Here is a 44,404-nt window from a genome sequence, read left to right on the forward strand (position 1 = left end):
GTTTTTCGCTTTCGCTCAAAACGGACGGCCATTTTAGCGAGATAACTTTAGGTGTCAAACACTTTTTTCGTTATTTCTTCGAAAGTTAATCACTTAACTTTCAGACCGATTTGCTGCCTGCTGATTCAGCCGGTTTCCCGTGGCAACGGAGGCGCATTATAGGTACTTTAGAAATGAACACAATAGAGAAAATAAAAAAAACACGACTTTTCTGTTCGTTCGTTTACGAAATAGCCACAACGAAGAAAAATCCGACAAAAAAGGGGCTTGGCAGCCCCTTTTATTTTCCAAGTTGTCGTATTTAGTCCTGATGCGCGATGATCTGGTCGTTACTGACAATCAGTTTAACTTTCTTATCCGGTACCACTTCTCCGGCAAGAATCGCTTTGGCCAACGGGTTTTCAACACTTTGTTGAATCGCACGTTTCAAAGGACGAGCACCGAATACCGGATCAAAACCGACTTGCGCTATCAGCTCAAGCGCTTTCTCAGAGATCTCCAGCTCAAAACCGCGCTCTTCCATACGTTTTGCTAGACGCTGCAACTGAATCTTAGCAATCGACTTAATATGTTCTTGGCCAAGAGGATGGAACACGACCGTTTCATCAACCCGGTTCAAGAACTCAGGACGGAAGTGTTTACTGACTACTTCCATCACCTGCTCTTTGATACCTTGATAATCAAGTGTGGCAAAGTTTTCCTGAATACGTGACGACCCCAAGTTAGAGGTCATGATCACTACCGTATTACGAAAGTCCACCGTACGACCCTGCCCATCCGTTAGACGGCCATCATCCAGTACCTGCAACAAAATATTGAAGACATCCGGATGGGCTTTTTCAACTTCGTCCAGCAGAATCACCGAATAGGGTTTGCGGCGCACCGCTTCAGTCAGGTATCCCCCTTCTTCATATCCAACGTAGCCTGGAGGCGCACCGACCAAACGCGCCACCGAGTGTTTCTCCATGAACTCAGACATGTCGATACGAACCATGGCGTCTTCGCTGTCAAACATAAAGGAAGCCAGCGTTTTACATAACTCGGTTTTCCCTACGCCTGTTGGCCCCAAGAACAAGAACGAACCGATCGGACGATTAGGATCCGACAATCCTGCACGGCTTCTGCGAATCGCATTCGACACCACTTCGACCGCTTCTTTCTGGCCAATGACACGCTTATGCAGTACCTCCTCCATGCGCAGCAGTTTTTCTTTTTCTGCTTCGAGCATTTTTGAGACCGGAATACCGGTTTGTTTAGAGAGGACTTCAGCGATTTCATTGTCCGTGACTTTATTACGTAATAAGGTCATTTCCTGCATTTCGGCCTGGGTAGCCAAATCCAGCTGTTTTTCCAATTCAGGAATTCGGCCATACTGCAACTCGGACATACGAGTCAGATCCCCCGCCCGGCGAGCAAACTCCATGTCCATACGCGCTTGTTCCAACTCAGATTTAATGTGCTGCGTCCCAGACAGTGAAGCCTTTTCAGCATTCCAGACTTCTTCAAGCTCGGCGTATTCACGCTCTTTTTCTTCCAACTCCTGATTGAGGATCTGCAACCGCTTTTCACTCGCTTCATCATGCTCATTACTCAGAGCCTGCTGCTCAATCTTAAGCTGGATCATCTTGCGTTCAAGTTTGTCCAGAGACTCAGGTTTGGAATCCATTTGCATTCGGATGCTGGAAGCCGCCTCATCGATCAAGTCAATCGCTTTATCCGGTAATTGGCGATCCGAAATATAACGGTGCGACAGTGCCGCCGCCGCGACGATCGCCGGGTCGGTAATTTCAACATGATGATGCAGCTCATAACGCTCTTTCAAACCCCGCAAAATGGCCACGGTATCTTCAACGCTCGGCTCATCCACCAGCACTTTTTGAAAACGTCGCTCCAGTGCCGGATCTTTCTCAATGTACTGACGATATTCATCCAACGTTGTGGCGCCCACGCAATGCAACTCACCTCGGGCCAGCGCCGGCTTTAACATGTTACCGGCATCCATAGAGCCTTCACCTTTACCGGCGCCGACCATGGTATGGATTTCATCGATAAAGAGGATGACGTTCCCCTCTTCTTTCGCCAGCTCATTCAGCACCGATTTAAGCCGCTCTTCAAACTCGCCGCGATATTTGGCCCCAGCGATCAGCGCGCCCATATCCAACGATAAGACCCGTTTATTACGCAGCCCTTCCGGCACTTCATTGTTGATTATCCGTTGTGCCAGCCCCTCGACAATCGCGGTTTTACCGACACCGGGCTCACCGATGATCACCGGATTGTTTTTGGTACGGCGCTGCAGCACCTGAATGGTACGGCGAATTTCATCGTCTCGGCCAATCACGGGATCGAGCTTGCCCTGCTCGGCCCGCTCCGTCAGATCAATGGTGAATTTCTCCAGCGCCTGACGCAATTCCTCAGCATTAGGATCGTTGACGGTCTGGCCACCACGAATGTTATCAATCGCTTCGCTGACTTTTTTCTCGGCCAAACCGAGCTCTTTGAGCAGGCTGCCGAGCGGTCCGCGGTCTTCCAGTGCTGCGAGGAGGAAAATTTCGGATGAGATGTAGGCATCCTTACGCTTTTGAGCCACTTTGTCACACAAGTTAAACAAAGTGCCCATCGCACTCGACAACTGAACATCTCCGCCAATGCCACTGACTTTGGGCAGACGATCTAAAATTTCGCTCAGCTTTGAGCGTAAGTGCGTGACATCAACATTCAGTATGGTGAGCAGCGGTCGAATTGGGCTACCATTTTGATCCAGTAACGCCACCATCAGGTGCACCGGCTCAATGTATTGATGATCGCGCCCCAACGCTAACGACTGAGCATCGGAAATAGCAATTTGAAACTTACTTGTGAATCTATCTAGACGCATATCAACCTTCTTAATCTCAACTGAGATATGTTTCTCTAACAGTTGCAAAGATGGTTGCGCATCGAGCGAAATTCAAGGGGAAGCGACACTAAGATTGATTTATCTCAGCTTTGCTTGTGATGAAGATTCGAAAGAGGGATGGCTACTCTTCAATCCAGATAAACGTCGCCTGGCGTCCGGTGATCCCATCGCGGCGGTAGGAATAAAAACGCTGCGGATCCTCAACTGTACACAGCCCGGATTGATAAACCTGACTGACGCCGGCTTTATTGAGACGCTGAGTGGCCAGCATGGCCATGTCCGCCAGCCATTTTTCGGCCTGCTCACGTGGCGTGAAAGCTTCTGCCGCCTGCGGGTCAAACGCCGTGAATGCCTCCAGAACATCCTGACCGACTTCAAACTCGCGAGGACCAATCGCCGGCCCAAGCCACGCCATGACTTCGCTATCAAACTCTGCCAATGCATTTTCAACGATACCACCAGCCAGGCCACGCCACCCCGCATGCACCGCAGCTACCTGAGTGCCTTCTCTATTGGTAAATAAAATTGGCAGGCAGTCGGCGGTCATCGCAGAACAGACAACATTCCGCTGGCGGGTAAATGCGCCATCGGCATCCTGAGTTTTACTGGTCGGAGCCAACAGTTCAATCACCCGGGTAGAATGAGTCTGATTGAGCCACACAGGCAACGAGGGCATTGCCGCCTGAGCGGCCAGTAATTGACGGTTTTTCTCAACCACAATCCAGTCATCCCCGACATGAACGCCCAGATTCAGGCCTTCATAAGGAGCACGAGAGTAGCCACCCAGACGGGTAGACGCACATGCTTTAACTTTGGCCGGTGCTGGCCAGTCAGGGATGATCAGTTCCATGATTAATACTCGTCTTCCAGACCGTGCAGTTGCGTATCTTCGCGCAGAGCATCAGTAATAGCCACCATATCAGCAGGCACCGGAGCGTGAAACTCCAGCTCTTCTCCTGTGACGGGATGTTCAAACCTTAACATCGCAGCATGCAACGCCTGGCGATCAAAACCGCGAATCATGTCCACTAACGTATCGGACGCCCCTGATGGAATACGTGCACGGCCACCGTATGCGGTATCGCCCAGCAACGGATGTTGCAGGTAAGACATATGCACCCGGATCTGGTGTGTACGACCGGTTTCCAGACGCAGACGAATACGGGTATGTTCACGGAAATGTTCCGCTACCCGGTAATGCGTCACCGCCGGTTTCCCCATCGGGCTGACGGCCATCAAGGTTCGCTTGGTAGAGTGGCGGCCAATCGGTTTGTCCACTTTTCCGCCTGCGGTCATGCGGCCAATCGCAATCGCTTCGTATTCACGAGTGATGTGACGCTTTTGCAGCGCGCGAACCAGACGAGTCTGCGCCGGTACGGTTTTCGCGACCACCATTAAACCTGTGGTGTCTTTATCCAGACGATGGACAATGCCCGCTCGCGGTACTTCGGCGATCTCCGGATAGTGGAACAACAACGCGTTCAGAACCGTGCCGTCAGGCGTGCCCGCTCCCGGGTGCACCACGAAGTCCCGAGGCTTATTGATCACGATGATGTCGTCATCTTCGTACACAATATCCAGCGGGATATCCTGCGCTTCCCAGCGCTCTTCGTCTTCCAGTTCGGCCTGAACAGTAATTACTTCACCGCCCATCACCTTCACGCGAGGTTTCGTCACCACGCTGCCATCGACCATGATTTTGCCGTCCAGTAACCACTCTTTAAGGCGAGAACGCGAAAAATCACTGAATAATTCAGCGACAGCCTGGTCAAGACGCTGACCCAATTGACTGTCTTTTACTGTGTTTGTTAATTCAATCTGCTGAGCCATATCGAACTTTTTTAAAAACTGTGAGACTAATGCTCACTACTATGGAAAAATACACTATTGCGTCATTGTATCTGTTACTGGTAAGAAAGTAACGGAAGCTGAAGAAATATTTAAATTCAAGGAATCGACTCCTGACATGAAACACCACACTTTATCTGGCCTGTTAGCGTTATCACTTTTAGTCGGCTGTTCAAGTAGCGAGCAGGTTGTTCCGGATGTTCCACCTTCTGAACTGTATTCAGACGCACAATCTTCTCTGCAAAGCGGCAACTGGCAGACTGCGATTGAAAAGCTGGAAGCTCTTGATTCGCGTTACCCATTTGGTGCCTATTCAGAGCAGGTTCAGCTCGACCTGATTTACGCTTACTACAAAAATGATGATCTGGCACTGGGTCTGGCAACCATCGAACGTTTCATGCGTCTGAACCCAACACACGCCAAAACCGACTGGGTACTGTACATGCGCGGTCTGACGCACATGGCTCAGGATCGTAACTTTATGCACGATCTGTTTAACATTGATCGCAGTGACCGCGATCCAGAGCCGGTCAAAGCCGCCTTCATTGACTTTAAGAAACTGCTGCAACGTTACCCGAGCAGCCCATACGCCGAAGACGCGCACAAACGCATGATCGCATTGAAAAACCGCCTGGCTGAATATGACTTAGCCACCGCAGACTTCTACCTGCGCCGTGAAGCATGGATCGCCGCGATCAATCGTGCGCAAGAGCTGCAAAAAGCTTATCCAGATACTGAAGCGGCACGTAAATCACTGAAAATTCAGCGCGATGCCTATAAGGAACTGGGATTACAAGACGCCGTCCAGCGGACCGAAGCGTTGATGAAGCTCAACCCAATCTAAGCAGACTCACGCAAGACAAAACCACTTCATCTGAAGTGGTTTTTTTGTTCCTGATGGCACAACGCCCGTGCAGAAACTAAGCTTTAACTCAATAAGCATCAGAAGGAACAGATGTTATGCGAGAGATAATCGCTTTGCTGTTGTGCTGCCTCTCTCTCAACGGATTTTCATTGGAACTGTCACCGCTGCGTCAACTGCCCTATACCGGTGATTTGGATATCATGCGGCAAAAAGGCGTGATCCGGGTACTGGTCTCCGCCGATCTGGGGTTTTATTACGTGGAAGCCGGTCAACCTAAAGGCATCATCGCCGAATTACTTAGCCACTTCGAAACCCAGCTCAAACAACACCATAAAGGCCTGCAAGTACAGGTGATTCCGGTGCCACGCGATGACCTGCTGTCCTCTTTGGAACAAGGTTTGGGGGACATCGCCGCGGCCAACATCACCATCACAAATAGTCGCGCCGACCACCTGGATTTCACCGACCCACTATTGAGTGATGTTCGGGAATTACTGGTCACCAATGCTGCTCAGCCTGACATCACCCACATCAAACAGCTCAGTGGCCTTGAGGTCTGGGTGCGTGCCAGTTCCAGTTATGCGGAAAGCCTGCAACGCGTGAATCATCAACTGACAACGGCCAATCTTGAACCACTTCGCATTCAGTTCGTCGACGAAGTGCTGGAGGATTACGATCTGCTAGAAATGCTTGAACAAGGGCATATTGGGATGACGGTGATGGACGAACATAAGACCCAAATTTGGCTCGATGTGATGCCGCACATCCGGGTACATCGTCAGTTGCCACTGCGCGAAAACGGTCAGATAGCCTGGGCTCTGCGCCAGCACAGCCCCAAACTCAAACAGGAGCTGAACACGTTCATTAACACCGCCCGCTCCGGCACACTGCTGGGCAATGTAATCTTTGGCAAGTATCTCGACAGTTCCTGCTGGCTGGATAAAGCCCTGAACCCGGCAGCGATCCAAAAGTTGGACACCTTAACCACCCTCTTTCAGCGTTACGCCAAGCAATATCAGTTTGATTATTTGATGATGTCGGCTCAGGGCTTTCAGGAATCCGGGCTAGATCAGAGTAAAGTCTCCTCGCAAGGCGCTGTTGGCATTATGCAGGTCCTGCCGACAACCGCCCGGGAGCCGTACGTGAATATTCCTGATATCTATAAAACAGAAAACAATATTCATGCGGGCATCAAGTACATGCGCTTCATTAAAGACCGTTACTTTAACGATGACGCCATCAGCTATGACAACAAAGTCTATTTTGCTTTAGCGGCCTACAACGCCGGTCCGGCCAATATTCGTCGAATGCGCGAGCTGGCGGTAAAACACGGTTACAATCCGAATGTTTGGTTTCGCCACGTAGAACTGATGGCCCGCCGCAACATCGGCAGCCAGCCCGTGGTGTATGTGTCTAACGTCAACCGATACTATGTCGTCTATAAACAGCTGTCGAAAATTCGTCGTGAACGTGAAGCGACAGCAGCCAAAATCGACCAGAAAATGGCTCAGTGAAGATACGTGACGTTGGAGAGAAGAAAAGTGTGATTAGGTTCTCAGTACAGTGATGGTGAGAATTTCATCACCACTTTGTTTCAGGCCGAAAAACATCCCTAAAAACTGAATATTTTTAGCCTGCTACCTCTCCCAATCTAGCGTGTTTTTTCATATGTACAAGCTTTTTATGCGAACAACGCCTGCACTCTTTGCGAAAGATCACATTTGATTCTGATGGCCAAAACCAGCCAACAAAACATGATCTACATCACGTTTCATGCACACCAAACAGGTAATCTGAACTCAACCCATGAGGGATGCAACAGAGGAAAACATCTATGAAAGTAAACATCACTGGCAAAAACATCGAAATCACCTCTGCTATCCGTACTCACATTGAGAGTAAATTTAAAAAACTGGAAAAATGGCAAGTCGACATCATTAGCTGTCAGGCAACGTTCAGCGAGCAGCCGAACAAACAAATGAAGTTTGAAGCGATCATCACCATACCGAAGGGGCAGCTTGTGGCTTCCGCCATTCATGAAGATTTATACGCTGCCGTCAATGAGGCCGAACAGAAACTGGAACGACAGCTCAACAAACTACGTCACAAACCCGAAGCTCGCCGAGCCGAAAAACCTGAGCCGGAAGAAGAGATCGAATAGTTGACAGGAGACAAGAAATAGCGCCGAAAGGCGCTATTTTTTTGCTTGACGCCCTATGTCCGCTTGCTTATTGTGTTTACAGTTCTTTTAACCCCAGACACGAATATGCGCCTGACCTCACTGTTCTTTTTTGACTTCTTTTTTCTCCACTGAAGCTGGAGGCCTGCTCGTTCGCGGAAGATAAGTCAAAAACGAACAGAAAGCCTCCCAAACGGGAGGCTTTTTTATAAGGAAAATTTTATGACTGATAAGCACTACTCACTTGATGAAATCCGACTGCGTCTCAATGAACTTGATGACCAGTTGCTTAACCTGTTGTCTGAACGCCGTCAGATGAGTATTGAAGTAGCGAAAAGCAAAGTGGAGACGTCCAAACCCGTGCGTGATGCGGAGCGTGAGCAGCAGCTATTAGTCAAACTGATCAATAACGGTAAAGACAAGTATCAGCTTGACGCACCGTACATCACTAAAATTTTCCACACCATCATCGAAGACTCCGTTCTGCTGCAACAGGCTTACCTGCAAAATCTGGCCAACCCACAGCAAAGCCGCAAACCTCTCGCCAGAGTGGCCTTTCTGGGCGCCAAAGGTTCTTATTCACATTTGGCCAGTCGTGAGTACTTCAGCCGCAAGAACACAGAGTTAATCGAGCTCAACTGCGATCGCTTTAAGGAAGTGACCACGACTGTTGAATCGGGGCATGCCGACTATGGCGTCCTGCCGATCGAAAACACCAGCTCCGGTTCAATCAATGAAGTATATGATTTGTTGCAGCACACGACACTGTACATCGTCGGCGAACTGACGCTGCCGATTGAGCATTGCCTGCTGGCCACCAAAGACATTCGCCTGGAACACATCAAAACGCTGTATTCACACCCTCAGCCACATCAGCAATGCAGCGAGTTTCTTAGTCGCCTGGACGGTGTCACGCTGGAGTCGTGTGCCAGTACCGCCGACGCAATGCAAAAGGTCAAAGAGCTGAATCGCGATGACATCGCCGCTATCGGTAATGCCTCCAGCGGCAAACTGTATGGGCTGCAGCCCATACAAGGCAACATCGCTAACCAGACCGAAAACCACACCCGCTTCATCGTGGTGGCACGTAAGCCAGTTGAAGTCTCGACGCAGATCCCAGCCAAAACCACATTGATCATGTCTACGTCACAACAGGCGGGTTCTCTGGTTGAAACTCTGTTGGTTCTGCAACGTTACGGCATCAATATGACCAAGCTGGAATCGCGCCCGATCATGGGTAACCCGTGGGAAGAGATGTTTTACGTGGATCTTGAAGCACACCTGGACTCAGACGGTATGCAACAGGCATTGGCGGAACTGACGAAAATAACCAAGCATTTGAAAGTACTAGGATGTTACCCAATCGAAAACGTCAAACCGACTCAGGTTCAGCTTCAATAAGTTTAACTTAGTCATAGAATTCCCCATTCATTGCTGACACTTATCCATATAACTTTTACCATCAGGCCTACTTGGTTGCATATTGGATAAGTGCTCAGCTTTTTGTACAAAAGTACAGCTCTTTCATTCTGATAGGCGGTTTACCTAACACTTAAGATAGGCCCTACCTACCCGTATGAAGTTAAAATACGTCTTGTTATTCCCGGCTCTGCTGAGCCCGTTCGCAGCTGCTCAAACGCAAAACCTCAACATGTACCTGTGGGAAGACACTTTGTCTCAGCGGGTCATCGACCAGTGGCAACAAGAACATAAAGCGACATTAACCACCTCGCACTTTGACAACGACGACGAGCGCAGTCTGTTGATGCTAAAAGGGGTGCAGCTTCCATTCGATATTGTGGTGCTCGATAATGTCTCGGCGCAAATTTATGCCCGTCAGGGTTCGTTTATTGATCTGTCAGACATACCAAACCGTCAGCACAACGCGTCCATCTGGAATCAGGCTTGCGGTACTCACGCGGTGCCTTATTTCTGGGGCACCGTCGGCTACGTATACCGCAAAGATAAAGTCACCAAACCTCCTCAGACCTGGCAAGAGTTCATGCACCCACCGGCCTCGCTCACTCAACATATCGGGATGATCACCGACAGTGTCGAAACCCTGTTACCCAGCCTTTACGCACAGGGGGCATCGCCCTTCACCGGCAGTGAAGACAAACTCAAACAGGCTTACGAGGATTTGAAACCGTTCAATCATAACGTGTTGACTTACGAATACGTGCTCAGTTATGTGCGAAGCCACCAAAGTGCAGAAGAACTACACATGGCACTCGCCTACAGTGGTGACCACTATTCGCTGAATCGTTCTTTCTCGGGTGATAAATGGGCGTTCGCCCGGCCACAAGGTCAGGCATTCATCTGGGTAGACTGCCTGGCCGTCAGCAACCACTCACAAAATAAATCGTTGGCAAAGTCTTTTATAAACTTTTTGCTAGATCCCAACATTGCTGCAAAAAATGCAATTGATATCAGGGCTGCGACGCCAAATTTAAGCGCATTGAAACTACTTCCAGACTATTATGTTAATGATACATCATTGTTTTTGTCGCAAGATCAAATTGACCACGGACTCATCGATGCTGAGCTGTCAAATTCAAACATAGGCCTAAGAGCCAAAATAATAAACAGTATAATTAAACGTCATGAAGCTAAATACTAGGATACTGCTACTGGTTGCTCCGGTTATCCTGCTCAGTGCAGCAGTATCAGGTTACACTATTTACAACGGCCAGAGAGATGCGCTGATCAAGCTGGAAGACAGCTACCTTCAGCTCAACATGGAAAAGCTGGCCGGTCACTTTCGGCAGTCGGTTTCTTTGCTGAACAGTTATTCGTTTACCCTGACCAAGAGTGACATCATTCGCCATTATGTGGCCAACAGCGATAACCCCTATCGCCAGTTTGAACTGATCGAAAATCTGCAAGACACCATCGCCAATCTTCAGGCCTCTCAGCAATCCTTTACCGGCATCGCCATTCTGGATGATAAAAAACATCCCCAGTATTACGCCGACAACAGCAATGAGCCGTTCGCCAAACTCGATCCGTCTATTCTTGAATACGTTGAACAGACATACGACGCCACCAGCCACACTTCTCACATCGGCTACACCCAAAATGGACAGGGTGACGGCGTATTGGTCCGCTATGATGTCCTCGACAAACGCACCTTGTCGTCGCCACTGAGCTACAACAAGAACGAGCTTTTTTTTGTGGTTGTATCGGTGTCACTCGATGCATTCAACCGGCTGCGTAATCAAATTGAGTTCGATAATCAGAGCAGCATTTTCTTCACACCTGAGCCGCTGGCACAAGCCGGCACGCAAACACATACCGTCAAACTGCTGAACGATTTCTACGCCACGCTGGACCCGGCTCATTATCTGATCCGCAACAAACTCAACAAAGTCAGCCAGAACCTGGCAATCGCGTTCGGCCTGTCATCCATTACCACGGTGCTGCTGTTGTTGTTTCTGCTGTATCGTCATGTTATCCGCCCTATCAGCACTCTGGAACGCCAGTTACGGGAAGTGGAAGGTCACAAACGCAAGAACATTGAACGACTGCACAGCAATGACGAAATCGGCCGTCTGTCATCGCGCTTTTATGATATGTATCAGGAGCTGGATTCCACCTATCAGAAGACCAAAGTGCTAGCCGAAAATGATCATCTGACGCAACTGGCCAACCGCCATCAGTTTCAGGCGTACGCAGAACGCGCTCTGGCCAACCAGTTTCAGAACCGTTATGTCTGGGTGTTGTATATTGATCTGGATAACTTCAAGTATGTGAATGACAAATACGGTCATCAGGTCGGCGACTCTCTGCTGGTCAGTTTCGCGAAACACATCACGGCACTGTGTGAGCAATTCCAGAGTAAATACCCGGTCAAGTGTCTGGCATCCCGCCTGTCCGGTGATGAATTTGCTGTGTTCATCTCTACGCCTCGGGCACATCAGGTTGAACATGTTGCCGAAGAGTTTGCCGCCCAGGTGATTGAGCCCATCGCCAGTGGCAAACGGTCACTGCTGAAAAACTTCCCCATTACCGCCAGTATCGGCATTGCCACGTATCCTAAAGACGGCAAAGAAGTCGCTAAGCTGTTATCCAATGCCGATACGGCCATGTACCAGGCTAAGAAAGCCGGTAAAAACCAGATTGCTTACTACTCGGAAGATCTGGCCCGTGCTGGTCAGCGTCGTACTCAGATTGAACGCGCGCTGCGTAGTGGCCGTTTTGATGATGAGTTCTATCTGGTCTACCAACCCTATTTTAAGCATAACGGTGCCCAAATTGCCGGGGTGGAAGCACTGCTGCGCTGGGAGTCCGAGCAGCTTGGCAGCATTCCTCCCAGTGAGTTCATCCCAATTGCCGAGCAGATTGGTCTGTTCGGTGCCATCGACCGCTGGGTGATCAGCGCTGCATTTAAAGACTTCCATGACTTGCAGGCCATGTTTCGTGAAGCCATCAACCTGTCGATCAACCTCTCGTCTGCCGAACTCGATTCACTGCAACTAGCGAACTTTATTCACCACGAAGCTCAGCATTATAACGTGGAACCCAACCTAATTGATTTTGAAATCACCGAAACCTTTGCAGCCGACTCGCAAAGTTTTCCTCTGTTACACGAACTGTCTCTGTTAGGATACAAGCTGGCGATCGATGATTTCGGGTCCGGTTACACGTCCATCAAACAGCTGGTGCAGTACCCGGTACAGAAAATCAAACTGGATCGTTTCTTCCTTGAAACCCTGCTTGCGACCAATAACAAGAAAGTCATCAAACCTCTGGTTGAATTGTGTCAGTCCCAGGCAATGCAAGTCACCGCAGAAGGGATCGAAACGGAAGAGATGCGCCAGTGGCTGTCTGAGTACAACTGCGATTACATGCAAGGTTTCTTGTTTGGTGAACCCATGCCACTCAGCCAGTTGCGCCAGTGGAGTGAACACAACCAAGGAACCTCAGATGTTAATCAAGAAAGTCATCGTAGCTTCGCTTAATCCAGCTAAAATCAATGCGGTAAAAAGTGCCTTTGCCAGCGCCTTCGGCCAACAAGCCTTTGAGTTTGTCGGCGTCAGTGTGCCGAGCGAAGTGGCCGACCAACCGATGACCGATGAAGAAACCCGTGCCGGTGCGCTCAATCGAGTGCGCAACGCCAAACAGATCATTGACGACGGCGATTACTACGTCGGCCTGGAAGCGGGGATTGAAGGTGGTGTAACGTTCGCCTGGATGGTGATTGAATCGCCGACGCAGCGTGGCGAATCTCGCTCAGCCAGCCTGATGTTGCCGCCGAAAGTGCTGGAAAAACTCGCTCAGGCAAATGAACTAGGTGATGTCATGGACGAAGTGTTTGGCACTGACAACATTAAGCAAAAAGGCGGCGCGATCGGTTTGCTGACTCAGCACCAGCTCACCCGAAGCTCGGTCTATCATCAGGCTTTAATCTTGGCTCTGATCCCATTCACAAACCCGGAACACTTTCCCGCCAACTTATAACGCACAAAAAACGCCAGTATTCACTGGCGTTTTTTGTTTCAGTCTTGCTTGAGAATCAGCCGGGCAATTTGCCGTCGCTCAGTGTCCGATTTGGCCTTCAGTTCGTTGGACCCACGGGTAATGGTGGCGATCCCCACTCCCAACATCTGACTGATCTGGCGCTGTGATTTCTCACCTTTGAGTAGCTCAGAGACTATATTCAGCCTCGCCACCAAAGCTTCACGCTCATCCGGTGTCATCATCATGGTCAATAACAGCGTATGTTGGTCGTCGGCGGCCGCGTCTTTGACTAAATCCATCAGCTGTTGCCAGTCAGTGTAATCGGGTTCTAACGACATAGGCTCACTCTACAATAATTCAACGCCACTATTGTAGAGCTTTCGCCGCTCAATGGAATCAATATTTTGTACGCAGCTCGCCCGGTTTGAGGAAATCACCGGCTCCGCCAGTCAAGTCGCGGTAATAGGTTTCAAACATCAAAATGTTCTGCACATAGCCACGGGTTTCACGAAACGGAATGATTTCAATAAACGCGAATGCATCCAGCTCACCGGCACTGCGCTGACGCCATTGCTTGACCCTGCCCGGTCCGGCATTGTAGGCAGCGAACGCAAAAATCCGGTTGTTGTCGTACTGCTCCAACAGCCCATTGAGATAAGTACTGCCGATTTCAATATTTTTGCTGACATTGTACAACTCGTCCGCACCTGCGTAACTGAGCTGGTACTTCTTAGCCGTGTGTTTGGCGGTAGCCGGCATGATTTGCATGATGCCACGCGCTCCAACCGGTGAGCGGGCCTCTGAGTCGAGTGCACTCTCCTGGCGCGCCACCGACATTAAGGTGATCGGATCGATATTGTGCTTCTTGCCATAAAAGTTAAACCACCACTGATGAGCGAGCGGGAAACGCAGCTTCATGTTGTTCCACATTTTGGCAGAGATAGAACCGGTCACGGTCAAGTGGTGCCAGTGCTGACTGGCGGCGTACGCGGTTAACATCTCTTTTTCAGCCTGAGTCGAACGATACAGCAACCAGCGCCATTCGCTTTTGGCGGCGGCAATTTTATCGCGAGCTATCAACTCCTGGATACGTGCCAGAGCCGCTTGATAAGGCGCCACCGCTTGACGCTCAAGTGTCACATTAGTGACTGGATATTCAAACGGCTTGCCAAGTTGTTTGGACGCCGCCGCGCTGTAGAAGTCGCGTTTACCGAGCAGCTTTTCCAAGGTTGCTGTGCCCTGCTCTTTTTTCCCCAGAGCAATGTCTGTACGTCCTTGCCAGTACTGCCAACGCATATCCTGTTTGAGCGATTCTGGTAAAACGGTAATCCAACTTTGCACCGCCTTCCAGTCAGCCTCCTGAATAGAGAGACGAATGCGTCGCTCAATCAAATCCCCATTCTGCGAACTGCGGACCATTTTATCCCGCCACGCCGCTGCGGTTGATGAATCCGTATTCATCAGCCGCAGTGCAATGAAATCCGCCATCTCCTGACGCTGTTCTGCGCTGAATTTCTGCGTGGTCATCACCGACTCATAGGCACGCTGAACCGCTTCCGGGTTGCGGCGGGCCCACTGTTCCAGAGAACGTTTCACTAACCGGCGGTTATGTTCACTGGCGCTGTGTGATGCGGCGTAGCTTTGCACCGACTGTGGTTTCGCCAGCAAATCCTGCATGGCTTTCGCGGTTTGTTTGGCGTCGTTGCTTTTGAGCTGTTTTTGCAGGTAACTCAGTAACGCACTGTTACGATTATCGAATGCCAGCAGCATTCGCTGCATCACTAACTCGTCCGTTTTGTAGCCTGCTTTATCCCAGACACTGAACAGTGGATCACACGCATCAGACACACTGTGTCCATTGAGCCACATCTGTTTAGCGCCATCAAACGCTTCCTGCTTTTTGCCCGTTTTGTATTTGGCGTAATAGTAATAGCACTGATAAGTTTCACCAGACGGAAGCTGTGGCTGGAAAGTTAAGAACGTCTGCCATTGCTGCTGACGGGCAAGTGCCGCCAGGTACGGAGCACTGACTCGTGCCGAGAAAGGAAACTCCTTGTGTTCAGCGATAAAACTTGTCACCTCACTCGGACTCTTGTCACCAAGATCAATCAAAAAGGTCCGGTAATCGACGTACGGGGTCAGTGGATAATCGGCAATTTTGTAACGCATCCGTTGATACGCATCGACCTCTTTAGCGTCCAGAAGCGTCTGCGCCTGATCGTAAAGTTTACGTTGGGTTTCCAGTGCTTTATCAGAGTTTGCCCACGCGGTACCGCTGGCCAGTGATGCGATCACCACCACCGACGAAAGAATGCTTTGCGGTTTTGAAAAACTCGTTCGCGTCATGCGCCTCTCATCCTATAGTTTATTCAGTTTAATAACGCCTCTCATTACCCTAATTCTAGGGAAAAATGTAAAGCATTCGGATGTAAATTAGCTGTAAATAATCATAAATTCATAAAAGTGCGACATATGCACTCAACGACGTATTATTTCACACCATGAAACAGCGAAATTCACTTTCCTTCACATTCAGGAGGTAACAAAACGCAGGGCTTTGGTATAAAATGTTGCCTTTACTTGGTTTTAAACTTAGGAACGATCGGCAATGGCTGAATACGTATATACCATGTCGCGGGTGAGCAAAATCGTGCCACCTAAGCGCCAAATTCTGAAAGACATCTCTCTAAGCTTCTTCCCGGGTGCAAAAATCGGTGTTCTTGGCCTTAATGGTGCAGGTAAATCGACCCTGCTGCGCATCATGGCAGGCATTGATACTGACATTGATGGTGAAGCGCGTCCGCAGCCAGGCCTTAATGTGGGCTACCTGCCTCAGGAACCGGTTCTGGACGAATCCAAAACCGTACGTGAAGTCGTCGAAGAAGCCGTTTCTGATGTGGCAGACGCACTAAAGCGTCTTGATGCGGTATATGCAGCTTACGCAGAAGACGGCGCAGACTTCGATGCACTGGCCAAAGAGCAGGGTGAACTGGAAGCGCTGATCCAGGCCAAAGACGGTCACAACCTCGACAACACACTCGAACGCGCGGCAGACGCCCTGCGTCTCCCGGAGTGGGATCAGAAAATCGCCCATCTTTCTGGTGGTGAACGCCGCCGTGTCGCGATTTGCCGTTTGCTGCTTGAAAAACCAGACATGCTGCTGCTCGACGAACCAACCAACCACCTGGACGCAGAGTCCGTGGCCTGGCTGGAACGTTTCCTGGTCGACTACACCGGAACCGTGGTTGCGATTACCCACGACCGCTACTTCCTCGACAATGCTGCGGGCTGGATTCTGGAACTGGACCGTGGTGAAGGTATCCCATGGGAAGGCAACTACACCTCGTGGTTAGAGCAGAAAGATGCGCGTCTGCAGCAAGAAGCGTCTCAGGAAAAAGCTCGTCAAAAGACCATCGAGAAAGAACTGGAGTGGGTACGTCAGAACCCGAAAGGTCGTCAGGCCAAATCCAAAGCGCGTATGGCCCGCTTTGAGGAACTGCAGAACAATGACCACCAGAAACGGAATGAAACCAACGAACTGTTTATCCCACCAGGTGAACGTCTGGGTGACAAAGTCATTGAAGTGAAAAACCTGACTAAGTCATTCGATGGACGCGTCCTGATTGATGACCTGTCGTTCAATATGCCCAAAGGGGCGATCGTCGGCATTATCGGTGCCAACGGTGCGGGTAAATCGACCCTGTTCAAGATGCTGAGCGGCACCGAGCAACCGGATTCAGGCAGCATCGAAATGGGAGATACGGTGAAGCTGGCGTCTGTTGAGCAGTTCCGCGACTCAATGAACGATAAGAACACCGTATTCCAGGAAATTTCGGAAGGCGCTGACATCATCAAGATCAACAACTTTGAAATTCCGGCGCGCGCATACTGTTCGCGCTTCAACTTCAAAGGCTCAGATCAGCAGAAAGTCATCGGCGAGCTGTCTGGTGGTGAACGTAACCGTGTCCATCTGGCCAAACTGCTGAAAGCGGGCGGCAACGTGTTGCTACTCGATGAACCGACCAACGACCTGGACGTAGAAACCCTGCGTGCACTGGAAGAAGCTCTGCTGGAATTCCCTGGCTGTGCCATGGTGATCTCGCACGACCGTTGGTTCCTCGACCGTATCGCGACGCACATCATCGACTACCGTGATGAAGGTCAGGTGAACTTCTACGAAGGGAACTACACCGAGTACATGGATTGGCTGAAGAAAACCTTGGGCCCTGAAGCAGCAGAACCACACCGCATCAAGTACAAACGTATTGCGAAATAATCCTGCTTGTATTTTGTGCAAAGGCCGCTATCATAGCGGCCTTTATTCTTTGCGGTGACAAAATCCGCGAGACGTCAGACTCCATGCTCCTTTTCGGAGTAACGACACATCGTATAAAGGTGTGGTTTGCTATGCTGTTAGCAATACTCACTCAGTAAGGTGCATTCAGATGGAACGACGTCGTTTTTCACGCGTGATTTATCAGGCGCCTGCACAGCTCCGGCAGGGAGACGTGACCCTGGATGGTAAAATCCACGATCTGTCTCTCCACGGGTTACTCCTGTCTGTCGATGCGGACATAACCCAACTTAACGCAGACGCTACCGTAGATATTCAGTTTTCGCTTCCTGACAGTGATGTCTCTATCGGCTTGGTTGCCAAAGTGGTTAGTATGAATAGCAATATGCTCCGTGCCAGCATTGATCATATTGATATTGAAAGTATCGGACACTTGAAGCGGTTGGTCGAACTCAATGTCGGTGACGACGCTCTGTTACACAGAGAGCTGAAACACCTGACAGATTTAGGCGATAGCGCCGAGTAGCACACCCGAGATGTCACAACGTATTACTATTTCGATTCCCACACCATCAGGGGATCGCAGCTTTTATTTGTCAAAAAAAGGCCTGATAACAAGCGGACTTGTTGCCGCTGGTCTGCTGTCGTTCAGCCTGCTGTCAGGCTCCGCGCTGCTGTACCTCTACACGCAAAAACATCAGCTTGAAAGCGCTTTGATTAAGCAGCAGACCCAGGTCACCTACCTGACCCAACTCAACAGCGAACAACAGGATGAAACGCATGCTCTGAGCCAGGAGCTGGAGACCAAACGTAATCAGCTTCAACTGCTCGGCCGCCGGGTCTATGATGTGGAATCCGTACTTGGCCTTGCCAGCGACAGCCAGCCTGAGGATGAAGACAGTCTCGAGCAGCGTCTTGACGCCGCCGCGATTGACTCAGCAGTGCGCGCCACCTTGTTTCGCATGATCCCAAACGATACCCCGCTTAACTACAACCGGGTGTCATCGGAATTTGGCAGCCGGATCAATCCGATTTCAGGTAAACGCCATACCCACGCGGGGATCGACCTGACCTGTAATATGGGAGAAGCCGTGTACGCCCCCGCCGATGGCGTGGTGGAGTCAGCCCGGCCCAGTGCCCAGGGGTACGGCCACTACCTGACCTTACAACACGCGTTCGGCTTTTCCAGCTCTTACGCTCACCTGAAAGCATTCAAAGTTCGCGCTGGCCAGTTTGTCAGCAAAGGCGATCTGATTGCAGAGTGCGGCAACTCGGGAAACTCCACCGGCCCACACCTGCACTATGAAGTGCGTTTTCTTGGACGCCCCCTTAACCCGCACAACCTGATGTCCTGGACACCTGAAAACTTTGAATCGCTGTTCAAAGCTGAGAAGCACGTTAAATGGGCTTCACTGGTCGCTCAGGTCAATCAGGTCGTCAAGTTGCAGGTCGCACTCACTCAGCACCCTTACCCGAACGAGTCTGTCCGAACCGCCAGCAACGACGAGCGCCGCGATGCAGACTCGCCGAGCCCCCATTAAAAAGAGCAGCCTTCGGGCTGCTCTTTTTGTACCACATCTACGCAATTTTAGCCGCGATGGATGGAATCATTGGCCTGCTTGAGCAAGTTCTGACTCTCTCGCATAAACTGTTGTGAGTACGGGCCAAACCACTCACTGACTTGATTAAAACTGGTCACAAACGCCTGTTTGTCATGCCCTTCCAGGATGTGCAGCGCTTCACCAAAGCAGCGATGGAAGCGTTTGATCATCTCAATATTCTCGTCTGAAGACAGAATAATGTCTCCGTACAGATTGGGATCCTGAGCGAACAGTCGACCGACCATCGCCAGTTCAAGGCGATAAATGGGTGAGCTGAGCTGAACCAGTTTGTCCAGATCGGGATTCTCACGGCTCAGATGCAGACCGTAAGCAAACGACGTAAAGTGACGTAACGCCTGAATCAGGGTCATCCCATGGTCATGTTCACCGGCATCGATCAGGCATAAACTCGCCCCCCAGATAGAGAACTGTTGCAGCAACCATTGATATTGCTCGCTGCCACGCCCGTTGCAGTAGATGATCACCTGTTTTGCCAGACTCGGTACGTCGGGGCCAAACATTGGATGCAACCCGACAACCGGTCCGGAGTGTACGTGAAGCATCGACTGCAATGGCTTGGATTTAATTGACGTCAGGTCACACAGGATGCAGTCGTGTGGCAAATGGCCTAAACGTTCGATCACCCCCTGCGTCAGGTGAATCGGTACCGTCACCACGACCAACCCAGCGTCCGCGAGCAGTTCATCGGCCTGATCCCAATCTTTGCTGCCCAAGATTTTTACCGTATAGCCGGACAGACGGAACATCCGGGCGAACAAGCCCCCCAGTTGACCGTGACCACCGATAATCACCACAGAACGCAACTCTGGATTAAGGCACTTGAAACCCGAATCTTTTTCACTGGCGTAGGATTCGCGCATCGTCCGGCGCAGAATGTCTTCAATTAACTGCGGCGGAACGCCGATTTTTTCAGCCTCTTCACGGCGAGAAGCCAGCATCGCCGCTTCGCGATCCGGGGCATAAATCGGCAGGCCGTGCTGACTTTTCACCTCTCCGACTTTTTCTACCAGTGACAAGCGCTCGGCCAGCAAATTGAGTATCTGTTTATCGACACTGTCAATCTGCTCGCGCAGTTCATTCAGTTCTACAGCCATCCAACTTTCCTTTCACTTAACCTTTGAGACGGTTTTCCAAAAACGGCACCAGCTCTTCATGAGCATGACGCAATAGTGCCTCAGTTGCCCCCCAATTGATACAGGCGTCGGTGATCGACACACCGTACTCCATCTCACTTGGTGCAAGATCAGATGACTGGTTACCTTCGTTGATATGGCTCTCTAACATCAGGCCAATGACCGACGTGTTACCTTCACGAATCTGATGGATCACATCTTCTGCCACCAGCGGCTGACGACGGTAGTCCTTGCGCGAGTTAGCATGGCTGCAGTCCACCATCAGAGACGCTTCCAACCCTAACTTGCTCATTTCCTGCTCACACTCAGCGACGGAGACCGAATCGTAGTTGGTCTGCTTGCCGCCACGCAGAATCACATGACCATTCGGGTTACCTTGTGTGGTCAGCAAAGCCACCTGGCCTTCCCGGCTGATCCCCATAAAACGGTGGCTGGAAGAAGCCGCCTGCATCGCATTGATAGCGGTAGCCAGGCTGCCGTCTGTGCCGTTTTTAAACCCGATGGGCATCGATAAGCCACTGGCCATTTCACGGTGAGTCTGAGACTCCGTTGTGCGGGCACCGATGGCAGCCCAACTGAAGGTGTCGGCCAAGTACTGCGGACTGATAGGATCGAGGGCTTCCGTCGCTAACGGGATTTCCATCTCAGCCAGTTCCACCAACAATTGACGCCCAACATGCAAACCATGTTCAATGTCAAAACTGCCATCCAGGTGTGGATCGTTGATCAACCCTTTCCAGCCGACTGTGGTACGCGGTTTTTCAAAGTACACACGCATCACGATATACAATTGATCATTGAGCTGTTCAGACAGGGCTTTCAGACGTTTGGCGTAATCTTTGGCGGCGTCGATATCGTGAATAGAGCAAGGACCACATACCACGAGCAGGCGGTGATCTTTTTTATGGATAATGTTGGCAATGGTCTGACGGGACTCTTGAATAAAGCGACGAGCCTTATCACTCAAGGGCAGCTTTGCCTTGAGCTCATCCGGTGTGATCAGCACCTGCTCTTCCATAATATTAATGTTGCTCAATTCACTTTTTTGCATCTTAACACCTGTATATTTAAATTTACACCAAACGTAACATTGAGCTCATAAACTCAACAAAACTTACCTTATCAGGCTAAAAATAGAATGCAAGCGTAAAGCAATAAAAACATTTAGTGTAAATTATTATTTACTACGCAATATATTAACTCTTTAATCAAAAAAACACGGACAGAGCGTATTTTCTTGGTATCAACTTACCTAAAATATGCGGAAGACCCCGATGGAACTGACTATGGACCTTATTCTCTCGCTGCTGCAACAGATGTGTGTTTATCTGGTATTGGCGTACATGCTAAGTAAAACCCCCATCTTCCTGCCGCTTTTAAACATCTCCAGCAGATTAAGTCACAAACTCAGTGTTTATGTTCTATTTTCGCTGTTCTGTATTATGGGGACTTACTTCGGTTTGCAGATCAATGATGCGATTGCCAATACCCGAGCCATCGGTGCCGTGATGGGCGGACTGTTTGGCGGGCCGGTGGTCGGGTTTCTGGTTGGCTTTACCGGTGGCATGCACCGCTACTCACTGGGTGGCTTTACTGATCTCGCCTGTGCCATATCCACCACAGCAGAGGGCCTGATTGGTGGCTTGTTGCATACTTATCTGCTGCGCAGAGGCAAAACGGCTTCGCTGTTTAACCCCAGTGTGGTGTTTTCCATCACTCTGGTGGCAGAAATCGTCCAGATGCTGATCATTTTATTGGTTGCTAAACCGTTTGATCAGGCTTATGTGCTGGTGTCGGCGATTGCGGCCCCCATGATCATCGCCAACTCGGTCGGGGCCGCGCTGTTTATGAGCATACTGCAGGATCGCAAAACCATCTTTGAAGAATACTCCGCCACGTTTTCCCGCCGGGCACTCAATATTGCGGATCGATCTGTGGGCATTCTGGCGTCTGGGTTTAACACCCGCAATGCGGAAAAAATCGCCCGGATCGTGTACGAAGAAACCAACGTGGGCGCCGTATCGATCACCGATGAAGAGAAAATTCTGGCCTTTGTCGGGATTGGCGATGATCACCACAAACCGAACACGCCGATCTCATCGCAAAGCACGCTCGACTCGATTGCACAGAACGACATCATTTACCTCGACGGTAAAGACAGCCCCTATCAGTGCTCTTTATCGAAAGACTGCAAGTTGGGCTCTGCGCTGATCATCCCACTGCGCGCCGGGGATCGAGTGATTGGCACGATCAAACTCTATGAACCAAAGCGTAAATTGTTTTCGACCATCAATATGTCGATGGCTGAAGGCATCGCACAAATGCTCTCCAGTCAGATCCTCTATGGTGAATATCAGCAAAAGCAACTGTTGTTGTCTCAGGCGGAAATCAAACTGCTGCATGCCCAGGTCAATCCGCACTTCCTGTTCAATGCCCTCAATACCATCAGTGCCATCACTCGTCGGGATCCTGAGAAAGCGCGCGCTCTGATCCAACATTTATCGCAGTTTTTTCGCAGCAACCTCAAACAGAACATCGAGACCGTGACCCTCAAAGAGGAACTGGCGCACGTCAACGCCTACCTGACGATCGAAACCGCGCGCTTCTCCGACCGCTTAGAGGTCGAGATCAACATCAACGACTCGCTTCTGGAACGAAATCTGCCAAGCTTTACATTGCAGCCATTGGTGGAGAATGCAATCAAACACGGTACGTCGCAATTACTTGAAGACGGGCACATTCGCATATACTCTCAGCCGCTGCCGGACGGAGATCGGATCGTGGTGGAAGACAATGCGGGGCTGTATACACCACCGCAGGAGGCACACACCGGGCTCGGCATGCAAATTGTGGACAAGCGGCTGACCAATAAATTTGGTCGTCTCGCCGCGTTGCAGATCGATGTTGCCGCGAACCAATACACCAGAATGAGTTTTATTATTCCACATCAGGGAACGTACTAAGGTAGTCACATGCTTTCAGCACTTGTCATTGACGACGAACTCTTCGCGCGTGAAGAGCTGAGCGAACTGCTCGAAGAAACCGGCCAGATAGAGGTGATGGATCAGGCCAGTAACGCCATTGAAGGTCTTAAGAAAATCAACCAGCTCAAACCCGATGTGGTCTTTCTGGATATTCAGATGCCCCAGATCACCGGCATCGAACTGTTGGGCATACTCGACCCGGACACCATGCCTAAAGTGGTGTTTGTGACGGCCTACGATCAGTACGCCGTTCAGGCATTTGAAGACAATGCGTTTGATTATCTGCTCAAACCGGTCGATACCGAGCGATTGAAGAAAACCATCAAACGCCTGGTCAAAAGTCAGCGTCCCAACCAGGACATCTCGATTCTGGCGCCCTCTTCGCTCGCTCAGGTGCCGTGCTTCGGCCACAATCGCATTGTGATCATTCCGACTCAGGATGTAGAGTGTGCCTTCAGCGACATCAGCGGTGTGCAAATCCAGACGCATGAACAAACGGCCACCAGCCAGCTGACACTAAAAGTGCTGGAGGAGAAAACGCCACTGGTGCGCTGTCATCGCCAGTATCTGATTAATATCAAGGCGATCAAAGAAATCAAACTGCTGGAGAACGGGCTGGCGGAAATTGTCACGCTGAGCGAACACAAAGTGCCGGTCAGCCGGCGTTATCTGAAAAACCTTAAAGAGATGTTAGGGTTTCACTGAACAGAGCCGCCAAAGCGGCTCAGAGGATCAGGCTTCCAGCATACGCTGCATCGCTTGTGAGGCTTGCTGCCATTGCTGCGAACCACGTAATTCCTGCAGTGAATAGCTGGCTTTTTTAAGCAAAGGTACTGCGGCAGGCACATCCATAATGGGCAGATTGTCGAGCACTTCGACCTGCGCATCACGCTGATTGCACACCAGCACCATGTCACACCCGGCAACCAGTGCCTGATGCGCTCTGGCAGCCGGACCGCCCATGACCGCCGCTCCTTCCATCGTCAGATCGTCGGAAAAAATCAGGCCTTGAAAACCAAGTTGCTGACGCAAAACCTGCTTAAGCCAGTATTCCGAGCCACTGGCGGGCTGCGCATCGTAGTGCGGATAAATCACATGCGCTGGCATCATCGCATCCAATACGCCAGCATCAATCTGCGCTTTAAAAATACGCATGTCATTGGTGAACAAATCGTCGCGTTCATCAAACGGGGTTTCCAAATGCGAATCAGCAATCACGCCGCCATGCCCCGGAAAATGTTTTCCTGTGGTTGCCATGCCCGCCGACTTCATGCCGTGCATAAACGCATGACTGAAACGAACAATGGTATCCACATCGTCGCCAAATGCGCGGTTGCCGATTGCCTTACAATCATGCCCTTTGTCCAGCACAGGCGCAAAGCTCAGGTCAATGTCATGGGCAATCAACTCAGCGGCCATCAGCCAACCCGCCTGACGGGCAAGATTTTCACCTTCATCGTGCAACGCATACTGCTGCGCGGGCGGGATCAGTGAAAAGCCGTCACGAAAGCGCTGCACCCGTCCGCCTTCCTGATCCACGCCAATCAGGATGGACCGGCCAGCCGCCTGCCGCATCGCTTTCGTCAGCGCTTGTAATTGTTGATTGTCGTGATAGTTGCGGGCAAATAGGATGACCCCGCCCACCGTCGGGTGTTGAAGAATTTCACGATCTTCTGCGGTCAGTTCACAACCTTCCACATCGAGCCATAACGGTCCCATACTTGTTCCTTTATTGTTTGAGTGTTGCCACAGCGGACTTACTTTGTTCTATCAACTGATCAGCCTGTTCTTCCTGCTGCGTCAGCGCAATAAACAGCAGATCGGTCACCAGCAACTGACTGTCACGCGCCGTGATGGATGAACTGCGGATCTGCTCCTCATCGGCCGCGCTGACCAGTTTTATGTCACAGAGCTTATCCAGCGGTGTTGGCGCCAGTTGGGTAACACCAATCACTTTCGCTCCGCGGCTGCGTGCCAGCTGAGCAATTTTCAGCACTTCCTGACTGCGGCCAGAGTACGACAAAGCGATCAACACGTCTGCCTCAGTCAGAGCCGCGGCGTTGGCAATTTGAATATGCGCATCCGGCTCTGTATGCACCGCGTGGCCAATTTTCATCAACTTGTAGGCCAGATCTTTGGCCACCAGCGACGAAGCCCCAACCCCGGCGATCTGGATTTTGTTCGCCAGATGCAGATACCCCGCAGCGTGGGTCAGGTGCTGGCCCTCATTGAGCAACACGGTACGCTCAAGAGACAGTTGTTTACTGCTGAGCAGCTTGGCCATCACCTGTTCCGGCGGATCATTACGACTGATACTGCCGTGAATTATTTTGCGGGATACGGGCTGATAGGCAAGCGCATTTTCGTACAACTTGAGTTTCATTTCAGAGAACCCTTGATACCCCAACTTCTGACTGAATTTGACGATGGTCGACTGGCTGACACCAATCTCCCTCGCCAGCTCAGGCGAAGACGACTGTTTCACCTGCTGAGGGTGATCCAACAGATAGTGCGCGATCCGGCTGTCTGATGGCGACAATTTTGGCAGCAGGGCAGTGAGTTTGGCGAGTCCGTTCATCTGCGTGTTCTCCATCGTAGATATCAGCTTAACCTAAGAATAACTATTCCTTGTATTAGCCATGTCAGGAATAGTTTATGCTCAAAACTGAGAGCGTGCTCATACAACCTGCCCGGTAACGATTCCGCCGCGGAATAGCTTTTGCGGATTGGCAGGACCCGCGCCATGCTGAACAGATGCCGGACTTGCCGTCCATTCATCGCTATGGAGCTGCTATGAATTCCTTGTTTACTTCGCTGGACTGGATGGTCTTTGCGATCTACTTTGCCATCATCGCCTACACGGGCTGGTATTTCAGCCGCGTCAAGATAACCTCAACCAAAGACTATTTCTTAGGCGGCAACGCGATGCCAATGTGGGTCGTCGCAGTTTCAGTGCTGGCCACCTCACAATCTGCCGCTACATTTCTCGGCGGCCCGGAATCAAGTTACCGCGGCAATCTGACCTATCTGGCGACCAACATCGGAGCCGTGATTGGTGCCTTGTTTGTCGCCTGGGTTTTGATCCCCCGCTTTTATCAGAGCAAAGTGTCCACAGTGTATGAACTGCTGCAGGTGCGTTTCGGCGAGAAGACCAAACGCCGCGCAGGCAGCATGTATCTGATCGGACGGGTCTTTGCCTCAGGCTCACGACTTTATATGGCAGCCATTGCGGTATCGATGATCCTGTTTACCAATATCGAGCCACAGAGTGTGATCACTTCGGTGATGATTTTGGTGGTAGTCGGATTGGCGTACACCTACATGGGTGGTATTCGCTCGGTGATCTGGAGTGATCTGATCCAGCTGATCGTGTATGTCGGCGCAGCCCTGGCAGTGATCGTCTACCTGCTGAGCCAGATCCCGGCAGACTTGGGCCAAATCATTCAGGCGTTGGAATCGCCGGGAAATGATCAGTTATCCAAACTGACGTTTCTGGATTTTCGTCTTGATTTCAGTCCGGCCGGCACCTTCAGTTTTTGGGCGTGTATCACTGGCTTTGTCCTGCTCAATATCGGCGCATTTGGTCTGGATCAGGACATGACCCAACGCGTCCTGACCTGTAAAGATGCCAAACAAGGCTCTCAGGCGATGATCAACTCCATTTTGTACGCCATTCCTGTGGTACTGTTCTTCATGTCGATCGGCTTGTTATTGTATATCTTCTACCAACGTCCGGATCTGATGGGCATGGCCAGCAAGAACGTGGTACAAAGCTTCAATGGCGAGAAAGTCACTATTTTCATGTACTACGTGTTAAACGAAATGCCTGCTGGACTGCGTGGTCTGGTAACTGTCGGGGTGGTCGCTGCGGCACTGTCGACCCTCAACTCTGGCCTCAACTCAATGTCATCGGTTGCCATTCAGGATCTGTATAGGCCATGGAAAGAAGCTCGTCATGGTCAGCAAAGTGAGATGCACTATGTAAAAGCTGGCCGGGTGGGCATGGCCGTGGCCGCCGCCGCACTCGGAAGCATGGGGATTTTATGCTACTACTGGCAGCAATACACCGACATGCCCCTGCTGTCTTTCGCTTTGAGCGTCATGGTGTTTGCCTACACTGGCCTATTGGGGGTCTATTTTACGGCTCTGTTTACCCAGCGCGGCAATCAGGCGTCGGTTGGCTGGGCATTATTGGCAGGGTTTACCACCACTCTGTTGCTCCAGGCTTACGTCTGGGACAGTGTGATGACTATCGTCTATCCACAGTGGGTGGGCATTCGCCTCGCTTTCCCTTACCAGTTATGTGTCGGAACGCTGGTTTCCCTACTGGTGTGTCTGAGCGGTAAAGCACAGCCCCAAGAGCATAGCCAGATGCAGGCGGCACGCTCATGATCAGCCATCTTCTGGCCGTGGACGGCGGCGGCAGCAAAACCGCTCTGCGTCTGTCTGCATTAATTGAATCCGGCCCCATCCCGATCAGCGAGCATACCCTCGGGCCGTCCTCCCTGACGCAACAGGGCGAACACGCTTACGCGCTGCTGAGTGAGGCGATCACTCAGCAACTGACCAGCCATCAGTTGAACCCCGCGCAGTGCGCTGTCGCCATTGGAGTGGCCGGCAGCGGCAATCCACACCTCAAAGCCGGGCTAGAGCAGGCATTATCGTTCTGCCCGCACCTTCAGATCACCTCCGATGCCCATATTTCGCTGCTGGGTGCCAATCGGGGCGAACCGGTCAACTGCCTGGCCATTGGTACCGGGAGCGTTGCTACCCGGCTGGAAGCCAATGGGGATATCACACTGCTTGGCGGCTGGGGCTTCCCCATTGGTGATCAGGGCGGCGGTGCCTGGTTGGGGATGCAGGCCGTCCGGGCACTGATCCGCAGCTATGAAAACAATGAATCCAATCCGCTGACTCTGACGCTGGCGACCTCACTCGGCAGCCAGCGCGCTGCCATTCTAACCTGGCTCAAACAGGCTGACGCCTGCGCTTATGCGGCTCTGGCACCGTTGGTGCTGAGCCATGCGCAGCAAGGGTGCAGCGTCAGTTGTGATATTCTTCAGCGGGGCGGACAGCATATTGAGCAGCTTGTGAAAGATTGCTGCAAAAATAATGACTTAGCTATCGTTTTTCTCGGTAGTCTGGGACAATACTATCAATCACGCCTTTCACTACCGTGGCAGGCACGCTGCATCATAGCGCAAGGCGATGCACTCGACGGTGCCACACGGTTGGCGCATCAACTGGCAGGAGAACACCATGACTCGTGAACTTTATATCGGCGTAATGTCCGGTACCAGCCTCGACGGTGTCGACACCGCTCTGGTGGCCATCGAAAATCAAGACATTGAACTGCTGGCGTACGACGAATACGCGATGCCGGACGCTCTCAAACAGCGCCTGCTTAACGTGTGTATAGGTCAGTCCACCAATCTGGTGGAAATCGGCGAACTGGATCACCTGCTCGGTCATCTGTTCGCGGATGCCGTCAATGCTTTACTGGACAAATCCGGTTACGAGGCGGCGCAAGTCCGCGCGATCGGTAACCACGGACAGACAGTATTCCATCAACCGTCCGGTACCGCACCATTCACCATGCAGCTCGGTGATGCCAATATTGTCGCCACGCAAACCGCCATTGATACCGTGGCCGATTTTCGCCGCAAAGACATGGCGCTGGGCGGCCAGGGCGCACCTTTAGTACCCGCTTTTCACCAGACAATTTTCCACTCCACCGACTCCAGCGTGGTGGTACTCAATATTGGCGGCGTGGCAAACATCTCTGTTCTTCGTCCAGGCGAACACGTTCTGGGCTACGACACCGGTCCGGGCAACCTGCTGCTGGATGCCTGGTGTCAACAGCACAACGGATTCAAGTATGATCAGGATGCCCGTCTGGCGCGCCAGGGAGACGTAGTGCCAGCGTTGCTGGCGCGACTACTGCAAGAGCCTTATCTGACTCAGCCGTACCCGAAAAGCACCGGACGTGAACTGTTTAATCTGCCGTGGTTAATGCCGCAGTTGCAAGACGTTGAGCTAAGCGCCGCCGATGTGCAGCGCACTCTGTGCGAATACACCGCCCAAACCATCGCCAACGAAGTCGGCGCGTTTCACTCCGGCCCTGCGCCAGAGCTGTTGGTGTGTGGCGGTGGAGCACGCAACCCGCTGCTGATGGAGCGTCTGGCCGCTTTATTGCCAGACTGGGCCGTGGCTCAGACCAGTGAGCGCGGGGTCGACAGCGACTACATGGAGGCCATGGCCTTTGCCTGGCTGGCACAACGCCGTATCCATAACCTGCCAAGCAATTTGCCTGAAGTGACCGGAGCCAGTAAGCTGGCGTCGCTGGGCGTTCTTTATTTTGCTTAGCCGTCAATCATAAGGAATATCATGACTAACGATGCATTACTTGCAGCGCTGTCTCATTTGGTGTCAGAGGGGCGTAACCCGGACACCATGGACATCGATCTGCTGCCTTCACTTGAAATCGTTAAACGCCTTAATCAACAGGACAAACTGGTCCCGCTGGCGGTAGAAAAAGTGCTGCCGGAGATCGCCGACGCGGTGGATTGTATTACCAAAGCTTTTCAACACGGCGGCCGGCTGGTGTACATCGGAGCGGGAACCAGCGGTCGACTTGGCGTGCTGGACGCGTCGGAATGCCCTCCGACCTTTGGCGTGTCGGATCAGATGGTACTGGGCCTGATTGCAGGAGGACCGGAAGCGATCCTGAAAGCCAAAGAGGGGGCTGAAGATTCCCCACAGTTGGGGATGGAAGATTTGCAGCGCATCCGTTTTAGCGAGCAGGATGTGCTGGTGGGTATCGCCGCCAGTGGCCGGACCCCCTACGTAATTGGCGCACTTGAATACGCCAATCAGCTCGGCGCAACCACAGTCGCACTCTCATGTAATCCAGACTCGACGATTGCCCATCTGGCTAACATTGCCATCAGCCCGGTGGTCGGTCCGGAAGCCCTGACCGGCTCTACCCGACTCAAATCCGGGACGGCGCAAAAGCTGGTTCTGAACATGCTGACAACCGCCTCGATGATCCGCTTGGGGAAAAGCTATCAAAACCTGATGGTGGATGTGAAAGCGACCAACAAAAAGCTGGTCGCCCGTGCCGCTCGTATCGTCGTGCAGGCCACCGATTGCGATTATGCTGAAGCACGATCACTGCTGGCGCGCAGCGACAACAACGCCAAAGTGGCCATACTGATGCAACTGACAGGCATGGATTACCAGCAAGCCAAAGCGAAACTCGACAGCAATCAGGGATTTCTGCGCAAAGCGGTTGATCACGACAACGAGAGCCGTTAACGGCTCTCGTTGGATTTAATGATCGACACTACCGTGTGCCCTGACTGCGGCCAGAATTCAGCAGGTTTACTGCATATAGTAATCCGATCTTTTTCGCCCACAGAAAACAGCGGCAGTACAAAGCTTTCTTTGTGATGTGACAGATAGTCCTGATAGCTAAAACTGTCACTCAGTTTGGTGTGCTTGATCTCACCGCCCAGATTAAGCAGACTGGCGAGTTTTTTGTAACTCACCTCTCCGCCCAGAAATGACATACCGCGATACTCTTCGGCAACGTAGTGCTTGTCGTGGTTGCCATTATTGTCCTGCAGACAATAGACTTTCTGATCACCGAATTCACTCACCAACTGCATACACGCCATGGCGTTGAAATGGCGATCCGGGCTCAGCGCCAGCACTTGACCGATGCCGATCAGATCCAAGTATTCCTCAGCATGGCTGGAAATCGGATTGCCGTAATAACATTCCAGTCCCAACATCCGGCTCTGGCGAATATAATCCCAGTTTGAGTCTGTCAGCAGCACACGTCGATCGTATTTGGCCAACGCCAGACCTATTTTACGTGCCACTTCGTTGGCACCAACCAACATAAAGCCTTTCGGAGCAGGCTCCGCCACACCGAGAGCGATCGCCACCGGACGGGCAGTCGCACTTTGCAGTACCACCGTACCGATGATCACCATAAACGTCAGCGGCACCAGCAACGCAGCTTCCGCCATACCATACTCGACCAGCTTGATTGCAAACAGTGATGAAATGGATGCCGCCACTATGCCACGCGGAGCGACCCAGGAGAGAAACAGCTTTTCTCTCACGGCCAGATTACTGCGCAGCGTAGAGAGAAATATCGACGCGGGTCTTGCGACCAATTGCATGAAAGCAAACAATAGCAGAGCACCTGCGCCAAGCGCGGTAAACTCATCAATACTGATACGTGCCGCGAGGAAAATAAACAGACCCGTGATCAGCAAGATAGTCAAATGCTCTTTAAAGTGAAGAATATGCTGAATATTGACGTCTCTGGCATTGGCCAGCCACATGCCCATCACTGTCACCGTCAGTAGTCCGGCTTCAGACTCTATTGCATTCGACAGAGTGAACACCCCCAGCACCACACTCAGTACCGCGAACGGCTGAAGATATTCCGGCAGCATACCGCGACGTAGTATGTGTGCCATCAGTGCCCCGACCCCCGTACCGAGTATCACCCCCACTGCAATGATCGCGGCAAACACTTCCAGGCTGTGCATCTGGCTGTTGGAGACAATGAATTCATACACCATCACCACGAATAACGCCCCTAACGGGTCGATCAAAATGCCTTCCCAACGCAGAATATTGGCCAGCTTGCTGGTCGGGCGCACGGTACGCAATAACGGCACGATCACCGTTGGGCCCGTGACGACCGTTAAGCTGCCAAACAACAACGCCAATGGCCAGTCAAAATCCAGCAGATGGTGAGCGGCCACACTGGTTAGCCCCCAGGAAATCAAGGCTCCCAGGGTAACGATGCTCCAGACCGAACGGCTGACGCCACGGATCTCCTTGAAATTCAGTGTTAAGCTGCCTTCAAACAAAATCACCGCCACCGCGAGAGAAATAAGCGGAAACAGCAGATCACCGAGCAGATGATCCGGGTCCAACACGCCGCTAACCGGACCGACCACAATCCCAGCGAGCAACAAAAACAAAATCGCCGGCAATCTCAACCGCCATGCCAGCCACTGACAACCGAGCCCAACCACACCGACAGCGGCAAACATCAGCGCAGAACTTTCCATTTGCATAGTGAACTTATCCCGTCCGGTTTAGTAGTCGGAATTGTTGGTACTGTAGTCATTCCAGCCACGCTGCCATTCCATTCGGAATTTCTGTGCGCTTTTGGTGCCTTCACAAACGCCGCTGTAATACTGTCCGGACAAGCCTATCTGATAGGCAAAGTTCGGATTGCAGTACTCGTCCAGCCCTTCGCTGTAACCGAGGTTGTAATCCGCCTGATTGGCCGCGCCATACTTGGAGAGCTCTTTGTAATTGCGCTGCTCCGCCCCTTTCACGCCATCCTGATAACCGATTTGATGCCAATTACCCTGCTGCGCCAAGTCTGCGGTACTGCTGGCACAGCCTGCCAGGATTGCCACTGCGCTCAATATTATGATTGTTTTCATTTTTGTTCCTTTATAACAATGCGTGTACTACCCACCAACATGCCACTAACGACATACTTTTGCTACCCAATTGTAGACTATCCGGCTTCGCCGGGAGAGCAGTACTCCTCTTGCACCACAACCGTTCACTCCGCACCAAAACCGCTCAATGTCATTGGCTACCACTCACATCAGGATACGACCACTCAAGGTAAAAGCGGATGTTTCTCGACTCCTTGCGACGTAATATCCAGGCTGAGCTTAATCAATTAATCAAGGGACAATTGCTATGTTGTGGTTCTTAACCTGTGTCGCAGCCCTCATCGGCGGATACTTTATTTACGGCGCTTTCGTCGAGAAAATATTTGGTATTAATGAACAGCGCCAAACACCGGCACACACCAAAACCGACGGGGTCGATTACGTACCGATGTCAACCAAGAAAGTGTACCTGGTGCAGTTGCTGAACATTGCTGGTGTGGGTCCGATTTTTGGCCCAATTATGGGAGCGCTTTACGGCCCTGCCGCTATGCTGTGGATCGTGATCGGCTGTATCTTCGCAGGCGCGGTACACGACTACTTCTCCGGCATGCTGTCCGTGCGCAATGGTGGAGCATCGGTTCCGAGTATTACCGGACGTTATTTGGGCAATGGCGCGAAACATTTTATGAACATTTTTGCCATTGTTCTGCTGCTGCTGGTTGGGGTGGTGTTTGTCTCCGCACCTGCTGGCATGATCACCAACCTGATTAACGATCAGACCAGCCTCAACGTCAGCATGACAACCATGGTGGTGATCATCTTCGCGTACTACATCATTGCAACCATTGTCCCTGTCGATAAAATCATTGGCCGCTTTTATCCACTGTTCGGGGCGCTGCTGATTTTCATGTCTGTCGGCCTGATGACGGCCGTTGCCGTCTCCAGTGAACACACGGTGATGGGCGATTTCCAGGTCAGTGATATGTTCTCTAACCTGAACCCGAACGACATGCCATTGTGGCCTGCCCTGTTCATCACCATCGCCTGTGGTGCGATCTCTGGTTTCCATGCCACACAATCGCCGCTGATGGCACGCTGCATGGAAAACGAAAAGAACGGCCGTTTTGTCTTTTATGGCGCGATGATCGGCGAAGGCGTTATTGCCCTGATTTGGTGTGCAATCGCCCTGTCGTTCTTCGGCTCACTGGATGCGCTGTCGGAAGCGGTGAAAAACGGCGGACCAGGCAATGTCGTGTACAGCTCTTCTTTCGGTCTGTTGGGTGTCTTTGGTGGTGTGATTGCCTTCCTGGGTGTTGTTATCCTGCCCATCACCTCAGGTGACACAGCGTTCCGCTCAAGCCGCCTGATTCTGGCTGAGTACTTCAATATGGAGCAGAAAACACTACGCAATCGTCTGCTGATGGCAGTGCCTCTGTTCGTGATCGGCGGCGTACTGACTCAAGTCGATTTCGGTATCATCTGGCGTTACTTCGGTTTTGCCAACCAAACCACGGCCGTTATGATGTTGTGGACCGCATCCGCTTACCTGCTGCGCCACAATAAGTTGCACTGGATCACCACCGTGCCAGCGGTCTTCATGACCAGCGTCTGTGTGACCTTCATCCTCAACAGCAGCACGCTCGGCTTCGGTCTGCCAATGCAGCTGTCGACCATCGTGGGGGTAGTATTCTCGCTGGCGGCCATGGTCTACGTGATCAAGACGTCAAAAGGCAAAGGTGAAATGGCCCTGAGCGACGAAGAAAAACCTCAGGCAGTGGCGGAGACCGCCTGACCTTGTAACGATTTAGCTTAAACGTCAAAGAGCTCCTTCGGGAGCTCTTTTTGTTTTCACAAGACCACTATGACTCTGCTTGTGCGAGTGACAGCAGCCTCAGTAAGCAAAGTCCACCAGAACAAGATGCTTTGCTGTGGCAGAGCATCCAGCCCCAACCAAACACTCTGCGCGAGATAGAAAAAAGGCGACCATCAGGTCGCCTCATTGTTCCATCACCAGGTTAGTCAACCTGTTTGATTTGCAGCTCTTTCGGCACTTCAAAGAACATGTTTTCTTCGCGCCCCAGCACTTCCTCGACAGACTCAGCGCCAAGTTCGCGGATTCGATTGAGGATCTGGTTAACCAGCTCTTCCGGCGCCGACGCCCCGGCAGTCACACCGATCTTCTGTTTGCCCTCAAACCATTGTGGCTGAATGTCTTCCGGACAGTCAGTCAGATACCCCGGCGTGCCGAGTTTCTCAGCCAGCTCTTTCAATCGGGTGGAGTTGGACGAATTCTTGGAGCCCACCACCACCATCACATCCACCGTTTCCGCCAGCTCACGCACAGCATCCTGACGGTTCTGAGTCGCGTAACAAATATCATCTTTCCGCGGCCCCTGAATGTGTGGAAATACCCGACGTAGCTCTTCAATCACATCGGCGGTTTCATCCACCGACAACGTTGTCTGGCTGACATAGTGAAGATTATCCGGGTGCTTTACTTTGCCCTGCAACGCCGCGACATCAGCCGGCTTTTCCACCAGATACATACCACCGCTATCGCTGGCGTACTGCCCCATGGTCCCTTCCACTTCAGGGTGACCCGCGTGGCCAATCAGCACCACTTCCATATTCTTACGGCTGGCGCGCGCCACCTCCATATGCACTTTCGTGACCAGTGGGCATGTGGCATCAAACACCGTCAAAGCACGGGCTTTCGCTTCCTGACGGACTGCCTGCGAGACTCCATGAGCAGAAAAAATCACGATGTTGTCGTCCGGCACTTCATGCAGCTCTTCGACAAACACCGCACCGCGACGTTTCAGGCCTTCGACCACAAACCGGTTGTGCACCACTTCATGGCGGACATAAATCGGCGGTTGATACATTTCCAGCGCACGTTCAACAATGCTGATGGCGCGATCAACACCGGCACAGAAACCGCGTGGGTTTGCTAACAGTATTTTCATTTCATTGCTCATGGGAGTTCTTCTGTCTGGGGCGTTATTCTACTGACAAAATCTCAACTTCAAAAGTCACATCTTGTCCGGCCAGAGGATGATTGAAGTCCACGGTCACGGAATCCCCTGCGATCTCGGTAATGATCCCCGGAATTTCCATCCCATCCGGACCGCTGAACGCCATGACGGTGCCAACTTCCACTTCAGCGTCACCGACAAAACGGGCGCGATCCATATGATGGATGTTGTCCGGGTTTGGCATACCAAATGCGTCGGCGGCTTTCAGTTCAATAGCTTTCTGCTCATTCGGTGCCATACCCAACAGACATTGTTCAAAATTATCGCTCAGACTGCCGTCACCAATCACCAGCTTGGCTGGCTTGCCCATGTTGTGCGTGCTGTCGGCCACCGAGCCATCGCTGAGTTTAATCGTAAAATGCAGGGTCACTGCTGAATTGTGGATAATCGTAGTCACGTCAGGGCTTCCTTGATAATTGACGGGCATCGCCCGCGAGTTGACTCTGTGTCGAGCCTTTATAGTAAAAAGCGCCTCCCGAATCAACGGATGGCGCTTAGGGTTATTCAGTTGCTGGCGGTTCAGCCTTTGGCCTTGTCTTTACTGCGAAAGCTGTCGACAATGATCATCGCCGCACCAATACAAATGGCCATGTCTGCCAGGTTGAATGCTGGCCAGTGATGATTTCCCCAAAAAAAGTCCAGATAATCCACCACGAAACCATGCACCACTCGGTCAAACACGTTGCCAACCGCGCCACCAATGATCAGCGCATACGCAATGTTGTTCCACTTCTCTTGTGCGGGTAACTTGCTCATCCAGTAAGAGAGCATGGCCGTGACTGCAAAAGCAATCCCCGTAAACAACCAACGTTGCCATCCCGCCTGATCACTCAGGAAACTGAACGCGGCACCGTAGTTGTGGACGTATAACAGGTTGAAGAACGGCAGGATCTCTATGCGGTTTTCCCAACCGTAACCCATGCTGTTCATCACCACCAGCTTGATGCCGATGTCGGCAACAAACACCAGCAAAGCCAGCCACAGCCAGCGAATACCAGATTGTTTTAAAGTTAGCGTCTGTTCACTCATTCATCATTCCTGTTATCACGGCCACCGCAGCGGCCGTGAAATCAAATTAAGCGAATCGACGAACTTCGCCTTCACCGTCGACGTTAGACACACAGCGACCACAAATGGTTTCGTGACCAACAATGGTGCCAACATCCGGAGTGTGATGCCAACAGCGGTCGCACTTCTCAGCGTCAATCGCGGCAACTTCAACGAACAAGCCATCCAGTTCAGTGGCATGCGCCGCTTGACCTTTTTCGCTCACTGGCTTAACCACTGCCTCAGAGGTTAGCAACACAAAACGCAGCTCATCTTGCAGTTTGTTGATTTTCGCCGCCAGCGCGTCGTCAGCGTACAGCGTGACTGACGCCTGCAACGCACCACCAATGATTTTTTCGTTACGTGCGGCTTCCAATTGCTTATTGACGGCATTACGCACCGACTGAATTTCAGCCCAGAATTCGTTGTTCAGCTCTTCGCCTTCAGCCAGACCGAACAGACCATCGAACCATTCCCCCGTGAAGACAAACTTGTCACGTTGACCCGGCATTTCGTTCCAGATCTCGTCCGCTGTGAACGACATGATTGGCGCCATCCAGCGAACCAAAGCTTCAACGATGTAGTACAGTGCGGTCTGACAGCTGCGCTGCGCGTGGCCACCACGTTTCGCGGTGTACTGACGATCTTTGATCACGTCCAGGTAGAACGAGCCCATTTCAATTGAACAGAACTGCATCAAACGCTGCGTGACGGCGTGCGTGTTGTATTCACCGTACGCTTTCACGATCTCTTCTTGCGCGGCGAGTGCACGACCAACCGCCCAGCGATCCAGTGCCACCATTTCGTCAGCCGGAACCAGATCCGTTTCTGGGTTGAAACCGTTGAGGTTTGCCAGGAAGAAACGGGCGGTGTTACGGATGCGACGGTACGCATCGGCGCTGCGTTTCAGAATTTCATCCGATACGGCGACTTCGCCAGTGTAATCGGTTGATGCCACCCACAGGCGCAGAATGTCGGCACCCAGCTTGTTGGTCACATCTTTAGGTGCCACAACGTTACCGATCGACTTCGACATCTTACGGCCTTGACCGTCAACCACGAAACCGTGTGTCAGTACTTGTTTGTATGGCGCTTCGCCTTTCATCGCGATCGATGAGATCAGTGAAGACTGGAACCAACCGCGGTGTTGGTCAGACCCTTCCAGGTACAGATCTGCACTGTGGCCGTGGTATTCTTCACGAGCATCAACCACTGAGAAGTGGGTCACACCCGAGTCAAACCAGACGTCGAGTGTATCCAGTACTTTCTCGTAATTCGCTGCATCTTCTTCGCCCAGCAGTTCCGCCGCATCGACATCCCACCAAGCCTGAATGCCTTTTTGCTCAACCAGTTGAGCCACTTTTTCAATCAGCTCAGAGGTGTTGGGGTGAAGTTCTGCGGTTTCTTTATGCACAAACAGTGCAATCGGCACACCCCAGGTGCGCTGACGAGAGATACACCACTCAGGGCGACCTTCGATCATGCCTTCAATACGGCTTTGACCCCATTCTGGCATCCACTGAACACCTTTGATGGATTCAAGTGCTTTTGCACGCAGGCCAGCCTGGTCCATAGACACGAACCATTGTGGGGTTGCGCGGAAAATGATTGGCGTTTTATGACGCCAGCAGTGCGGGTAGCTGTGCTCGTAAGCGTGGTGATGCAGCAGCGCACCTTTCTCTTTGAGCGTTTCCACAACCGCATCATTGGCTTTAAACACATGTTGACCAGCAAATAGCTCTGTATCTGGCAAGTAAACGCCGTTGGAACCTACCGGGTTCGCGACTTCCAGACCGTATTTTTGACCAACCGCGAAGTCTTCCTGGCCGTGGCCAGGTGCCGTGTGAACCACACCCGTACCAGAATCTGTTGTCACGTGATCGCCAAGAATCGCAGGCACAGTAAAGTCGTAGAACGGATGCTGGTACTGAGTCAACTCCAGATCCGCGCCTTTCGCAAAGCCCAGATTGTGGAAGTGCTCGATGCCGGCACGATCCATCACGTCTTTCGCCAGCTCAGAAGCGACGATAATACGCTCAGGTTGACGTTCAGACGCATCGTCACCCTCAACTTGGATCAACACGTATTCCAGATCGTCACGCAGACACACCGCGCGGTTCGCTGGCAGTGTCCAAGGTGTGGTGGTCCAGATAACGATAGAAATATCGCCGTGACCTTCGTGGCCTTCGCTTAATGCAAATTTAGACAACAACGCCGCTTCGTCTGCCGCTTTAAAGCGCACATCAATCGAAGGAGAGACTTTGTCTTTGTACTCGACTTCTGCTTCTGCCAATGCAGAGCCACAGTCGGTACACCAGTGAACCGGTTTGAAGCCTTTCAACAGGTGACCTTGGTCAGCAATCTTACCCAATGCACGGATGATGTTCGCTTCCGTGTCGAAGTCCATGGTGCGGTAAGGCTTGTCCCACTCACCCATGATACCAAGGCGCTTAAAGCTCTCTTTCTGACCTTCAACCTGACCCGCAGCGTAGTCACGGCATTTTTCGCGAAACTCCGCCGCGGTAACTTTTTGACCTGGCTTACCAACCTTTTTCTCTACCATCAGTTCGATAGGCAGACCGTGGCAGTCCCAGCCAGGAATGTAAGGTGCGTCAAAACCTGAAAGTGTTTTGGATTTAATAATAATGTCTTTAAGAATCTTGTTCAGTGCGTGGCCAATATGAATATCACCGTTGGCGTATGGAGGGCCATCGTGTAATACAAAAGATTTTTTGCCTTTTTTCGCTTTACGGATTTCGCCGTAAAGGTCCTCTTGATACCAACGCTTCAGCATTTCTGGCTCGCGGTTGGCCAGATTGCCGCGCATCGGAAACCCTGTTTCAGGTAAGTTCAGGGTATCTTTATACTCACTCATCGATTCTTAATTCCGTTATGTTGGGCGATAGTTAGACATTATGTTAGACGGTGGACTAAACCGTTTAACGCTTAAGCCGACGCAGCCACACCCTTGCTGCCTCAGCATCCAATTCAATTTGTTGTTTGAGCGCATCAAACGACTCAAATTTATGCTCGTCTCGGAGCTTATGTAACAGTGCGACTTCCAGCTGTTTGCCGTACAAATTGCCGTGAAAGTCAAACAAATGCACTTCAAGTTGTTGGCGAATGCCATTGACCGTCGGGCGCTGGCCGATATTCGCGACGCCGCCAACCGGCGTGTCCTGTAAACCGTATGCTTCAACGACATACACACCGGAAACCGGTGACACGCAACGCTTGAGCGGGATATTGGCGGTTGGGAAACCTATGGTTCTGCCCAATTTTCGGCCGTGTGACACCCGCCCACTGATGCTGTACTGACGCCCCAGCATGCTACTGGCGGCAACCAGATCATCACTAGCCAGCGCTTCACGAATCGCGGTGCTGCTGACACGTTGTTGCTGCAAACAGAAACTCTGGGTACTGACGACTTCAAAGCCGTATTCCCGGCCGGCTTGTTGCAACATGGCAAAGTTGCCCGTGCGCCCTTTGCCGAAGCAAAAATCATCGCCAACCACCAGAAACTTAACACCCAATTTTGCGACCAACAAGTCACGAATGAACTGTTCCGCACTCAGGTTGGCAAAGTGCACATTAAAGTTCACACACAGCAGTCTGTCGATATTGAGTTTCCCGAGCTGCACAAACTTATCGCGCAGGCGAGTCAGACGGGCCGGCGCTTTGTCTTTCGCGAACAGCTCCATCGGTTGAGGTTCAAACGTCATCACCACTGAAGGTAAGTCCAGTGCTTTCGCCTGCTCAGAAACCTGGCTCAACACTTGTTGATGCCCGAGGTGCACACCATCAAAGTTGCCGATGGTCAGAACACAGCCATGATGACTTGCTTTGATGTTATGAATACCGCGGATTAATTCCATGGAGATACGCTGAAACCTTGCAATTCTCAATTATCAATGTGTGAAACTGACGGATTATATACTAATCCATCTTAATCTGTCGCTGCTTTTAAGTCTTTTAGGCGAATCCCCATGATAAACAGACTAATGAGATATACCAAGGCACCAAGGCCAATCAGCATCGCCAACATCAGCGCCCGGTACGACCCACTCCAGCTCAGCCACACCGACATGTCTTTATCTGCCCACAGGATTGCTGCGACCATCAGTGCGCCACCGACAATCAGACGCGCCACGAAAGAGATGGTCTGGCGAGTTACCTGATACACCCCCTGCAAATGCAGACCGCGGTACAACAGCGCCATATTGACAAATGCCGACAAGGCCGTGGCTATCGCCAGACCGACATAACCGTACATCCAGGCAAAAATCGCGTTGAATACCATATTGGTCACCATAGCAATGATGCCGTATTTGACCGGCGTTCTGGTGTCCTGGCGCGAGTAATATCCCGGGGCCAGCACTTTGATCAGCATAAAGTTCAACAGGCCAGACGCATACGCCAGCAGAGACAGCGACGCCTGATGCACATCGTGAGGACTGAACTCCCCGCGCATAAACAGTACCATTAACATCGGTTTGGCCAACACCATCAACCCCAACATTGCGGGAATCCCCAACAGGGTGACCATACGCACCCCCCAGTCCATAGTGTGAGCAAAGCCTTCGCCTTGGGCGTCGACGTGTTTACGCGACAGCGCCGGCAAAATCACCGTGGCAATTGCGATACCAAACAACCCGAGCGGAAACTCCAGCAACCGGTCAGAATAATACAGCCAGCTGATTGAACCGGTTTGCAGAAAACTGGCAATAAAGGTGTCAAACAACAGGTTGATCTGGCTGACGGAAACCCCGAACAACGCGGGGATCATCAGCGTCCGGATCTTTACTACCCCCGGGTCACGCCAGCCCCATTTCGGCTTGACCATCACCCCGGCCTTAATCAGAAACGGGATCTGAAACAGAAACTGAACCAGACCACCGAGAAACACCCCGATCGCCAAACCAATCTCCGGCTGAGTCATCTGCGGTGAAATAAACCAAGCCGAAAAGATGATCATCACATTGAGAAACACCGGCGTAAAAGAAGAGACGGCGAATTTTCCCATGGTGTTGAGGATGGCACCGGACAGGGCCACAAACGTAATGAACCATAAATAAGGAAAGGTCAGTTTGAGCATCAAGGTGGCGAGTTCAAACTTTTCTGCCGACGGACCACCATTCAGCCAGTCCCAGAACCACCCCGCCGCAAACACCGCAGTGACGGCTCCGGAGAACAGAATACCCAGCAGGGTAACCACGGTGACAATCACCCCGAGCGTCCCGGCAGCGCGAGCAACCAGCTCACGTGTTTTGTCCATATCCCCCTGAGCATGTGATTCGGTTAAGACCGGAACAAACGCCTGAGAGAATGCGCCTTCGGCAAACAGGCGACGTAAAAAATTGGGGATCTTATTGGCCAGAAAGAAGACATCAGCCCCAGCCCCTGCGCCCATCAAGTTGGCGACTACCACGTCCCGGACTAATCCCAGGACACGCGAAACCAAAGTCATGGCACTGACGATCAGGCCAGACTTAAGAAGACGTTTACTCACTTTAACCTCTGTCGAAGCAGCTAAAAATCCGATTATCTACCTCGCCGGGAAAGGAATGTCAGCGTAAGAGCAGATAAGTATTAGCATTGGTATAAAAATACTGTTAGAATCCACGCCATCTTAACCGCGAAGACCTTTTCTTACCAAAATTTGTTTGGTTTCGAGTGGTTTTTGCACAAATCATTTGACAATTAAGTGCTAATGAGGGATATTCCCTGCCCTTAAATTGTCACCGAACTAAAGTTTTTGGGAGTTAGACCCTTGGCAAATAGTAAATCTGCTAAGAAGCGCGCTATCCAGGCTGAGAAACGTCGCCAGCACAATGCTAGCCGTCGTTCAATGATGCGCACTTACATGAAGAAAACTGTTGCTGCTATCGAAGCAGGCGACAAAGCTGCTGCAACTGAAGCATTTGCTGCAGTTACACCAATCCTAGACCGCATGGCGACTAAAGGCCTTATTCACAAGAATAAAGCTGCACGTCATAAGTCTCGCTTCTCTGCTGCAATCAAAGCTCTGTAATAGAACTCTGATAACACAGTGAAGAAAAAAACCGGCTGCATGGCCGGTTTTTTTATACCTGAATTTTACCTTAAAAAGTAAAAAGCGATGGCTTACGCCATCGCCGCTTCCTTGCAATACAGCTGATGCAGCAAATGAATCATGGCTTTCACCTCATCACTGCTCAGCGTGTAGTAAACCGTTTGAGCCTCTTTGCGTGTATGCACCAGACCGTCTCGTCGCAGCCACGCCAGATGCTGGGATAATGCCGACTGGCTCAATTCAAGTTTACTGCACAATTCTCCAACCGATAGCTCCTGATTATGCAGCATGCACAAGATCTGCAGCCGACGCTCATTAGCCATGGCCTTAAGCAACACCACCGCTTTAGCCGAGTTTTTTTCCATTTCTTGTAGGTTCATAGGCGGGATCCCTTGGAACAACTGTACATCTCAGACTTCACAAGTTTAACCTAGTCAGTCAAGCGAATTTATAAAAATTTACAATATCAGCGGAGATAGTAATCGATTTGTTCACAAGAATAAAATTAATCATTCAAACAAATTGCTAAAATCCGCGTCACAAACGTTTTTTACTGCCGGATGTTGGATCATCCTCTCGGCAAAAATGACATAATATTCTTCTCTTAGCTCCTCGATGTGTCCGATCAACTGAAGCGGCAGATCATCCCCCACTTCTGATACATATAAAGAAGGCGCAAGAAAAATCACATCATGGTGATAGCGGGCAAAGGCTTTCATTAATGCCGCATCATCGAATTCACCCAAGATGTTGGGCTGAATGCCCTGACGATCAAACCACTGCAGTACTTTACGCCCCATCGCCGTGCGACTTCCGGGGATCAGCAGTTTACGCTGCTCAAGCACCGCAGGAAATCTGACCTTATCCAGATTGCCAGAGCAGAAAAAGCTCATCTTACTCTCACCCAACTTTTTACTGTACAGCCCCGGGCTCTGACCGGAATCCACCGGACAGTCGGATAAAATCATGTCTAATTTATGTTGCGACAGTTGTTCAAGTAACATTTCGTGGGTCGACTCAAAACAACGTAAATGAATGCTGTTGTCTGTTGGTACAGTCGTCATCAGAATCTTACTTACCAATCGCTTTGACAACGCATCCGCCACACCAACATCGAACAGGATGTTTGAACGCTGGCTGTAATTGACAATATCCAGCATCTCATAGCTAAGGCCAAACATTCGGTCTGCGTATTTGAACACCAGTTGACCCAACTCGGTAGGCTCGACACTGCGCCCATTACGCTTAGTCAGTTTGCCATCCATCCGTTCTTCCAACGCTTTGATTTGCCCAGTGACAGTTTGCGGCGTCAGAAACAAAGCTTCCGCCGCCTTAGTGACTGAGCCTTGTTTGCATACCATCCAAAAGTAATAAAGGTGGTTGTAGTTGAGGTGAGACATGCCTGTATTCCGTGAAGGTCGTCGAGCTTTGTTTATAGCAAATGTATTTTGTGACCACAATAAATCGTTAAAACCGAATTATTAGAGAAAAAATCATAATTATTCCGAACAGTACAACCAGCAATATGACAGCAATGCCGTAC

37 protein-coding genes and 1 other annotated feature are annotated in these 44,404 nt (G+C 51.3%); of the genes, 18 read left to right on the forward strand and 19 right to left on the reverse strand.

Going from position 1 to position 44,404, the window contains the following annotated elements:
- Positions 1-301: 301 nt before the first annotated feature.
- The 3 genes from clpB to rluD all read right to left on the reverse strand — a co-directional run bounded on the left by clpB (position 302) and on the right by rluD (position 4,729).
- Positions 302-2,878, reverse strand: coding sequence for an ATP-dependent chaperone ClpB (gene clpB, locus CAG65_RS07005; RefSeq protein ID WP_161453047.1), 2,577 nt, complete (start codon positions 2,876-2,878; stop codon positions 302-304).
- Positions 2,879-3,020: 142 nt separating this feature from the next.
- Positions 3,021-3,749, reverse strand: a complete 729-nt coding sequence (gene pgeF / locus CAG65_RS07010) for a peptidoglycan editing factor PgeF (protein WP_161453049.1) — start codon at positions 3,747-3,749, stop codon at positions 3,021-3,023.
- A gap of 2 nt (positions 3,750-3,751) precedes the next feature.
- Positions 3,752-4,729, reverse strand: a complete 978-nt coding sequence (gene rluD / locus CAG65_RS07015; RefSeq protein WP_161453051.1) for a 23S rRNA pseudouridine(1911/1915/1917) synthase RluD — start codon at positions 4,727-4,729, stop codon at positions 3,752-3,754.
- A gap of 136 nt (positions 4,730-4,865) precedes the next feature.
- Between rluD and bamD the strand changes: the two genes are divergently transcribed.
- The 7 genes from bamD (at position 4,866) to yjjX (ending at position 13,251) form a co-directional block, all read left to right on the forward strand.
- Positions 4,866-5,591 carry an outer membrane protein assembly factor BamD gene (bamD, locus tag CAG65_RS07020; RefSeq protein WP_161453053.1) on the forward strand — a complete coding sequence of 242 codons (726 nt, stop codon included), beginning with the start codon at positions 4,866-4,868 and terminating at the stop codon, positions 5,589-5,591.
- 116 nt (positions 5,592-5,707) lie between these two features.
- Positions 5,708-7,126: a lytic transglycosylase F gene (locus CAG65_RS07025; RefSeq protein WP_161453055.1), complete on the forward strand. Its 1,419-nt coding sequence runs from the start codon at positions 5,708-5,710 to the stop codon at positions 7,124-7,126.
- Positions 7,127-7,446: 320 nt separating this feature from the next.
- A complete protein-coding gene (gene hpf, locus CAG65_RS07030) occupies positions 7,447-7,773 on the forward strand; it encodes a ribosome hibernation-promoting factor, HPF/YfiA family (RefSeq protein ID WP_161453057.1) in 327 nt (108 codons plus the stop codon).
- A gap of 110 nt (positions 7,774-7,883) precedes the next feature.
- Positions 7,884-8,002 (forward strand) — a sequence feature (Phe leader region).
- A gap of 11 nt (positions 8,003-8,013) precedes the next feature.
- A complete protein-coding gene (pheA, locus tag CAG65_RS07035) occupies positions 8,014-9,192 on the forward strand; it encodes a prephenate dehydratase (protein WP_161453059.1) in 1,179 nt (392 codons plus the stop codon).
- A 175-nt stretch (positions 9,193-9,367) separates the two neighbouring features.
- Positions 9,368-10,411, forward strand: coding sequence for a polyamine ABC transporter substrate-binding protein (locus CAG65_RS07040; protein ID WP_161453061.1), 1,044 nt, complete (start codon positions 9,368-9,370; stop codon positions 10,409-10,411).
- On the forward strand, positions 10,395-12,752 hold the full coding sequence (locus CAG65_RS07045; protein ID WP_161453063.1) for a putative bifunctional diguanylate cyclase/phosphodiesterase: 2,358 nt from the start codon (positions 10,395-10,397) through the stop codon (positions 12,750-12,752). Before CAG65_RS07040 ends, CAG65_RS07045 begins: the two co-directional genes overlap by 17 nt.
- Positions 12,718-13,251 (forward strand): inosine/xanthosine triphosphatase, encoded by a 534-nt coding sequence (gene yjjX, locus CAG65_RS07050; RefSeq protein ID WP_021705607.1) that lies wholly within the window; start codon positions 12,718-12,720, stop codon positions 13,249-13,251. Before CAG65_RS07045 ends, yjjX begins: the two co-directional genes overlap by 35 nt.
- A gap of 38 nt (positions 13,252-13,289) precedes the next feature.
- Here yjjX and trpR read toward each other — a convergent pair whose 3' ends face one another.
- Complete coding sequence (trpR, locus tag CAG65_RS07055; RefSeq protein WP_021705608.1) at positions 13,290-13,589, reverse strand: trp operon repressor; 300 nt, start codon at positions 13,587-13,589, stop codon at positions 13,290-13,292.
- Between the two features lie 58 nt (positions 13,590-13,647).
- On the reverse strand, positions 13,648-15,597 hold the full coding sequence (gene sltY, locus CAG65_RS07060) for a murein transglycosylase (RefSeq protein WP_161453065.1): 1,950 nt from the start codon (positions 15,595-15,597) through the stop codon (positions 13,648-13,650).
- 262 nt (positions 15,598-15,859) lie between these two features.
- Between sltY and ettA the strand changes: the two genes are divergently transcribed.
- The 3 genes from ettA (at position 15,860) to CAG65_RS07075 (ending at position 19,086) form a co-directional block, all read left to right on the forward strand.
- On the forward strand, positions 15,860-17,527 hold the full coding sequence (ettA, locus tag CAG65_RS07065) for an energy-dependent translational throttle protein EttA (protein WP_161453066.1): 1,668 nt from the start codon (positions 15,860-15,862) through the stop codon (positions 17,525-17,527).
- Between the two features lie 169 nt (positions 17,528-17,696).
- A complete protein-coding gene (locus tag CAG65_RS07070; protein WP_161447655.1) occupies positions 17,697-18,071 on the forward strand; it encodes a PilZ domain-containing protein in 375 nt (124 codons plus the stop codon).
- Between the two features lie 10 nt (positions 18,072-18,081).
- A complete protein-coding gene (locus CAG65_RS07075) occupies positions 18,082-19,086 on the forward strand; it encodes a M23 family metallopeptidase (protein WP_161453068.1) in 1,005 nt (334 codons plus the stop codon).
- A gap of 47 nt (positions 19,087-19,133) precedes the next feature.
- On the opposite strand, the gene tyrA is transcribed toward CAG65_RS07075, so the two are convergent.
- Together tyrA and CAG65_RS07085 are read right to left on the reverse strand one after the other, a co-directional pair.
- Positions 19,134-20,261: a bifunctional chorismate mutase/prephenate dehydrogenase gene (gene tyrA, locus CAG65_RS07080; RefSeq protein WP_161453071.1), complete on the reverse strand. Its 1,128-nt coding sequence runs from the start codon at positions 20,259-20,261 to the stop codon at positions 19,134-19,136.
- Between the two features lie 16 nt (positions 20,262-20,277).
- Complete coding sequence (locus tag CAG65_RS07085) at positions 20,278-21,351, reverse strand: 3-deoxy-7-phosphoheptulonate synthase (protein WP_161453073.1); 1,074 nt, start codon at positions 21,349-21,351, stop codon at positions 20,278-20,280.
- 235 nt (positions 21,352-21,586) lie between these two features.
- On the opposite strand from CAG65_RS07085, the gene CAG65_RS07090 reads away from it, so the two are divergent.
- Positions 21,587-23,263, forward strand: coding sequence for a sensor histidine kinase (locus CAG65_RS07090; protein WP_040902694.1), 1,677 nt, complete (start codon positions 21,587-21,589; stop codon positions 23,261-23,263).
- 9 nt (positions 23,264-23,272) lie between these two features.
- Positions 23,273-23,989, forward strand: coding sequence for a two-component system response regulator BtsR (btsR, locus tag CAG65_RS07095; protein ID WP_161453075.1), 717 nt, complete (start codon positions 23,273-23,275; stop codon positions 23,987-23,989).
- Between the two features lie 27 nt (positions 23,990-24,016).
- Here btsR and nagZ read toward each other — a convergent pair whose 3' ends face one another.
- Together nagZ and CAG65_RS07105 are read right to left on the reverse strand one after the other, a co-directional pair.
- Entirely contained in the window at positions 24,017-25,003 is a 987-nt protein-coding gene (gene nagZ / locus CAG65_RS07100) for a beta-N-acetylhexosaminidase (protein WP_161447355.1), read from the reverse strand.
- Positions 25,004-25,013: 10 nt separating this feature from the next.
- Positions 25,014-25,862 carry a MurR/RpiR family transcriptional regulator gene (locus CAG65_RS07105; protein WP_161447357.1) on the reverse strand — a complete coding sequence of 283 codons (849 nt, stop codon included), beginning with the start codon at positions 25,860-25,862 and terminating at the stop codon, positions 25,014-25,016.
- Between the two features lie 215 nt (positions 25,863-26,077).
- Between CAG65_RS07105 and CAG65_RS07110 the strand changes: the two genes are divergently transcribed.
- Genes CAG65_RS07110 through murQ form a run of 4 tightly spaced genes read left to right on the forward strand, consistent with a single transcriptional unit; the run spans position 26,078 to position 30,601 of the window.
- Positions 26,078-27,676, forward strand: a complete 1,599-nt coding sequence (locus CAG65_RS07110; RefSeq protein ID WP_161453077.1) for a sodium:solute symporter — start codon at positions 26,078-26,080, stop codon at positions 27,674-27,676.
- The gene (locus tag CAG65_RS07115; RefSeq protein WP_161453079.1) at positions 27,673-28,554 is read left to right on the forward strand and encodes a BadF/BadG/BcrA/BcrD ATPase family protein; all 882 of its coding nucleotides are present in this window, start codon (positions 27,673-27,675) and stop codon (positions 28,552-28,554) included. The genes CAG65_RS07110 and CAG65_RS07115 overlap by 4 nt, the downstream gene beginning before the upstream one ends.
- Positions 28,544-29,650 (forward strand): anhydro-N-acetylmuramic acid kinase, encoded by a 1,107-nt coding sequence (locus CAG65_RS07120; RefSeq protein ID WP_161453081.1) that lies wholly within the window; start codon positions 28,544-28,546, stop codon positions 29,648-29,650. The genes CAG65_RS07115 and CAG65_RS07120 overlap by 11 nt, the downstream gene beginning before the upstream one ends.
- Before the next feature lie 21 nt (positions 29,651-29,671).
- A complete protein-coding gene (gene murQ / locus CAG65_RS07125; protein ID WP_161453082.1) occupies positions 29,672-30,601 on the forward strand; it encodes an N-acetylmuramic acid 6-phosphate etherase in 930 nt (309 codons plus the stop codon).
- Here murQ and CAG65_RS07130 read toward each other — a convergent pair.
- Both CAG65_RS07130 and CAG65_RS07135 read right to left on the reverse strand, forming a co-directional pair.
- On the reverse strand, positions 30,598-32,388 hold the full coding sequence (locus tag CAG65_RS07130; RefSeq protein WP_161453084.1) for a cation:proton antiporter: 1,791 nt from the start codon (positions 32,386-32,388) through the stop codon (positions 30,598-30,600). The genes murQ and CAG65_RS07130 overlap by 4 nt on opposite strands.
- A gap of 21 nt (positions 32,389-32,409) precedes the next feature.
- Entirely contained in the window at positions 32,410-32,766 is a 357-nt protein-coding gene (locus CAG65_RS07135) for a DUF2799 domain-containing protein (protein WP_161447369.1), read from the reverse strand.
- A gap of 268 nt (positions 32,767-33,034) precedes the next feature.
- Here CAG65_RS07135 and CAG65_RS07140 point away from each other — a divergent pair, with 268 nt between their 5' ends.
- On the forward strand, positions 33,035-34,519 hold the full coding sequence (locus CAG65_RS07140; RefSeq protein ID WP_021705625.1) for a carbon starvation CstA family protein: 1,485 nt from the start codon (positions 33,035-33,037) through the stop codon (positions 34,517-34,519).
- A gap of 223 nt (positions 34,520-34,742) precedes the next feature.
- On the opposite strand, the gene ispH is transcribed toward CAG65_RS07140, so the two are convergent.
- The 6 genes from ispH to murJ all read right to left on the reverse strand — a co-directional run bounded on the left by ispH (position 34,743) and on the right by murJ (position 42,318).
- Complete coding sequence (gene ispH, locus CAG65_RS07145) at positions 34,743-35,705, reverse strand: 4-hydroxy-3-methylbut-2-enyl diphosphate reductase (RefSeq protein WP_161447373.1); 963 nt, start codon at positions 35,703-35,705, stop codon at positions 34,743-34,745.
- 22 nt (positions 35,706-35,727) lie between these two features.
- Complete coding sequence (gene fkpB / locus CAG65_RS07150; protein WP_161453086.1) at positions 35,728-36,159, reverse strand: FKBP-type peptidyl-prolyl cis-trans isomerase; 432 nt, start codon at positions 36,157-36,159, stop codon at positions 35,728-35,730.
- 122 nt (positions 36,160-36,281) lie between these two features.
- Positions 36,282-36,791 carry a signal peptidase II gene (gene lspA / locus CAG65_RS07155; RefSeq protein WP_021705628.1) on the reverse strand — a complete coding sequence of 170 codons (510 nt, stop codon included), beginning with the start codon at positions 36,789-36,791 and terminating at the stop codon, positions 36,282-36,284.
- 46 nt (positions 36,792-36,837) lie between these two features.
- Positions 36,838-39,684 (reverse strand): isoleucine--tRNA ligase, encoded by a 2,847-nt coding sequence (ileS, locus tag CAG65_RS07160; RefSeq protein ID WP_021705629.1) that lies wholly within the window; start codon positions 39,682-39,684, stop codon positions 36,838-36,840.
- A gap of 64 nt (positions 39,685-39,748) precedes the next feature.
- The gene (gene ribF, locus CAG65_RS07165) at positions 39,749-40,684 is read right to left on the reverse strand and encodes a bifunctional riboflavin kinase/FAD synthetase (protein ID WP_161447377.1); all 936 of its coding nucleotides are present in this window, start codon (positions 40,682-40,684) and stop codon (positions 39,749-39,751) included.
- A gap of 71 nt (positions 40,685-40,755) precedes the next feature.
- The gene (gene murJ, locus CAG65_RS07170) at positions 40,756-42,318 is read right to left on the reverse strand and encodes a murein biosynthesis integral membrane protein MurJ (RefSeq protein ID WP_021705631.1); all 1,563 of its coding nucleotides are present in this window, start codon (positions 42,316-42,318) and stop codon (positions 40,756-40,758) included.
- 261 nt (positions 42,319-42,579) lie between these two features.
- Here murJ and rpsT point away from each other — a divergent pair, with 261 nt between their 5' ends.
- A complete protein-coding gene (gene rpsT, locus CAG65_RS07175; RefSeq protein ID WP_021705632.1) occupies positions 42,580-42,840 on the forward strand; it encodes a 30S ribosomal protein S20 in 261 nt (86 codons plus the stop codon).
- Positions 42,841-42,932: 92 nt separating this feature from the next.
- Here rpsT and CAG65_RS07180 read toward each other — a convergent pair whose 3' ends face one another.
- The gene (locus tag CAG65_RS07180; protein ID WP_021705633.1) at positions 42,933-43,241 is read right to left on the reverse strand and encodes an ArsR/SmtB family transcription factor; all 309 of its coding nucleotides are present in this window, start codon (positions 43,239-43,241) and stop codon (positions 42,933-42,935) included.
- 129 nt (positions 43,242-43,370) lie between these two features.
- A complete protein-coding gene (nhaR, locus tag CAG65_RS07185) occupies positions 43,371-44,261 on the reverse strand; it encodes a transcriptional activator NhaR (RefSeq protein ID WP_161453088.1) in 891 nt (296 codons plus the stop codon).
- Between the last annotated feature and the right edge of the window lie 143 nt (positions 44,262-44,404).

Origin of the sequence: Vibrio sp. V39_P1S14PM300 (assembly GCF_009904765.1) — a bacterium.
GTDB lineage: Bacteria > Pseudomonadota > Gammaproteobacteria > Enterobacterales > Vibrionaceae > Vibrio > Vibrio proteolyticus.

What these genes read in the sequence shown, in the direction of transcription:
- CAG65_RS07130 (WP_161453084.1), bottom strand. Translation starts at nt 32,388, where the DNA reads ATGCAAATGGAAAGTTCTGCGCTGATGTTTGCCGCTGTCGGTGTGGTT.
- btsR (WP_161453075.1), top strand. Translation starts at nt 23,273, where the DNA reads ATGCTTTCAGCACTTGTCATTGACGACGAACTCTTCGCGCGTGAAGAG.
- nagZ (WP_161447355.1), bottom strand. Translation starts at nt 25,003, where the DNA reads ATGGGACCGTTATGGCTCGATGTGGAAGGTTGTGAACTGACCGCAGAA.
- trpR (WP_021705608.1), bottom strand. Translation starts at nt 13,589, where the DNA reads ATGTCGTTAGAACCCGATTACACTGACTGGCAACAGCTGATGGATTTA.
- CAG65_RS07075 (WP_161453068.1), top strand. Translation starts at nt 18,082, where the DNA reads ATGTCACAACGTATTACTATTTCGATTCCCACACCATCAGGGGATCGC.
- CAG65_RS07045 (WP_161453063.1), top strand. Translation starts at nt 10,395, where the DNA reads ATGAAGCTAAATACTAGGATACTGCTACTGGTTGCTCCGGTTATCCTG.
- ribF (WP_161447377.1), bottom strand. Translation starts at nt 40,684, where the DNA reads ATGGAATTAATCCGCGGTATTCATAACATCAAAGCAAGTCATCATGGC.
- CAG65_RS07180 (WP_021705633.1), bottom strand. Translation starts at nt 43,241, where the DNA reads ATGAACCTACAAGAAATGGAAAAAAACTCGGCTAAAGCGGTGGTGTTG.
- nhaR (WP_161453088.1), bottom strand. Translation starts at nt 44,261, where the DNA reads ATGTCTCACCTCAACTACAACCACCTTTATTACTTTTGGATGGTATGC.
- CAG65_RS07135 (WP_161447369.1), bottom strand. Translation starts at nt 32,766, where the DNA reads ATGAAAACAATCATAATATTGAGCGCAGTGGCAATCCTGGCAGGCTGT.
- CAG65_RS07070 (WP_161447655.1), top strand. Translation starts at nt 17,697, where the DNA reads ATGGAACGACGTCGTTTTTCACGCGTGATTTATCAGGCGCCTGCACAG.
- CAG65_RS07040 (WP_161453061.1), top strand. Translation starts at nt 9,368, where the DNA reads ATGAAGTTAAAATACGTCTTGTTATTCCCGGCTCTGCTGAGCCCGTTC.
- CAG65_RS07090 (WP_040902694.1), top strand. Translation starts at nt 21,587, where the DNA reads ATGGACCTTATTCTCTCGCTGCTGCAACAGATGTGTGTTTATCTGGTA.
- ispH (WP_161447373.1), bottom strand. Translation starts at nt 35,705, where the DNA reads ATGAGCAATGAAATGAAAATACTGTTAGCAAACCCACGCGGTTTCTGT.
- hpf (WP_161453057.1), top strand. Translation starts at nt 7,447, where the DNA reads ATGAAAGTAAACATCACTGGCAAAAACATCGAAATCACCTCTGCTATC.
- CAG65_RS07115 (WP_161453079.1), top strand. Translation starts at nt 27,673, where the DNA reads ATGATCAGCCATCTTCTGGCCGTGGACGGCGGCGGCAGCAAAACCGCT.
- tyrA (WP_161453071.1), bottom strand. Translation starts at nt 20,261, where the DNA reads ATGGCTGTAGAACTGAATGAACTGCGCGAGCAGATTGACAGTGTCGAT.
- CAG65_RS07105 (WP_161447357.1), bottom strand. Translation starts at nt 25,862, where the DNA reads ATGAACGGACTCGCCAAACTCACTGCCCTGCTGCCAAAATTGTCGCCA.
- sltY (WP_161453065.1), bottom strand. Translation starts at nt 15,597, where the DNA reads ATGACGCGAACGAGTTTTTCAAAACCGCAAAGCATTCTTTCGTCGGTG.
- yjjX (WP_021705607.1), top strand. Translation starts at nt 12,718, where the DNA reads ATGTTAATCAAGAAAGTCATCGTAGCTTCGCTTAATCCAGCTAAAATC.
- CAG65_RS07085 (WP_161453073.1), bottom strand. Translation starts at nt 21,351, where the DNA reads ATGCAAAAAAGTGAATTGAGCAACATTAATATTATGGAAGAGCAGGTG.
- CAG65_RS07140 (WP_021705625.1), top strand. Translation starts at nt 33,035, where the DNA reads ATGTTGTGGTTCTTAACCTGTGTCGCAGCCCTCATCGGCGGATACTTT.
- CAG65_RS07025 (WP_161453055.1), top strand. Translation starts at nt 5,708, where the DNA reads ATGCGAGAGATAATCGCTTTGCTGTTGTGCTGCCTCTCTCTCAACGGA.
- CAG65_RS07120 (WP_161453081.1), top strand. Translation starts at nt 28,544, where the DNA reads ATGACTCGTGAACTTTATATCGGCGTAATGTCCGGTACCAGCCTCGAC.
- bamD (WP_161453053.1), top strand. Translation starts at nt 4,866, where the DNA reads ATGAAACACCACACTTTATCTGGCCTGTTAGCGTTATCACTTTTAGTC.
- ettA (WP_161453066.1), top strand. Translation starts at nt 15,860, where the DNA reads ATGGCTGAATACGTATATACCATGTCGCGGGTGAGCAAAATCGTGCCA.
- rluD (WP_161453051.1), bottom strand. Translation starts at nt 4,729, where the DNA reads ATGGCTCAGCAGATTGAATTAACAAACACAGTAAAAGACAGTCAATTG.
- CAG65_RS07110 (WP_161453077.1), top strand. Translation starts at nt 26,078, where the DNA reads ATGAATTCCTTGTTTACTTCGCTGGACTGGATGGTCTTTGCGATCTAC.
- murQ (WP_161453082.1), top strand. Translation starts at nt 29,672, where the DNA reads ATGACTAACGATGCATTACTTGCAGCGCTGTCTCATTTGGTGTCAGAG.
- pheA (WP_161453059.1), top strand. Translation starts at nt 8,014, where the DNA reads ATGACTGATAAGCACTACTCACTTGATGAAATCCGACTGCGTCTCAAT.
- clpB (WP_161453047.1), bottom strand. Translation starts at nt 2,878, where the DNA reads ATGCGTCTAGATAGATTCACAAGTAAGTTTCAAATTGCTATTTCCGAT.
- lspA (WP_021705628.1), bottom strand. Translation starts at nt 36,791, where the DNA reads ATGAGTGAACAGACGCTAACTTTAAAACAATCTGGTATTCGCTGGCTG.
- ileS (WP_021705629.1), bottom strand. Translation starts at nt 39,684, where the DNA reads ATGAGTGAGTATAAAGATACCCTGAACTTACCTGAAACAGGGTTTCCG.
- pgeF (WP_161453049.1), bottom strand. Translation starts at nt 3,749, where the DNA reads ATGGAACTGATCATCCCTGACTGGCCAGCACCGGCCAAAGTTAAAGCA.